Here is a 56,456-nt window from a genome sequence, read left to right as displayed (position 1 = left end):
GGGGTGCTCCCTGCGGAACCTGCCCCTTCTGAATTGACTCCCTCTCAACTATGTTCGTGTGTCGACGGGGTGTAGGGGGATGCGCTCATCGGGTCCGTGAGTCACACAGGGCGGGCCTGTTTGTCCGGGCTTGTTCCGTGACGCTCCGGCATTGCAATGACGGGGAGAGTCTCCGGGGGGAGACGTCATTACCGGGGGATCGCTTATGCATGTTCAGGATTCACGTTGGTCTTCCGCATCCGCCATCACAACGGGCGGCGGGGCGGTGGGCGGCACGATCGGCGCGGCTGCGGGCCACGGACGCGGGGACGCCTCGCGTTCGACGCCGCTGCGCGTGGACGCACAGCGCAATCTGGAGCACGTGCTGCGTGCGGCGCGCGAGGTCTTCGGCGAGCTGGGATACGGCGCGCCGATGGAGGACGTGGCGCGGCGCGCGCGGGTCGGCGTCGGCACGGTGTACCGGCGCTTCCCGAGCAAGGACGTCCTGGTGCGACGGATAGCCGAGGAGGAGACGTCCCGGCTGACCGACCAGGCACGTGCCGCGCTCGGCCAGGAGGACGAGCCGTGGTCGGCGCTCTCGCGCTTCCTGCGCACCTCGGTGGCCTCGGGCGCGGGCCGGCTGCTGCCGCCGCAGGTGCTGCGGGTCGGCGTCGAGGACGGCGTCGCACTCGACGAGGCCCGGGTGCCGCAGCAGCGGGTGCAGCCGGGCACGGGTGAGCTGCGGCTGGTGCCCGAGCAGTCCTCGGCGGGCGCGGTCGACGCGGTGGACGACGCGGGCGCGGCGGCGCTGCTCGACGTGGTGGGCCAGCTCGTGGAGCGGGCGCGCGCGGCGGGTGAGCTGCGGCCCGGCGTCTCGGTGTCGGACGTCCTGCTGGTGATCGCCACGGCGGCGCCCTCGCTGCCGGACGCGGCGCAGCAGGCGGCGGCCTCGGCGCGGTTGCTCGACATCCTGCTGGAGGGGTTGCGGTCGCGCCCTCAGGCATGACCCGGCCCGGGGTGAGGCCGTGCCGTCGACGGCCGAGTGATGCGATGGGGTGACGGCGAGGCGGGGTGCTGGACCGCCCCTCGCCTCGAACACCGTCACCGAACACGCCGGGCAGGCCGCGCCGCGGTGCTCAACTCCCGTCCGGCGAGCGCTGCTTGAGTCTTCCCCGTACGGGCGGGGGCCAGTACGACGCTGTGGGGAGTCCCCACGGATGAGTGGATGTTTGTACGGGTGGGTCCTGACGAAAAGCCAATATGGCACCCTGACCCGGTGTCCGGGACTGGTAGAGCTGGCAGCGGGGGCTTTCCGCGATGAGCGTAGACGGGTGGGACGAGTCGCGCGGTGACGACGACTCGGCGACTCCGCAGGTGCCGAGTCAGGGCGGACGGGCGGACCTGCCACCCGGCGCCGACCCCCTGGAGGGCCGCACACCGGGCCGTGCGGAAGTCCGTCCGGACGCGCGCGCGGAGGGCAGCGTCCCGGCACAGCGCGACCGGCGCGAGGACAGCACACTGCCGCTGCCGCGCGAGATGCCGGCACCCCGCGAGATGCCGCTGTCGGACGCCGACCTGATCGCGCGGATGCGCTCCGGCGACGACACCGCCTACGAGGAGCTGTACCGGCGCCACGCGGAGGCGGTGCGCCGGTACGCGCGCACCTGCTGCCGCGACGCGCACACCGCGGACGACCTGACGGCCGAGGTCTTCGCCCGCATGCTCCAGGCCGTGCGCGGCGGCTCCGGCCCCGAGCACGCCGTACGCGCGTATCTGCTCACCTCGATCCGGCGGGCCGCGGCGGACTGGACGAAGTCGGCGCGGCGCGAGCAGCTGGTCGACGACTTCGCGGTGTTCGCCGCGCAGTCCGCGCGGGTCTCCGCAGTGTCCGACGACGACACGCTCGACCTGGGCGCCGACGTACGGGCGATGCACGAGGCCGAGCAGTCCATGGCCATGCGGGCCTTCCGGTCGCTGCCGGAGCGCTGGCAGGCCGTGCTCTGGCACACCGAGGTCGAGGACGAGTCGCCGAGCGAGGTCGCCACGCTCTTCGGGCTCGACGCCAACGGCACGCGCGTGCTCGCCAGCCGCGCCCGCGAGGGACTCAAGCAGGCCTACCTCCAGGCCCACGTCAGCGCCAGCCTCGCCGGCGACGAGGAGTGCGCCCGGCACGCCGACCGGCTCGGCGCCTACGCCCGCGGCAGTCTGCGCACGCGTGCCGAGCGGGGCCTGCGCAAGCACCTGGAGGAGTGCGCCAAGTGCCGGCTGGCCGCGGGCCAGATCCAGGAGGTCGCCGGCGGTATCCCCGCCGTCGTGCCGGTCGCGGTCATCGGCTGGTTCGGCGCCGCCGGATACGCCAAGGCGGCCGGGCTCATCGCCGGGGGTGCCGGGGTCGGTGCGGCCGGTGCCGCGGCGGCGGCCTCGGCGGCGGGCGGCGGTTCCTCGGGCGGGGCGAGCTCCGGGGGCGGGGCGGCGGCCTCCGAGGGGCTGGGCGCGCCGGTGAAGGCCGGTATCGCGGCCGGTGTGGTCGCCGTGGGCGTGGTCACGGCGATCGTGCTCGCACTGGCCGGCAACGAGAGACCGGCCGACAGGACCGACGCCAAGCAGCCTCCCGCCCCCTCCCCCATCGTCGAGGAGACGCCGACGCCCACGCCGCCGGAACCGTCGGAACCGGAGCCCTCGCGGAAGGAGCCCGCTCCACGGCCGCCCGCGATCGAACCGGCCGCCGAGCCCGCTCCCTCCCCGACCCCCACGCCCACGCGCACGCGCACACCCAGCCCGACACCCACGCCCTCCCCGACGCCGACCCCCACACCGACGCCGACGCCCACCCCCACGCCCACTCCCCCGGCCCCGCCCGCCCCGGTCGTCTACCAGTGGAGCCAGCTGTCGTACGACCTCACCGGCGACGGCACCGCGCCCGAGATGCGGCTCCACGGCAGCAGCTGGGTGTGGCAGCGGTACGGCGTGTCGATCGGCGACGAGCGGTACGCGCACGGCGTCACCGTGCACGGCCGGTCCTCCGTCACCATCGACCTCAACCGGCGGTGCTCCGCCTACGACGCGATGGTCGGCGTCGACGACTCGACCCTGGGGCTCGGCGAGTTCTCCTTCTCGGTCTACGCCGACGGCGTCCGGCTGTGGCGGTCCGGAGCGCTCAAGGGCGGGGACCCGGCCGTACCCGTCCATGTGAGCCTCGCCGGGCGCGAGACCGTCCGGCTGGTGGTCGAGCCGCGCAGCACCTTCGACAAGCTGCTGTTGGCGGACTGGGCGGAGTCGAAGTTCAGCTGCGTGTAGGGCCGATCAGCGGGCCCTTGGCGCTTAAGGCGTTGGCTCGACGGGATCGTGGAGGCCACGTACCGCCTCGGCGAGGTCGTGCAGCACGTCGTCGTGGGTGAGGACGGTGCCGCGCGTGTGCTCGGCCGCGAACCGTTCGGCGCCCAGGATGGTACGGGCGGTGGCCTCGGCCCGCTCGGCGTGCTCCCGCTCCGGCAGGGGGCGCGGGTAGCCGCGACGCCAGTGCTCCGAGGCGGCCAGCAGACGGACCGCGCGCGGGTGGTCGCCGAGACGGGTCAGCAGGTCTGCCGCCGCGTCCGCGAGGGCCGCCGTGATCACGTCGGCACACCGGCTCTCCACCGCCGCGCGCAAGATGTCGGCCAGCAGCGGCAGTCCGTGCTCCGGGCCCGACTCGGCCGTCACGACCATGGCCTCGATCGCGTGCAGCATCACGACGAACTGCGGCGGTGGCGTCCCCCGGGTCGTCTCCACGCGGGCCGCTTCGCACATCTCACGCGCGCGTGCCGTGTCCTCGTCGTCCAGTGCGAACTGGGCCCGCATCAGCAGGACGAACGCCCGTGAGTCCGCCACGCCGTACCGGTCGGCGGCGGCGCTCGCCTCGTCCAGCGCGGCCAGTGCGGCCCCGCGGTCGCCCGTGCGGTAGGCGATCTCCGCGAGCCGGGTGATCAGGAACGGTGTCTCGGCGTGCGCGCCCACCTCGTACGCGAGGCGCAGCGCCTCCTCGTACTCGCCCCTGGCCTCCTCGAAGCGGCTGCGTGACATGGCCGTCTCGCCGGCCGCGCTGCACACCTGGGCCCGCATCCAGCGGTCGCCGGCGCGGCGGCTGAGGATCCTCAGCTCCGCGAGGGCGTCGTCGACGTCGTCCGTGCCGCCGGGTGAGTCGACGACCATGTGCGTACGGAACATGAGCAGCACGCCGACCTCCCACTCGCCGCCGTGGACACGGCAGTTGGCGACGGCGACGTCCATGGCGGCCTGGACGTCCTGCGGACTGCTCAGGAAGAAGTCGATCACCGGCCAGACGAGCCCCGGCAGCCGCGCGGCCAGCGGACCTCCCGGCTCGAAGAAGCTCCGTACGGCCATCAGATAGCGCCGCATCCGCTCGCCCTGCCACGCGTCGATCGACTCGGTCTCGGACTTGAGGAAGAGGTGCAGGAGGCGCAGCTGCATCCGCGGGACGCGCAGCGGGTGGTGGGCCTCCTCCTCCCCGGCGGCGAGGAAGGCGTCGATCGGGTCGAGGGAAGCGTCGGAGGGGGCGTCGGAGGCAGATGCTGCCTTGAGGGCTGGGGAGGCGTCGGGGGCTGGGGGAGCCTTTGGGGTGCGGTCGGTGGTGTCCGAGGCGACGCCCAGTCGCAGGACCCGGTCGATCCAGGCCGTGCCCTCGTGGCGGTAGGTGCGCAGCCACCAGAACCAGCCCATGGCGAGGGCGAGGGCCGCCGCCTCCGGTTCGTCGTCCGCCGTGAGGGCGCGGTCGAGGGCCGCCCGGATGTTGTCCAGCTCCGTCTCCAGGCGGGCGATCCAGGGCAGCTGGCTCGCGGAACGCAGCTGTGGATCCGCCTCTTCGACGAGCGCGCGCACCCACGCGCGGTGCCGGCGCTCGGCCGCGAGCCGCGGTGCGGGGAGCTCGGCGGCGCGCTCCACGGCGTACTCGTGAATGGTCTCCAGCATGCGGTACCGCATGCCGTCGGAGCCGTCCCGGTCCCACGGGGTGGCCACGATCAGGGACTTGTCGACGAGGGCTCCGAGGGTGTCCGCGACCGGGCCGGTGCACACGGCCTCCGCCGCCGTGAGGTCCCAGCCGCCCGCGAAGACGGACATCTCGCGCAGTGCCGTGCGTTCGTGCTCGTCCAGCAGGTCCCAGGACCAGTCGACGACGGCGCGCAAGGTCTGTTGGCGGGGCAGGACCGTACGGCTTCCGGAGGTGAGGAGGCGGAAGCGGTCGTCGAGGCGGTCGGCGATCTGCCGGGGGGTGAGCAGCCGGAGCCGGGCGGCCGCCAGCTCGATGGCGAGCGGGAGTCCGTCGAGGCGGCGGCAGATCTCCGCGACGGCCTCCTGGTCGCGCCCGTCACCCGGCGCGGGGTCGGTGCCGGGGCCGGTGCCGGGGCCGGGGCCGGGGGCGGGGCCGGGGCCGGGGGCGGGGCCGGGGCCGGGGCCGGGGGCGGGGGCAGGGGCAGGGGCAGGGGCAGGGGCAGGGGCAGGGGCAGGGGCAGGGGCAGGGCGAACGGCCGCCGCGCGCTCCGCGAAGAGGCGGTGCGCCTGGTCGGGGAGCAGGGGCTCGACCGGGCGGACCAACTCGCCGGGGACGCCCAGGGGTTCACGGCTGGTGGCGAGGATCGTGAGGCCCGGGCATTGGGTGAGGAGCGTTTCGGCGAGGGTGGCGGCGGCGCCGATGACATGTTCGCAGTTGTCAAGGATCAGGAGTTGGCTGCGCTGGGCGCAGTACTCGATCAGCAGGGCGACGGGGTCGTCCTGCTGGGCCGTGAGCTCGTTGGTCATGAGCACGGTCTCGCGCAGACCGAGCGCGTTGACCACCGCGCCTGGCACCGCCTCCGGCCGGTCGAGCGGGGCGAGCTCGACGAGCCATGCCTGGGGGACGCCGGCTGCGGCCTCCTCGGCGAGGCGGGTCTTTCCAGAGCCGCCGGGTCCGGTGAGCGTGACCAGTCTTGCCCTGTGCAATTCGGAACGGATGGCGTCGAGTTCGAGTTCCCGGCCCACGAACGAGGTAAGACGGGGGCGGAGGTTGCCGGTTTGTTCGAGGGGTGGTTGGAGAAGTGCCGGTGGGAGTGGTTGGGCGTTCGGCGTGGGTTCTGGTTCGGGTGGGGTCAGCAGTTCTGTGTGCAGGGCGCGGAGTTCCGGGCCGGGGTCGGTGCCGAGGGCTTCGGCCAGGGCTCGGCAGGTGGATTCGTACGCGGCGAGGGCGTCGGCCGGGCGGCCCGTGTCGCGCAGGGCGCGGATGAGGAGGGCGTGGAGCGGTTCGTCGTACGGGTGGGCGGCGGTCAGTTCCCTCAGCTCGGGTACGGCGTGCTGGGCGCGGCCCAGTCGTAGGTTCGCCTCGATGCGGGCTCGGGTCGCCTCCAGGCGCAGGGCCTCCGGGCGGGTGGCGGCGGTGTCGCGGTCGGGGAGGTCGGCCAGGGCGGGGCCGCGCCAGAGGGTGAGGGCGGCGGTGAGGGTTTGGGCGGCGGTGGAGGGGGCGTTGGCGGCGAGGGCGGTGGTGCCTTCGTGTACGAGGCGTTCGAAGACGAAGAGGTCGACGTCGTTCTTAGTCGCCGTGAGGCGGTAGCCGCCGGGGGCGGAGGTGACGGTGTGCTTGCCGAGGGTGCGGCGGAGGCGGGCGATGAGGGCCTGTAGGGCGGCTTGGGCGTCCTTGGGTGGGGCGGTGGGCCAGACCTCGTTGATCAGGGTGTGGGGGGTGGTGAGGTGGCCTGGGCGTAGGGCCAGGGCGGTGAGGAGGGCGCGGAGGCGGGGGCCGCCGAGGGGGATGACGGTGCCCTGGTCGTCCACTGCCTGGGTGACGCCCAGGATTCTGTACCGCACCGGGTCATTGTGGCGGGGGTGGCTGTGGGCGGCACGGGGTTTGTGGTGGAGGTTTTCGCCCCCGCCGCCCCTGCCCGTCCCATCCCTTGAAGGGGCTCCGCCCCTTCGACCCCGCTGGGGGCTGCGCCCCCAGACCCCCCTGTCGGCCCTTCGGGCCTCGTCCTCAAACGCCGGACGGGCTGAAAGTGCGGCTCGTCCTCAAACGCCGGACGGGCTGAAAATGCAAACGCCGGACGGGCTGAAAGTGCGGCTCGTCCTCAGACGCCGGACGGGCTGGAATGGCTGACCCCCGTGCCCAGTGCCCCCCGCTGTGGCTTGATGCCCGCTGGTACTGCTCGTTGGCGGGCGGGGGTGCCGGTCCAGCAGGTGCCTCGGCGGGCGAGGAGGCGGTGTAGCCAGAGTTCCAGGGAGACTAGGTCGGCGAGGCCGTCGAGGGGGAGGGGTTCGCCTTCGGCGGCGGCGCGGAGGGCCTTGCGGACCACTCGGGCCTCGACCAGGCCTGCCTGGGCGAGGAGAGGGGTGCCGAAGAGGGCCATCAGGGGGTCGGCCGACAGCCGGATGCCGGTGCGGGCCGCTGCTGCCGCCGGGGCGTGGGACGGGGCGCCCCAGCCGGGTGGGAGGTCGGCTACTCCGGCGCCCTCCAGGACGGTGCGGAGGATGGCGGCGCGGGCGCCGGGCTGGACGCGCAGGGCCTCGGGGAGGGCGCGGCACGCGCGTACTACCTGGTTGTCGAGGAACGGGGTGTGCAGGCGCTGGGAGCGGATCTCGGCGGCTTGTTCCAGGACGCGGATGTCGGCGGCGTGGCGGGCGAGGGCGGCACGCGCGCGGTAGTCGCCGGGACGTTGGCCCGGGCCCACTCCGTTGCGGCTCGTCGCGGCTTGCAGGCGAACCGATACTTCAGCCAGGGCCTCGCCGGTCAGCCAGCGAGCCGCGGGGCCCGGTCTGGCCCAGGTGAGCGCGGCGAGCGACGCCCCTACGGCACCTCCGGGTTCGTCGAAGCGGCGGTCCATCAGGCGGGCGGCCAGGGACTCCAGGCCCGTGCGGTACGGGGTGCGGGCCAGCTTCCGTGCCGCGCCGTACACGCGCGCGGGGACCAGCACCGAGCCGTCCGCCTTCGCCAGCGCCGCGACCGGGCGGACCAGGTGGCGGCGTTTGCGGTCCATCAGGAGGTCGGCCAGGCGGGCCGGGTGGGCGTCCAGGACCTGGCGGGCGCCGTAGCCCGTGAAGTGGTCGGCGCTGCCGGCGGCGAGGCGCGCGCGGTGTCGGGCGGCCGTCACGAGGCTCGGGCCCGGCTCGTCCGTCAGCGGGCCCTCCAGGTCGGCGTACGGGAGGGTCTCCTCGCCGCCCGTCACCACCACGTGGTGCAGGCGCGGGTTGGCCGCCAGGTTCCCGGCCCGCTCCAGCTCGGCCTCGCGGCCGCCCACCGCGAGGTCGTTGAAGGTGACCGCCAGGAGTCGCTCCCCCGCGCCCGTGCCGTGGCCCAGGACCGTGCCCGGCATCCCGGGGAGGCCGGCCGCGAGCAGCGCCAGGGTGCCTGACGCGGGGCCGCCGGACAGGTCCGCGCCGATGCCCGGTACCGGCATCCCGCGCGCGGCACGCCGTTCGGCGGGCCCCATGCCCGGGACCGGTCCTGGGTCTATGTCGGTGCCGGGGACATGGCGGGGCGCGGACAGACGCGCGCGTACCGCCTCCACCAGGGCGTCCCGTACGGCGTCCACCGCGCTGTCCGGGTCGGCGGTGGGCGCCGCGACCGCCAGCGAGGCGACCGGCTCGTACCCGGCGATCTCGCGCGCCCCGGTGCGCAGGATCAGCGCATGCCCCGGCGGAATGCGCCGTACGCCGTCGTACGGGGTGGAGTCGTGCAGGGCGGCCGGCACGTCGGGGGCGGCCAGCAGGGCGGCGAGGTGGCCGAAGTCGAGGTTGGCCTCGATGAGGTCGGCGAGGGGGAGCGCGGCGGTCGCGTAGGCCGTACCGCCCGCCCATGGGGTGTAGAACACCGGCCGTGCGCCCGCCAGATCGCCGCACACCGTGACCCGGCGGCCGACCTGGACGACCGCCGTGTAGCTGCCGGACCAGGCCGTCAGATGCCGAAGTGCGCCCCCGCGCGCGGCGAAGAGGCCGAGGCGCAGCTGTTCGTCACTGGCGCCGCAGGTGCCGAGGACCGCGATCCTGTTCTGGGCGTCGGCCTTGACCACGCGCACCTCGTCCGGGCGCCAGTCGCCGACGGCCCACAGGGGATCGGGGTCGCCCCACAGGAGTTGGGAGCCGACCGGGTGCAAGGTCTCGCCGTCGCTTCCGGTCGCCCCCGCGGAGCCGATACCGGAGGCCACCGCGGTGGTGCTGCTCCATCCCACCAACCACCGCATCGCCGCCTCCACAGGCTGTGGACAACCAGTGCACCGCACGAACCGGTCACCATGCTGCCATGAAGGACGCGCGCCGGAGCGGCGGCGGAGCCGCTCGAGATCGGGTTTGTCAGCGCGTGAAGACCGTCGCGCGATCCGAACGCCCTGGCGAGGCAAGGGGATCGGCCAGCGGCTGCGACCTGAATGCGCCCCCGATGCGCTCCCCGAAAACGCCCTTCGCGCCCTCAAGTCCCATGGTCGGAGCGGTATTCACCCGGGCGAGGCGGGGTCGATTTTCAGCCAAATCGGCGACGCGAGGACAGGCTCACGCACACTCCGTGCAACCCCCGCACGCTACTCGGTGTGCTCGCGGTGCGCGCAGTCCGGGGAACGGTGTACGCCCCCCGGACCGTTCCGCCGCCCGCGGGGATGTAGGCGGCGGAATCCCCCAGCCCGCTGGATCCAGTACAGCGGGCCGACCCACGCATGAGCCATGGAACCGCTCCCCCGGTGGCTGGAGAAGAGCGCACGGACGGGCGCACGGCCACACAGCGGGAGCACGTCACAACTGTGCGTAGGGGCTGCGCACTTGAGTACGGACCACAATCCCGCCATCCGGAAGAATGCCCCTTAACGCTTGGGATGCGGCGAACTACGCTGGGTTTACGAATGCCGCGTGGTTATGCCAGCGCGGCAGCCGTCTGTGTCGAGGGGTGGCGCATGTCCAGGGAGCAACGCGGGCCGAACGAAAAGCTCGGCGCCGTTCTCGCCCTCGCGGGAATCAGCAACGCAGGACTCGCCCGACGCGTCAACGACCTTGGCGCTCAGCGGGGCCTGACTCTTCGCTACGACAAGACGTCGGTGGCGCGCTGGGTGTCGAAGGGCATGGTGCCGCAAGGTGCCGCGCCGCACCTCATCGCCGCCGCGATCGGCCAGAAGCTGGGCCGCCCGGTGCCGCTCCACGAGATCGGCCTGGCGGACGCGGACCCCGCACCCGAAGTGGGCCTCGCCTTCCCCCGGGACGTCGGACAGGCGGTGAAGTCGGCGACGGAGCTCTACCGTCTCGACCTCGCCGGACGACGCGCCGGCTCAGGCGGCATCTGGCAGTCGTTGGCCGGTTCGTTCGCAGTAAGCGCATACGCAACGCCCGCCTCACGTTGGCTGATAACCCCGGCCGACAGTTCGGTGGCGCGCGAGGTGAGCCCGTCCGAGGGGGCCGGCGCACCGCTCAAAGTCGGCCACAGCGATGTGCAGAAGCTGCGGGAGGCCGCCGAGGACGCCAGGCGCTGGGACTCCAAGTACGGAGGCGGCGACTGGCGTTCGTCCATGGTGCCGGAGTGCTTACGGGTGGAGGCGGCACCGCTGCTGCTCGGCTCGTACTCCGACGAGGTCGGACGGGCGTTGTTCGGCGCGAGTGCCGAACTCACGCGTCTCGCCGGGTGGATGGCCTTCGACACCGGGCAACAGGAGGCCGCCCAGCGGTACTACATCCAGGCGCTGCGGCTCGCCCGCGCGGCGGCCGACGTACCCCTCGGCGGGTACGTGCTGGCGTCGATGTCGCTCCAGGCGACCTACCGGGGCTTCGGCGACGAGGGCGTCGACCTCGCCCAGGCCGCGCTGGAGCGCAACCGGGGGCTGGCCACGGCCCGCACCCTGAGCTTCTTCCGTCTCGTCGAGGCACGCGCACACGCGCGCGCGGGTGACGCGCAGGCCGCCGGTGCGGCACTGAAGGCGGCGGAAGGCTGGCTGGAGCGGTCCAGGGAGGGCGACAACGACCCGTCCTGGCTCGGCTTCTACTCCTACGACCGCTTCGCCGCGGACGCCGCCGAGTGCTACCGCGACCTGAAGGCACCACGTCAGGTACGGCGGTTCACGGAACAGGCGCTGTCGAAGCCGACGGAGGAGTTCGTGCGCTCGCACGGGCTGCGGCTGGTCGTCTCGGCGGTCGCCGAGCTGGAGTCGGGCAACCTCGACGCGGCCTGCGAGCAGGGCGTGCGGGCGGTGGAGGTCGCGGGGCGGATATCGTCCGCGCGCACCACGGAGTACGTGAAGGACCTGCTGCACCGCCTGGAGCCGTACGGCGACGAACCGCGGGTGGTCGAGCTACGGGAACGTGCACGGCCGCTGCTGATGGCTCCGGCGTAGGCGGCCAGCCGTGGGACCGGCGGCTCGACGAGGCCGAGCCGCCGGTCGTGGCAGCACTACGGCGTCACGGGATCACGAAGGTCACGACACGCCACGGCACGTCACGACTCGCCACGGCACGTCACGACACGACACGTCATGACACGTCACGACGCGCTGTTCGTGCGCCCGAAGCAGCGCTCCAGCTCGTCGAGGTCGTAGAAGGCGCTGTTCTTCGCGATCGGGTGGCAGCCGGCCTTGAAGGCGGTCTCCTTCTCGTTGTAGAGCATCCGCACCAGGTAGGTGTCGGCCTTGCCGCCCGTCCCGGCCTTGCGGAAGACGTCCCACTGGACGTTCGAGCCGAGCGGCGCCACGGACGCGCCCCGCCAGGCGTTGTCGGCGTAGGTGTACGGGCGCTCTGCCGTGGCGCCCTTCGTGCTGCCCGGCAGGCCCATCAGCGCGGCCAGCGGGATGATCTCCTCGGCGTGGGTGAAGCGCAGCTCGGCGCCCAGGTCGCTGGTGCCGGCCCGCTTGGCCTCGACCTGCTTGAAGAAGTCGTCGAGGAGGACGTCCGCCATCTTGTACGTGATGTCGCTGCCGGCGAAGCCCGGGCCCTTCTCGTAGAAGTCCTCGACATCGCTCAGGTACCCGAACCAGGCCGCGTCCCGCTTGGAGAGGAACCGCTCCATGCCCCAGCCCTTGCCGCCGGGCCTCTCGTCGCTCATGGCGGGCGCGATGGCGTACAGGTTGTAGACGGCCGTGGCGGCGGCCACGCGGTCGGCGTCGGAGAGCTGGTCGACGAAGTCGCCCTTGAAGAGCTTCTTCAGTACGTCACGGGCAGCGCGGTGGGTGGCGGGCTGGTCGGTGATCGACTTCAGGGTGCTCGCGAGGCGCTGGTCGTTCGCGATGTAGTCCCGGTAGGCCGCACCGCCGGCCGCCTTGTGGAAGTACAGCAGGTCGACGTCCGTGCGGGTCGGGCCGATCAGCGGCTTCAGGGCCGGGTCGGCCTCGGCGAGGCCTGCCGCGTACAGGTTCGCGCTGTCGACGGCGCGGCCCTGCCCCGAGCTGACGACGTCGATCTTCTCCTTCTCCCCAGCGATCTTCTTGAACAGCCCCGGCAGCCGCCGCTGCGTCCGGACGGCCGTGTCGTGGATCTCGCGCTTGCCGCGCCCGCTGAGATCGCCGTAGCCGACGGTGCTCATGGCCTTCTGGAGCGCCTGCGCCTTCGGGCCGAACGCCCGGCCCTTCGCGGTGAGCCGGCCGGCCGCCCCGGCCTTCTTCCACAGCGCCAGGACCAGGTCGGCGTCCTCGCCGTCGGTGGCGGCGCGGGAGCCGTGGCGGGAGACGTTCTCCGTGAAGACGGGGGTGAAGCCGGCCGGGGGACGCTGGTAGGTGCGGGCGTTCTGGCCGGGGGCGTAGGTCGCCTTGGTGCCGTAGCTGTCACGGGTGGCGGTGTTCGTGGCGGCGCCGGCGGGGGCGGCCGGGGCGGTGGCCAGGAGGGCGGCGAGGCCGAGGGCCAGGGCCGGAGTCAGGGCCGGGGGCAGGCGTCTCATGAAGGTGCCGTTTCGTTCAGTGCCGCTGCGTCGCACCGAGGCGGCAGTCCGAGGTGATCTGGCCGCATCGTCGAAGCGGCGCGTGAACTGCTCGTGGCGGGATCACGGCGGACGAGTGGCCGGATTTCCCGCCCTTGCCCAAGGTTCCCCCTGGGAACCGTCACGCCGAGGCACCGGGCCGGGCATCCCCGTCCCAGCGCGGTGGTCCCTTGGGTTTGAGTGCGTTGTCAGTGGCGCAAGGCATTATCGAAACCGGGAGGTGGGGCAGGTGCGGACGCTCGCTTACGACTGTGACGTGCTCGTCATCGGCGGTGGGATCGTCGGGCTGTCCACGGCGTATGCGATCACGCGTGCCGCGCCGGGGACGCGGGTGACCGTCCTGGAGAAGGAGCCGGGTCCGGCCCGGCACCAGACGGGGCGCAACAGCGGGGTCATCCACAGCGGGATCTACTACCGGCCGGGGTCGCTGAAGGCGCGGTACGCGGTGCGTGGTGCCGCCGAGATGGTCAAGTTCTGCACCGAGTACGGCATCGCGCACGCCGTCACCGGCAAGCTGATCGTCGCGACCGAGCGGGCCGAGCTGCCACGGCTGCACGCGCTGGTGCAGCGCGGCCGGGAGAACGGCATTCCGGTCCGGGAGCTGGGCGCCGCGCAGATCGCGGACTACGAGCCGGAGGTGCGCGGGCTGGCCGCCATACACGTCGGGACGACGGGCGTGTGCGACTTCGTCGGGGTCGCGCGGCAGCTGGCCGAGGCGTCCGGGGCGGAGATCCGGTACGGCGCCGAGGTCGAGCGGGTGGACCGGCGGGCGGAGCTCGGGGTCGCGGTGCGGACCACGCGCGGGGACGTCGTGCGGGGACGCGTGCTGGTGAACTGTGCCGGGCTGTACTGCGACGAGGTGGCCCGGATGACGGGGGACGAGCCGGAGGTGCGGATCGTGCCGTTCCGGGGGGAGTACTACTCGCTGGCGCGGCCCGAGCTGGTGCGGGGGCTGGTGTATCCGGTACCGGATCCGGCGTTTCCGTTCCTCGGGGTGCATCTCACGCGCGGGATCGACGGCGGTGTGCACATCGGGCCCAACGCGGTGCCGGCGCTGGCCCGGGAGGGGTACGGGTGGGGGGTCGTACGGCCGCGGGAGGTCGGGGCGACGGTGGCGTGGCCCGGGGTGTGGCGGATGGCGCGGCGGCACTGGCGGTACGGGGCGGGGGAGTTGCGGCGGTCGGTGTCGCGGGGGGCGTTCACGGAGGCGGTGCGGAGGTTGTTGCCTGCGGTGACCTCGGATGATCTGGTGCCGGCCGCGGCAGGGGTGCGGGCGCAGGCCGTGTTGCGGGACGGGGGGCTGGTGGATGACTTCTTGATACGGGAGGGGGTACGGGCTGTGCATGTGTTGAACGCGCCGAGTCCTGCGGCTACCGCTGCGCTGCCGATCGGGAGGGAGGTGGCTCGGCGGGTGTTGGGGGTGTTGGGGGCTGCGTGAGTGGGGGGGCCGTGGGGTGGGGGTGCGGGGCTCGGTTTTCGCCCCCGCCGCCCCTACCCGTCCCATCCCTTGAAGGGGCTCCGCCCCTTCGACCCCGCTGGGGGCTGCGCCCCCCAGACCCCCTGTCGGCCCTTCGGGCCTCGTCCTCAAACGCCGGACGGGCTGAAAATGCAAACGCCGGACGGGCTGAAAGTGCGGCTCGTCCTCAGACGCCGGACGGGCTGAGAGGGGCCGGGCGGCCCGTAAAATCGGTTTCACTGTGTCTGATTCTCTCAACGCCTCCGACGCCCCCCAGCCCGAGCACGCCGGGGATGCCGGTCATCACCCCGGTGTTCCCGTTCGGCACACCCGGGCCAAGGGGGAGCCGCGGTTTCCCGACGGGCCCAAGGCCGATCCGGCCGGGTCGCACTTCGAGCGGCGGATTCGGAGTTTTCAGCCGCGGCGGAGTCGGGTGACCGCGGGGCAGGCGGACGCGTTGCAGCGGCTGTGGCCCAAGTGGGGGCTCGACATCGACGGGCAGCGGGTCGTCGACCTCGCCGAGCTGTTCGGGAACGACAACCCCGTGGTGCTGGAGATCGGCTTCGGGATGGGCGAGGCGACCGCGCAGATGGCCGCCGGGGACCCGGGAACCAACATCCTCGCCGTCGATGTCCACACCCCGGGGCAGGGCAATCTGCTCAATCTCGCCGACCAGAACGGGCTGTCCAACGTCCGGGTCGGCAACGGCGACGCCATCATCCTGCTCCGCGAGATGCTCGCGCCGGACTCGCTCGACGGGCTGCGCGTCTACTTCCCGGACCCCTGGCCCAAGAAGCGGCACCACAAGCGGCGGCTCATCCAGCCCGAGTTCCTGAGCCTCGCCGCGACCCGGCTGAAGCCCGGTGCCGTCGTGCACTGCGCGACCGACTGGGAGCCGTACGCCGAACAGATGCTCGAAGTGCTGGCCGCGCACCCCGACTTCGAGAACACCCAGGAGGACGGCGGTTTCGCGCCCCGTCCGCGGTTCCGGCCGCTGACCCGTTTCGAGGGACAGGGACTGGACAAGGGTCATGTGGTGAACGACCTGCTCTTCCGCCGCGTACAGCGGTAGCAACAGCAAGCAAACCCCACCGGCGCCCGAGCCCCTCGCGCTGCTGCGGGCGGCGCCCCTGCCTCGTTAGGGTCAATGCCGTGGCCACCTGTCCCCCGTACCCGACGCACCCCACCGGCCCCACCGGCCCCACCGGCCCCACCGGCGGCGCACCGCGGCACGCGCACTGGTGGCACAAGCGGTGGGTGCGTTACGGCGCGCTCAGCACACTGCTCGCGCTCTCCGGGCTGGTCATCCTCGCCCTGGTGCGGGAGCAGACCGGCACCGAAGGGTTCCTGGTGGGGCTCGGGCTCGCCGTACTGCCCGTGCCGCTGCTCGTCGCCTCGTTCCGGTGGCTGGACCGGGTCGAGCCGGGCCCCTGGCGCAATCTGCTGTTCTCCTTCGCCTGGGGTGCCTGCGCGGCGGCGCTGATAGCGATCGTCGCCAACAGCTTCGCCACGAGATGGATAGCCACCGCGACCGCCGACCCGTCGCATGCGGACACCCTGGGCGCGACCGTCATAGCGCCCGTCGTGGAGGAGATCGCGAAGGCCGCGGCCGTACTGCTCGTGTTCCTCTTCCGGCGACGGGACTTCACCGGCATCGTCGACGGCGTGGTGATAGCCGGGGTCACCGCCACCGGGTTCGCCTTCACCGAGAACATCCTCTACCTCGGCACCGCCTTCGGTACCGACCAGCTCTCCGGCGACAGCGGCATCGCCTCCGTGACCGCGGCGACCTTCTTCGTCCGCGTCATCATGTCGCCCTTCGCGCACCCCCTCTTCACCGTCCTGACCGGCATCGGCTTCGGTATCGCCGCGCTGTCGGGCGAGCGGCAGCATGTGCGGCGCGTTCTCCTCCCCCTCACCGGGCTGTTGCTGGCCATGGGCATGCACGCCCTGTGGAACGGCTCGTCGAGCTTCGGCGAGTTCGGGTTCTTCGCGGTGTACGCGGCCTTCATGGCGCCCGCGTTCGGGTTGCTGACGTGGCTGGTGATCTGGACTCGGCAACGGGAGCTGCGGACCGTGCGGGAGGAGCTTCCCGCCTACGTCGTCGCCGGGTGGCTGGCGCCCGGGGAGCCGTACGCGCTCGGTTCGATGCGGGCTCGGCGGGTGGCCCGGACGTATGCGCGGCGGCTCGGGGGGCGCAGGGCTGCGCGGGCTGTGGCGGAGTACGAGGGGTACGCGACGTCGTTGGCGTTTCTGCGGCGGCGGGGGCGGCGAGGGCGGGGTGGGGGTGACTTCGTGGTGCGGGAGCGGGAGTTGTTGCAGGAGTTGTGGTTGCGGCGGGAGGTGGCCCGGGGGGTGTTGGAGCGGGCTGCGTTGGAAGGGGTGGCTGTGCAGGTGTGGGCCGCGTACGGGTATGCGGGGGTGGGTCACTGGCCAGGGCAAGGGCACTGGCCAGGGCAAGGTCACTGGCAGGGACACGGGGCGGCGCCGTACCCCGCGTACAACCCGTATCGGACGTGAGCTGGGATCGGCTCGGTTCGGGTGGGGCCGGTGCGGCGACCTGCGGAAACGCGCCTCGCCCCCCCTCGGCCCTCCCGCGCTGCCGGCTGTGAAAACCGCTGTCCGATGGTGGGAAGGCGGTGATAGAGAGTCCGGGTGACAACGACACTTGAGTTCCCCGATCTGCTGCGACTGATCGACGAACGGTCGACTGCCTTCATCGCCGCGGTCGCCTCCGCGCCCAGCCTCGACGCGCAGGTGCCGACCTGCCCCGAGTGGACGCTGTTCGATCTGGCGGAGCACATCGGCGACGGGCGCCGCGACTGGGCCGCCACCGTCGCCGCGGGGCCTGCTCCGGCCAAGTCCGCAGCGGAGGGCGCCTCGGCTGCGCCTCGGGAGCGCGAGGCCCTGCTGACCTGGTTGGCGGAGTCCACCGAGCAACTGCTGGACGCATTGCGGGAGGCCGGCCCGGATCGCGGTTGCTGGACGTGGTGGGGGACCTCGCAGTCGCCGCAGACCTCCGGTGCCGTGGCTCGGCACCAGCTCCAGCAGATGGCGGTGCACACCTACGACGCCCAGATCACCGTGGGTGCCCCGCAGCCGCTGCCGGCCGAGGTGGCACTCGACGGTGTCGACGAGTTCCTGTCCACCTGCGTCGCCACGACGAGTGCCTGGCCGCACGAGCCCGCTGCCATCGACTTCCACGCCTCCGAGGGCCGCTCCTGGCGCCTCTCGCTCTCCGCCGACGGCGCACGGACCGCCCGTCTCCCCGGGCCCGGCGCCATATCGGCCACCGCTGCCGACCAGGACCCGGACGCGGCCAACGCCTCCGCCCGGGGCACGGCCGACGAGCTGGTCCTCATCCTGCACGACCGTATCCCGTTCAACTCCCTGCGGCTCGACGGCGACCGACGTCTCTTCGACCAGCTCAGCGCCTGGGACCCGGATGAGTAGGACGCGACGACGCGCCCCCGCGTACGCCCCGAGGCCTACCTCCCACCAACGGCTACAGCCACGCCGCGGTGCCCTCGGGGCCGCTGGGGGAGCAGACCGCCACGGCTGCGAAGCGGCTGGTCAAGAGCGGCGGGCCGACGCCTCCGCAAGCCTCCCCACCTCCTCCTCCGTCAGCCTCAGGCCGTCCACCCCGAGCAGGGCCGGCAACTGGTCCACCGTGCGGGCCGAGGCGATCGGGGCGGTGACCGTTGGCTGGGCTGCCAGCCAGGACAGGGCGACCGTGGCGATCGGGGCGTCGTGGGCGGCGGCGATCTCGTCGAGGGCGGTGAGGACCTTCTGGCCGAGCTCCGAGGCGGCGTGCTTGGCGGCGCCCTCGGCGCGGGGGCTCTGGACCGTCGTACCGGGGCGGTACTTGCCCGTGAGGAACCCGGATGCCAGCGCGAAGTACGGGACGGCGGCCAGGCCTTCGCGCTCGGCGAGGTTCTGGAGTTCGCCCTCGTAGGTGTCGCGGGAGACCAGGTTGTAGTGGGGCTGGAGGGCGACGTACCGGGCGAGGCCCTCCCGGTCCGAGAAGGCCAGGGAGGCCTCCAGACGCTGCGCGGAGATGTTGGACGCGGCGATGTGCCGCACCTTGCCGGCCTTCACCAGGTCGTCGAGCGCGCCGATGATCTCCTCGACCGGCACTTCCGGCTTGTCGAAGTGGGTGTAGTAGAGGTCGATGTGGTCGGTGCCGAGGCGGCGGAGCGAGGCGTCGGCGGCCGCCTTGATGTTGGCCGCGGTCAGGCCCTGGAAGTCGGGGTGCTGGCTGACCTTGGTGGCGATGACGACGTCGTCCCGGTTGCCGCGCGCCTTCAGCCAGTTACCGATGATGGTCTCGGACTCGCCGCCCGCGTTGCCCTCGACCCACGCCGAGTACGAGTCGGCCGTGTCGATGAAGTTGCCGCCCGCGGCCGTGTAGGCGTCCAGGACAGCGAAGGACTGGGCCTCGTCCGCGGTCCAGCCGAAGACGTTGCCGCCGAGGGAGAGCGGGAAGACCTCGAGGTCGGAGGAGCCGAGCTTGCGAAGTGATGCGGTCATGCTCGGCATCAACGTCCTGGCCGGAGGCCCCTCTTCCGGCACCGTCGCAAACTTCCCGTAAACAAGCGGAGCCCGACGCTCCGGGAACCGGCAGCCCTGACGTCGGGGGGTTGTCGCCAGGACCGCCGGGGATCAGGGCGGCCGCAGATCGGGACGGCCTCAGAGCAGGACGGCCTCAGAGCAGGACGACCTCAGAGCAGGACGACCTCAGAGCAGGACGACCTCAGAGCAGGACGGCCTCAGAGCAGGACCGGCGCAAAGCCGCCCCGCGAAGACATCCCTCCGCGAGGCCCCCACCGCACCCCCCGAAGCCTCAGGGAGTGAGCCCCTTGCCGCGCAGCCACGCCATCGGGTCGATGCCGCTCGCGCTGCCGCCGGGGTGGACCTCAAGGTGCAGATGGGCCCCGGTCACGTTGCCCGTGGCGCCCACGCGGCCGATGACGTCGCCCGTGTTGACCTTCTGGCCGACGCTCACGCTGATCGAGGACTGGTGGGCGAACCAGATCTCGGTGCCGTCGTCGAGGGTGAGCTCGGTCTTGTAGCCGTACGACCCGTCCCAGCCGGCGAACGTGATCGTGCCGCTGTGCACGGCCTTGATCAGCGTGCCCGTGGGGGCGGCGAAGTCGAGGCCCGTGTGGTAGCCGGAGGACCAGTAGGCGCCGGCCTGACCGAAGGTCGAGGTGATGGTGTACGAGGAGGTCGGCAGCGTGTACTGCTTGGCCAGCTCGGCGAGGCGCTCGGCCTCGGCCTTCTTGCGGGCCTCCTCCTCGGCCTTGGCCTTGGCGGCGGCGGCCTTGGCCTCGGCCTCCTTCTCCGCCTTGGCGGCCGCGGTGGCGGCCTCCTTCTCGGCGGCGGCGACGGCGGCCGCGGCGGCCTTGCTCTCGATCTGGTCCTGCTGCTGCTCGGCCTGCGCCATGATCCGGCTGCGCAGCGCCTCGCCGGCGTCGGTGGCGTCCTGCGTGGTCGCGTCGGTCGCCGCACCCATGGTGCTGAGGGCGGTACCGGCGTCCTCGGCGGGAGCCGCGTCGTCGTCGGAGATCAGGGGCAGGTCCGGCATGGTGATGGCCACCGGCGGCTTGCCGCTGTTGGCGCTGGCCATGCCGCCCGCGCCGACGGCGGCTATGACACCGACGCCGAGAACCGTGGAGCTGCGGGCGAGTCCCCCGCCGCGCTGCTTGGAGACGCGATGCCTGCCGCGTACCGGACGAATGGACTCCGCGGTGGGGTTCCACTCCTCGAACGGGCCCTCGTCGGTGCGATGGCGGTCGTAGCCGAAGGTCTCGGTGGTGCGCTGGTTCGGCACGAACGGGGCTTGCGGGGCAGGCCGGTTGGACGCCACGTGGGCGTACTCCTTTCCTTCCTTCTCGCCTACCGGGTTAGCTGACGGGTTCGGAGCAGGAAGGTCTCCTACGCGCGTATACCGGCCGTGAGTTCCCGGCGGTATCCGTGCGATTCACCCCAAGGTGGTGGTTCCCCGGTTCCCTTGCGGGATTCGGCGCGTGCGCACGGAGCCGCCTCTTGTGACGGCTGGGACGACCGCGCTGCGTTATCGAACGTTAATAGACGGGGGGTGCGGATTCCAAGCTGTTCCACTTGATCATTAACGTTTTTCGCCTGGACTTACAGGTCATGAGCGGCCTAATTCGGGCGAGTTGGCCAGCCCTCAGGGGCCACACAGGCATTGACGGTATGTCAGTTGTTATGCGGAGGGGGGTCACTCGATCACCGTTGGTGACAACGATCACGGGTGTGGCTCCACAAGATCTCCATGAGGCTCTCGGAGACTCCTGCCTCAGGGACGGCGTACGGCGATGAGGGCCATGTCGTCCGCCATCCCGCCGCCGGAGTGCCGGCGTACCTCCGCCGCGAGCGCGCCGAGCAGCGCGGTCGGCTCGCGCCGGGCGTTGGCCCGCCCCGCGAGTCCCGTCTCGGGGTCGTAGAACCGGTCCGTCTCGTCCCGGGCCTCGGACAGGCCGTCGGTGTACACGAGCAGCGTCGCACCGGTCGGGAAGCCGGCCTCCTGAGCCCGGTCGGGCCAGGCTCCCAGCTCCCGCATGCCCAGCGGCAGGGCGGGCTCGGGAGCGGACAGCGCGCACACGGTGCCGTCGGCGTACAGCAGCAGTGGCGGGGGATGCCCACGGTTGACCAGGCGTACGATCCCGTCGCCGTGCGGGAGTTCGGCGAGGACGGCGGTGGTGAACCCCTCGGCGGGCTCCACCCCCTCGCGCCGCGTGCGCTCCCGCGCGAGCGCCCGCTCCAGACGCTGCGCCACCGCCTCCAGCGTGACCTCCTGCTCGGCGGCCTCCCGGAAGGCCCCGATGACCACGGCGACGATCCCGACCGCCCCCATCCCCTTGCCGCGCACGTCCCCCACGACGAGCCGCACACCGTGCGGGCTGTCCTGCACCGCGTACAGGTCACCGCCGATGAAGGCGCCCTCCTGCGCCGCCTCGTAGCGTGCCGCGATCTGGTAGCCGCCGATCCGCTCGGCGGGTTCGGGCAGTACGGCGCGCTGGGCGGCCTCGGCGATGGCGCGGGCGGAGGCGAGGCGGGCGTCGCTGCGGCGGACGAGGAGGTTGATGAGGACGGCGAGGACGGAGACGGTGACCACGGTGACCAGCTCGGTGATCACCTCGGCCCGGGGCAGGCCGCCCAGACTGGCGCGGAGCACGAGCAGCGCGCCGACCGCCACGACGCCGGTGAGCACCGTGCCGCGCTGCGAGTAGAGCGGGGCGGCGACCAGGGGCGCGGCGGTGAAGAAGGGGGCGCCGGTGAAATCCGTGGGCGTGACGTAGTCGTACCCGCATCCGGCGGCGATCAGCAGGGCGGGCAGCAGCCGGACGAACCGGCGTGCGTACGAGATCCGCCGTTCCTCCACCTCACCAGGGTTGCCGAAGGCGGGGCCGGGGGCGAGTGGTGAGGGCCGACCGGAGCAGCGGGCGGCCGGGCCAGCGGGCGGCCGGGCAGAAAAGCCGCCGTGGAAAACCATGGAGAGTCGTGGAAAACACTCAGGGCCGGAACTTTTCAGTTCCGGCCCTGAGTCTTCAGTAGCGGGGACAGGATTTGAACCTGCGACCTCTGGGTTATGAGCCCAGCGAGCTACCGAGCTGCTCCACCCCGCGGCGATGACTCAATAGTACGCCATCCGCGGGACGGAAAGCACACGCGTTTCCCGGGGCCGCCGCGAGCGGCGTTTTCCGAGGCGTGTTCAGGGCGCCGGTGTCACGGCAGGAGGTGGCTGTTCGGGGCCTTGGCCCGGGCCTCGTACTCGGGCAGGACGACCACGTCCACCCCTTCCCCCGCCAGCAGCCCGCTGCCGTCGGCCCCCGCCACGAAGGTGTCCGGCTCCCGCCAGGCCGTCACCACCCGGCGCACCCCGGCGGCGAGGATCAGGCGCGCGCACGGCACGGGACGGGACGCGCGGCGCGTGCACGGCTCCAGGCTGGTGTAGACCGTGGCGGACGTCACACGAGGGTCTCCGGGCGCGATCTTCGCCAGCGCCGCCTCCTCCGCGTGCACCACGGGGTCGCCGCCCTCGCGGGAGTGGCCGCGCGCCAGCTCGGTCCCGTCGGCGGCCACCACGACCGCCCCGACGCTGAAGGCCGTCCCCGACGGCGGGCACTCGGCCGCCAGCTCGCACGCCAGCGCCAGCCATCTCCGGTCGGCGGCGGACGGCAGCACACCGGCGCCGGGCGCGGTGGGCTCGTAGCGCATCAGTACGACGTCCTCGATCCGCCGCGTCTCCAGCAGGCGCAGCCGTCCGCCCTGGTACTCCCCCGGGCCGAACAGCCGCGGCGCCTTGGGATCCCCCACGAACAGCGGCGCCAGCACCAGCTGGACCTCGTCGGCGAGGCCCTGCTGGAGCAGCTGCGTGTGGATCGTGCCGCCGCCCTCCACCATCAGCCGCTCGACCCCGCGGGCCTCGCGCAGGTGGCGCAGCAGGCCCCGCCAGTCCAGGTCAGAGCCCAGCGCGACCACGTCCGCGGCGACCGGCACCCGGCGCAGCCGCTCCGCGCCCCGCTCCGTCGTATAGACGATCTTCTCGCCGCCGGTGTGCCAGAAGTTCGCCGTGGGATCCAGTTCGCCGGACGCGCTGACCGTGACCTTCAGCGGGTACTCCGGCTTCCCGTCCGCCTTGCGCGCGGCCCGCCGCTCGGCCGAGTTCACCAGCAGCCGGGGGTTGTCGGCCCGGATCGTGCCGGCGCCGATCAGGATGGCGTCGACGGACGCCCGTACCTCGTCGACGCGGTCGAAGTCGGCCGGGCTGGACAGCAGCAGGCGGTCGGGGCCGGTGTCGTCGAGGTAGCCGTCCAGGGAGACCGCGGCGGACAGCAGGACGTAGGGGTACGACGGCATCGGCGCGCTCTCCGGGTCAGGGGTCTCGGGGCGGAATCCCGGGACGGGATTCCCGGGTCGGAAGCCTGGGGCTTGGTTCAAGTTTGAAACAAACCTACACTGGTCGCATGACGACTCGCTGGCTCTCCCCCGAGGAGCAGCGCGCCTGGCGCGCGTACATCGCCTCCGTCGCCCTCGTGGAGGACGCGCTGGACCGGCAGCTCCAGCAGGAAGCCGGCATGCCCCATCTGTATTACTCCATCCTGGCCACCCTGTCCGAGACTCCGGAGCGCAAGCTGCGCATGACCGACCTCGCGGAAGAGCTGAAGATCACCCGCAGCCGGCTGACGTACGCCGTGACGCGGCTGGAGAAGGACGGGCTGGTGGGGCGCGAGGACTGCCGTTGGGACAAGCGCGGCAGCATCGCGACGCTCACCGAGGACGGGATGCGCGTCCTGGAGCGCACTGCGCCGGGTCATGTGGAGACGGTACGGGCGCTGCTCTTCGACCGGCTGACCCCGGAGCAGGTCGGGCAGCTGGAGGAGATCTTCACAGCGGTCTCCGAGGGGTTCCAGGGGGAGGACGCGCGCCCCACCGCGGAGGACGTGCCCTGGCGGCGGCGTTCGGGCAAGTCCTGTTCGTGAAGCGGGAGTCGTGAGGCCCGGGCCCGGCCTGTGACCCGTACGACAAACTGGTTGCTTCAAATTTAAAGCATGGGGTAGGGTCCTGACCGAGGAGCTGCTTCAAATCTGAAGCAGCAAGCCCCCGTACGGAACCCGGAGACCCCGCATGCCCGACTTCACCGCCGCCGCCACCCAGCGCGCCCGCGTCCGGGTCCCGCTGCGCTTCCAGGACGGCTACCGCGTCGACGCCGAACTGGTCACCTTCCACGGCCTGACCGACGGCCTGGAGCACGTGGCCGTCGTCCTCGGCGACCCGGCCCCCGGCGCCACCCCGCTGGTCCGGCTGCACTCCGAGTGCCTCACCGGCGACGTCTTCGGCTCGGCCCGCTGCGACTGCGGCCCCCAGCTGCGCGAGGCCGTCGAGCGCATCGCCGAGCGCGGCGGCGTGCTGCTGTACCTGCGCCAGGAGGGCCGCGGCATCGGGCTCTACAACAAGCTGGACGCGTACGCCCTCCAGGACCAGGGCCTCGACACCTACGCCGCGAACGCCGCCCTCGGCCTGCCCGAGGACGCCCGCGACTACACGGCGGCCGCCCAGATGCTCGCCGCCCTCGGCATCGGCGAACTGGACCTGCTCTCCAACAACCCCGACAAGGCCGACCAGTTGCGCGCCCTCGGCATCCAGGTCCAAGACCGCGTCCCGACTGGCGTCTTCGCCACCCCGGACAACGTCCGCTACCTGCGCGCGAAGGTCCTCCAGACCCAGCACACGCTGCCGCTCGGCGAGCTCGCGGGGCTCAACGTCGGCTGACGGCACGGCGGCTGACGGCTGACGGCTGACGGCTGACGGCTGACGGCACGACCGTCGACGGCAAGGCAAGAGGGGCGGGCGTCCGGATCGGACACCCGCCCCTCAACCGTGCGTCATACGGCTACGGCGTGACCTTCTCGATCGTCACCCCGCCCACACCCGCGGTCGTCCCGCGCGTGTTCACCAGCCGTACCTCGCCGAAGAGCTGCCGGCCCTCGGGCACCGCCCGCGCGACGGTGACGTCCGCCGCCACCTTCGCGGAGTCGCCCGTGCCGAGCTTCACCGGCGCCGACTCGTCGACCTTGACCGAGCCGAGCGCGGAGGAGAAGAACGCGTCCCGGTAGTCGTACGCGGTCGAGCCGGACGGCACCTCGAAGCCGACCACCTCGACGGTGTAGGTACCGGCGGCCGGGGCGGCGATGGAGACGGACTCGTCGGAGTCGCCGTCCGCGGACTGGCCGACGAGCTTGCCCTCGGCGTCGTACACGTTCAGGTCGAGGTCGGAGCCCAGGTCGGAGACACCGCCGATGGCGACGTCCAGCGACGTGGTGCCCTCGGGGACCTCGACCGTGCTGGTCTGCGTCGCGCCGTCGGCGATGGTCGGCCGCGTGGACTTCGACGAGCCCAGCGCGCCGCCCTTGAGGTTGCCCTCGACGGCCGCCAGCTTGTTGGTCACCGTCCAGGAGGCGGCGACCGGCGTGCCGACCTTGGCCTCCGGCACGGTCACGGACTCCGGGTCGAAGGCCGCGCCGAACACGGTGGCGTTCAGCTGGTACGGGTTGTCCAGCAGCGTCGACGTACGGCGCGCGTCGACCTCGATCTCCCAGACGCCGGGCACGGGGTCCGCGTAGGAGGCGATGTCCGTCGTGTTCACGTCGTTGTCGGCGACCGTGACGCCGTACGGGCTGATGGCGCTGAACAGCGTCCGGCTGCCCTCCTTCAGGCCGCCGAGCGTGACCTGGAGCGACTTGGCGCCCTCGGGGACGGTCACGAAGTACGACCTGAAGTTGTTGCGCTCCACCGAGCCGGACGCGGTGAAGGTGTGCTGGACCGGCGTGGAGACCACGACCGTGTTGAGGATCTGCTTGTCGACGCCCGGCGTCCTCGGGTCGTCGGCCTCCAGGATCACGCTCTTGATGCCCGCGCGCCTCGGCGCGGCCTGCACCTTGACGGTCACCGCCTTGTTCAGCGGCAGGTCGACGACCTTCGGGCCGAGGACGGAGAAGGTGCGGGCCTTGTTGTTCGCCAGGCGCAAGGTGTGCGGGAGCGAGCCGGCGGGGCCGGACGTACGGGTGATGGTGACGTCGTACGACTTCTTCTGCCCGGCCTTCAGGCCGCCCTCACGGTCGTAGACGCCCGTGCCGATGCCCGGCGTCTTCAGGGCCTGGTCGAGCGCGGTGTCGACCGGGGCCCTCACGGCGTAGTCGTGGGCGGTGGCGCCCGCCCTGACCGCCTTCCAGGCGTCGACGACGTCGATACGGCCGGCACCCTCCTCGTACGCCTGGAGTCCCTCGATGTGATGGGCGGTCGAGGTGAGGGCGGTGCGCAGCTTCTCGGGCGTCAGGGCGATGTTCTTCTGCTTGGCGGCGCTCAGCAGCAGCGCGCTCGCGCCCGCGGCCTGCGGGGACGCCATCGAGGTGCCGTTGTACATGGCGTAGCCGGCGGGCAGCTTCCAGCCCGCCTCGGCGATCGGCGCGCCGGGCATCCAGGCCGGGATCGTGCTGACCGCGGAGCCGGGGGCGACGACGGTCGGGGTGAAGCCGCCGTCCTCACGCGGGCCGCGCGAGGAGAAGTTGAACAGCTGGTACTTGCTGCGCACGCCGGTGCCGTAGTTCGCGGCGAAGGTCTCCTTGGAGACGCCGGCGCCGACCGAGATGACCTTGTCGGCGAGGCCGGGGTCGCCGATGGTGTTGGCGCCGGGACCGGAGTTGCCGCCGGAGATGACGAGCTGGACGCCGTAGGTGTCGATGAGGCGCGTGTAGAGCTCGGCGCGGGCGTTGTTGCCGTCGTTCAGCGGGGGCAGGCCGCCGATGGACATGTTGACGACGTCGACGCCACGGCCCGCGACGAGGTCGATCATGCCCTCGGTGAGCGCGACGCTGGAGCAGCCGGGGCCGAAGACGCAGGCGCGGGCCGAGACGATCTTCGCTCCGGGGGCGGCGCCGTTCATGTGCTTGCCGCCGAACATGCCGTTGGCGGCGGTGATGCCGGCCACGTGGGTGCCGTGCGCGCCCGCGGTGAGGCCGATGTTGACGAAGTCGGCCTTCTTGCCGACCCAGTCGCCGCCCAGCGGGTCCATCGGGACGTCCTTGCGGACCTGGACGACGAAGTCCTGCGTCTCGGGGATGTCGGTGGCCGGGTCGTCGGTGCCGAAGTGGCCGACCTGGTGGCCGTCCTTGTACGGCTTCATCGGGGTGTCGTCGGTGAAGTCGCCGTTGGCGTTGACATCGACGGTCACCGTGCCGGCGGCCGGGTCGTACAGCACGCCCCAGTCGTCGGTCGTGTCCCCGTCGCGGTTGACGTCACCGTCGGCGTCGCCGTCCGTGACCTTGCCCTGGTTGGTGACGGCCTCACGGAAGGTGCTGATCAGATACGACCCCGCGGCGGCCTTCCAGCTCTTGCCGCCGTAGGTGAAGGCCGGCCCGGAGACGGAGGTGGTCATCGCGCGCCAGGTGCCGTCGCCGTCGACGATCGGGTCGGTGGCGGTCACCCAGTCGACGATCTTGCGCTCACCGGTCGTGGTCTTCTGGAGCGCGGGGCTGCCGAGGTCGACCCCGGTGTCGAGGACACCGATGGTCACTCCGCGTCCGTCCGCCTTCGGGTTCTTCTTCACGAAGTCGACGGCGCCCGTCTCGAAGGACGGGTTGTACGGGTTCTTGGCGGCGGTGTCCTTGCCGGGCCCGGGGTACGCGGCCACGGAGGCGCTCGACTTGGCGCCGGCGTCGAGGCTCGGCTCCTCCAGGGGTATCTCGTCCCGCAGGTCGATGGCCTGCACGGAGGAGAGCTTCGCGGCGGCCGCGATGGCCGAGTCGGCCTTGCCGGTCGGCACGGTGGCCCGTACGTACCCGAGCTTGTCGTACGTACGACCGACCGAGCCGCCCTTGATCGCGTCCAGCTCCGCGGCGACCTTCTCGGTCTGACCCGGCGCCGTGGCGATCATCATCGTGACGGTCTTGTCGCGCTGTGCCTTGGCCTCCGCGAGGAGGTCGGCGTCGTCCGAACCGAGCTTGTCGTGCGCGGACTTCACGCCGGGGTCGGCCGCGGCAGCGGGGGCACCGTCCGCGGCGAGGGCGAGGGGTATGGGCCCGGCCGCGGACAGCGCGGCGACGAGCCCGGCGGCCACGGCGACCCGCGCGACGCGTCGCGCGCCGCCCGGTATCGGGGCCGGGTGGGGGGTGGGGGGCATGGTGATCCCTGGTGCTGAAGGAATGAAGGTCGGCGGCCGGATCGAGCACCTTCGACCGCCGCGGTCCGGAATGTGATCCCGGATGATCGCTCAGCTTCCCTCAAGGGACCGATTTCTGTTGATAGTTCGGGGCGATGAGATGCGTCACTGACGCAAACTCGCCATACGTCAGCGAGTACTTAACGGATCAAGCTGTGACATCCCTGTGGGGTGCCCCCCTGACCGCGGCGTGTTGACCTTCCTTGTTGACCTTCCTTGTTGACTTCCTTGTTGACTTCCTGACGCAAGCCGTGCAGGTTCTGCGGCACTTACGACATTCCGCTTGTGATCAACCTTCGCCCGTTGCTACCCAGATCACATGACGGGGGACGAATCCAAGGTCTTCGGCGCACCACGACGACGTCAGCACAGGCTGCTGGGCTGGGCCATGCGCCTGGTCGGCACTCTGATGTCGATCTTCGGCGCCTTTTTCTTCATCGCGGGCTTCAGCAGTATGCGGACCGTTCCCTGGCGGCCGGGAGCCACTGACCCGCTGTGGTACCGGGCGTTGATCGTGGCGGCGGTCGCCGCGGTCGGCGCCGTGTCGCTTCTCGGTGGCCGCAGGCTCAGACGACGAGGGCGCCGCCACAGTGTTCCGGTGCTGCGGACGATGGCCGACGCGAAGCGCGGCGCCTACGTGTTGTACCTCCGGCCCTTCACATCGGACGCGACGGGGGCGTCCATGCCGCACGCCTTCAGCCGGTTCCAGCGCGTGGGAGGCTCGCTCGTCGACACCGGCACGCGCACCGTCGAAGAGCGCATCTCCCGCGTCTTCGGCACCCTGGGGCGGGTCATCGCCGTCGGCCAACCGGACGAATCGCTCCCCTTGCTGGGAGCCGCGCGACTGTATCTGCCCCTGAACGACTGGCAGCCGACCGTCGCCTCCCTCATCGAGGACGCTCGCCTTGTGCTCCTCGCCGCGGGAACCTCCGAAGGCACCCTGTGGGAGCTGCGGCGGTGTCTGCGGCGACGCGCTCCGCAAACACTGCTCATCACGATCTACGACGAGAGTGACTACGCGGCGTTCCGGGACAGGGCTGAGGTGATCTTCCGGGAGGAGGCGGACGCGATGCGCCGCGGGAGCGGTGCGGACTGGCGCCCGCCGAGCCTGCCCGCCTATCCGCCACTCAGCGACTCACACCGCCTCAAATGGCTCCCGGTGCCACGCGGATACATCCGTTTCGACGCCGACTGGACCCCTCATCTGGTGAGGCTTGACCCGACTTCCACCCGCGGATGGACGGAGGAGGGCCGCAGCCGCAGGATGAACCGCGAGCAACTGGTGCCGTTCATGGAGATCGTGATCCTTCAGCTGTTGGACGCGGAGGACGCGGCGGATCAGGCTGACGCAGGCCGGTGCATGACGATCGCCGACCTGGAGGCGGCGGTGCGCGCGGCGCGGTCCGACGGGGCGGATGATCAGACTCAGGTCAGCCTCCTGATGTCGGGAACAGGGCGGTTCCTTGCCATCGCGGACGAGCAGCAGGACAAGCAGCAGGACAAGCAGGAGGACAACGGGCCAGGAGCCGGGGGCAGGGACGTACGCGGCGGTTCCGTGATCGCGCAGGCAGGCGGACGGCCACCCTTCACCCTCGACCTGCCGTTGCCGCTGGTCGAGGAGCTCCTCCGCGAAAGGAGGGCCGAGGGAGCCACCGACGCGGACACGCTCCAAGTGGAGTACAGCCCCCGTGGGCGGCTGCGCGGGGTGGGGCACAACCCCGGCGGCCAGGCCGCCGGAGAGCCGCCTGCCCTCGTGGACGACAGCGGCGCGGGACACTGACCCGTCGATGGACCGCTTCCGCGTGCGGGACTGGATCGCAAGTCCCGCTCGAAGAACCCGAGTTGCCGCCCGGACACGGGGTGGCGACGACCTCGCACCGCTCGTCATGCTTGGGGCATGAGCGACATCGGGGATGCGTTGTGGAACGAAGCGGTCGGCCCCTCCAATTACGCGGAATCACATGACCGTTACCAGCAGGCGATGCTCGAGCAGTACAAACTCTGCGTCGAGATGGCCGACCGGGTCAGCGCCCGCCGCAACCTGACCAACACGTTCTTTCTGTCGCTCAACAGCGCGGTGGCGGCGGTCGTGGCGGCCGTATCGGGCCGGACCCTGGCCGACGCGCCGGTTCTGCTGCTCGTGGCCGGACTGGTGATCCTCGTCGCTCAGTGCGTCGCGTGGTTCGTCATCGTGCGCTCCTACCGGCAGCTCAACAGCGCCAAGTGGGCCGTGATCGGGGCCTTCGAGGAGCGGCTGCCGGCGTACGCGTACTCCCGGGCGGAATGGGGAGCACTCAGCGGGGGCAACGACTGGCGTAAGTACTTGCCCCTGACGCATGTCGAACAGTGGGTACCCGTTATCTTCTCCGCCTCATACATCGTGGGCTTCTGCACGCTTGTCGCCTTGTGACACGAAGTCCGTGGGCAGGCGTGCCCGGAAGGGGGAGTGACGACCGTGCCAACCATCGCGGTGACGGGACACATGGACCTCACCCCGGACAGCGTCCCGCTGGTCCGTGCCGCCCTGGACGACCTGCTCAGGGGGTACGCCGTTGACGGCGGTCTCATCGGCGTCTCCTGCATCGCCGAGGGCGCCGACTCCTTGTTCGCGGAAGCCGTCCTCGCGGCCCGCGGACGCCTCACAGTGGTCGTCCCCTCCCGGGACTACCGCCAGACCAAGGTCGGCCCCCACCACGCCGCGCTCTTCGACCGCCTGGTCGAGGCCGCCGAGGAAGTGGTCGTCATGCCCCACGACACGGCCGACAGGCAGGCGTACGAGGCCGCCAACTCCGTACTCGTCGAGCGTGCCGACCGACTCGTCGCCGTATGGAACGGCGAACCGCCCAGCGGAACGGGCGGGGGCACCGCCGACACGGTCCTCGAAGCACACGCGGCCGGCATTCCCGTGGACGTGGTGTGGCCCGACGGAGCGGCCCGCACCAGCTGAGGACACGCGCACGGACACTCGCACCGACGAAGCGACGCCCGAGCCGACCCAAGCCGACCCGGACGCCGCGCGGCAGGTCAGAAGGGGTTTCCCCTTCTCCGCGTCCGTAGGCCCTGTGGGACTCGAACCCACAACCAATGGATTGAAAGTCCTGGCGTGATCTTGCTGGGTGGTTCCGGACGCTGCTTCGGTGTCCGGAATCGCCTGGTCAGGACAGGTGTGGCTCGCTGCATGGTCTCCTCCGTGATGACCAGTGCGGCTCCGTCCGCTCACGCATCGCTCACGCAAGGAGGCAGGCTGAACAGCCCTTTCATCGTCGCCGTTGCCCGCGCGCCTGAGCCTCCGGCAGATACGTCCGCCCGCCTCGGACCGCCATCCACGACGGCAGCGGCAGCATGTCCCGCACCAGCGCCACTCAGCATCGCTCATGTCCGAGACAGTCACACCCTGGTAGCCCTACCAGTGCCTGTCCGATGGGTCGAGGGCGTGCGTCGCCCCCCGAGTAGTCGAAGAGGTCAGCCGCGCGGGCTGCACCAGCGCCAGAACTGGTCCGAGTACGGTCCGATCTGGTCGACCTCCAAGAGGCTCTCCGCCAGCTGGGAACTCTCGACCGGCGAGATCACCAGTCCTCCTGACCGAACGCCCGCCCTCCTGCTCCGGGGCGGGCGTTCGGTCCTCTGAAATCAGCCCCGCGGCGGGGCATTCATCCCTAGTTCTCGTACTGGATGGGCGGCCCGAGGCGGACGATGGTGGAGCACTCCAGCTGCTGCTGGTACTGCTCCGAGCCCTGCCGGTACCAGAAGCGGCAACCCTTCAGCGCACCCTGGACTTGGCCGGTGACCTTGACCCGGGCGACGTAGTAGATGTCGCTGCCGGACTTCGCCTTCACCTTGACCGGGTGGCCCGCGTAGTTCCTGGCCTTGAACAGGTCGGGCATACCGCCTTTGCCGTCGGTGCGGGCGAACAGGATGTTCCCGTCAGTCTGATTGCCGTTGAGGGCCCGGTACTCGATGACCTTCAGCCCCTTGGGGACCTGGGAGAACTCCGCCTTGGTGATCTCCACGTCCTCAGCTGTCGTATTCCAGGTGAGGGGAAGGCCAGCCCAGTACTCCTCGCCGATTTGGGCGTGCTCGTACCCGATATCTCCGGCCGACTGCATGCCGCCGTCGAGCGCGGAGCCCTCGCGGACCCCGCCTGCCGATGAGTCTGTGACTGCCCAGGCGGCACCGGCCAGGGTTACGGCGCAGAGTCCGGCAACGAGAATGATGCGCCGCCTAGAAGGAGTAGAAGACGCCTGGCTTGTCGGAGACAGGCCCATTCTTCCCCCAGATCTCATGCTTTGCGTCCCTGCGGTTACCCGCAGTGATCTTCTGCTTGTGGTTCTTGTCGTATCCGGTGGTGACGCTGAGCGCGACGCCCATGAAATTGACGCCGTTGCCGAATTTACTCGACTTCTTCCTGGAGAGCTGGAAGTAAGTGCCCGGCTCGACCTTGGCCCGATGGCTCCTGGGCGAGTTGGCAAAGGGGGGTGAGCCGTCCTTGTTCGCGACGTCCTTGCCGAGCTTGCCGACCGAGCCGCCGGAGGGAACCTTGTAGCGGCCGGCTTCGATCGTGTACCAGGTGGCGCGGACGCTGCCGGAGCAGACCCGCTGGTGCTTGTACTTGTTGTACTCGATCGGCACCTTGTACTGGCGGGCGTAGTACGGGCCCTTGTTGACGTAGCCCGTCGACACGCCCGTCTCATGCGACACCTGCTTGGTGCCGCCGACCTTCCAGTCCCCGTTGCTGTTGACGGCGATGTCGATGCTGCTGTTCATCGTGTCGTCGTACTCGAACGCCGCCTTCGCGTCCCAGTGCGCGTGAGCTTCACCGACCACAGTGTATTTGATCTTGGAAGACTGCTTGTACCGCCACGTGTCGCACGACCCCGAATCACGGGGCGTGATCTTCTCCCCGCTAATGTCCTTGCCGCCCGCCAGGTAGGGGTTGTAGTCGGCCGCCAAGGAGCCCCGGTCCGACTGCCACATCGGAGTCTTCTCGTCCGTCGCCTTCGGGTCGGCCTCCGTCTGAGCGGCGAACGTCCGCTTCTCCTGATCCGGCGTCGGCTCCTTCGCCGCGGCGTCGTCGACCGTGTTCGGCAGCATCGGCACGCTGTGCCCGTCATCGATGGCCTCCGTGAAGTAGGCCATCTCCTCGCTGCTCGCGGCGCGCAGGGTCGCGGACTTCGGCGGTACGGCGACCAGGGCGTCGACGCCCAGGACGGAAGCACCGGACGAGGTGGTGCCGGACGTGGTGGCGTTGAGGTTCAGGGCGCCGCGGTTGTCGTCCATCGCCTTCTGCACGGCCGTCGGCAGGGTCGACGGAAGCGTCAGGGACCAGGTGCCGTCGGCAGCTGTCGTCGCGTTGCCCACCACGGGCTCTGTCGCGCCCGCGGCGCGTTCGCTGCCGGCGACGACGTCGGCAGCGGTGACCGTGACCTGCAGACCGGCCGCGGGCTGCCCGTTGCCGAGGGTGAACTTGCCGGTGACGGTGTTCGACGGCTGCGGTGCGGCGGTATCAGACGGCTCCTGCGCGATCGGGACATCGCCCTCGTCGGTCGGCGGGGCGCCGAAGTAGGGCCGAACGCCGAGGTCCGGGGCGGCCAGGCAGGAGGCGGTGTCGGCCATGACGTCGCCGAGGATGCCGGTGCTCACCTCGTCGTTGATCCCGGTGAAGGGGCCGGTGGTGTACTTGCTGATGCGGCCCGTGGTGTCCGGGTCGTCGGTGAGGCTGAGGGTGTTGATGGCGCCGGGACCGGGGCTCCACGCCTGCGTGACACCGCTCAGGCCGGTCTTGTCGGTGACGGCGGCGCCGATCGAGGTCGTGATGGCGCCCGGGGATCCCCCGGTCTCCAGGTAGGTCTGGTGGGCGATCGTGCCGTCGGTGCTCAGCGTGTAGATGACCGAGCCGACCATCCACACGTCCTCGGCGTTGAGGATCCCGGTCAGTCTGTTGGACCGCGGCAGTGTGGTGACGAGGCTGATGGTGCCGTCGCCGGTGGCCGGGGCGGTCTGCTCGAACACGTTCACCGTGTTGTCATCGTTGATGACGAAGATCCGCTTGCCGTTGGACCACACCCGCTTGGCGGTGGTCCAGTTGGGCTTGTACGTCTTCACCGGCGTCAGAAGCGAGCCGCCGGCGGCGGTGTTGTCCTTGTACGCCTTCAGCGGCGCATCACGATCGCTGCTGGATATCTCGTAGATCACGCCGTTCGGCGCAGAGAACAGCTTGCTGGTGCCCGGTATCTGGGCGGTGAACTGCGTATCGAAGAAACTCGACTCGCTCGACCTCGGCCCCCAGTCCATGTACTTGGACAGGGTGCGCTTCTTCGCGGGATTGGTGCTCGCCGGGCTCAGGACGTAGGTACCGACCGACGAGATGCACGAGTCGTCTGCGGCGTACGCCGTACTCGGCGCGATGGCCTGCGGTACGACCGCGGCGGATGCGATGAGAGAGCCCGCGCATACGGCCCAGACAGCACGCAACGTGGACCTACTGATGGCATGAGGTGTCATGGTTCCCCCCTGAGGTAGTGCGTGACGGCATGGGCGAGCTGGTCGGGCTCACCTGGCCGGGATGAAACATGCTGGTCAGGCAGCGAACCGGAGTACTGCTTTCCGAGTGTGCCCAAGATCGTTGAAACAGCAAAAGCTATGACCACCCCGTGAAGCAATGGTGTTGAGCATCTTCTGAGCTCGATTGCTCATTCCTGCCGAGCCCGCCGCCCGCGACGCTGGGCGCTCCGGCTGCGCGGCGCTCGAACAGCACAGGGATACGGCCGATCCACTGACAGGGAGCGTGACGCGAGGCGTTGTGCGGGCCGCAGCGGCGCGGGCTCATCGTCGACACGTGCAACTCGGGCCCGCATCTGCTCACAGGCCCGTGACGGGCCGCCCAGTGAGTGCTTGGCGGATCTGCCAGAGCTGGTCACCCCGTGAGCTCACAGCCCGGCTGTCTCGGACACCCACGGTGTCCCCCTGCCGGTCGCCGCCTTCGGCCTGTCCGCCTGGCAGAGCCTCCGCCACCCGCTCATACGCAGCGCTCCCTGTACGGCCATTCATGGCCGTACAGGGAGCGCCTTGTCATTTCAGGCTGCCTTCTTGCCGCGCGACTTCACGCGCTCGCTCGGCGGGGGTACGCACGACCTGCAGCGACGCGTACGGCCTGAGGCCGGTGCGCAAGCTCCGCAGGTGATCGTCCCCTCGCGCAGAGCTGATCATCTGAGGTTCGTCGAGGAACTCGTTCCAGGTGTCACAGGCTGCCTCGACGTGCCGCATGGTCATCTGTCGCTGAGCGATCACCCCGAGGGGGTGGACGCGCCCCTGACGTTCTTGAAGGCTGGGGGCAGCGTTGGAGCGGCGCAGGGCCTTGATGCTGCCCGGCCCATCCTTGAGGGACCACCTGACGTGTGCCTCGTGTTCCACAAGCAGCCTCGTCGTAACAGGACTCAGGAGGTCCTCCGCGGCCTGCAGGACCTCAACCCGACCGAGTACGGCAGCTGGTCGTTCCGAACCTCAAGGCCGCCCTCGACGACGCCGGGCACGGCGAAGACAAACCGGCGGCGGCAAGATGCACGTCACTTGCTCGTGGTCACGAGACGGCAACACACCACACGCTGACCCTTAACAGCAACACATGATGCCCTCTCCAACACGCACGTCCAGGGGGGACCATGCGTACCTGTACAACTGCCGCAGCCACGGCCCTGCTCTTCGCCACGCTCACCGCCTGCCAGAGCCCCAACGAGCGAGTAGTTGGCGCCGACAAGGTCAGCGAGTCGGATACGTCTAGGACCGCGAAGGCCAACGCCACACCCAGCCCAACCGAGGACGAACCGAGAGGCTTCGGCGAGGTGCTCACCTTCAACGACGCCGTCGGAGACGTCACCGTCAAGGTCACGGTCCTCAGCTACGAGCAAGGCATCAAGGCACAGACCACCGCCGACCAGGAGTTCAGCACGGACGGATACGAGTGGGCGGCCCTTGAGATCAAAACGTGCATCGCGAAGGGCACGGGCGGCACCACCCGCTACCCATGGATCCTCGCTTACGAGGACGGCGCCCGCGTCGAGCCGAGCAGCGTGACCTACGGCGACTTCCCCAAGCCCGAATACCCCTACGAAGCGACCGTGAAGGCCGGTGACTGCGTGCGTGGGAAGACCGTGTTCGCCGTGCCCGGCAACCAGCGGCCCGAACGCGTGCTGTACACCCCGGAGGCGCTGCCTGAGGGCGCCGAGTGGGCGGTCCCTAAGGCGTAAGCCAGGCGTAAGCCAGAAGCCCCCGGCGCAGCCGTGACAGGCCGTCCGGGGGCTGCGCCACATCAGCGCCGCTACGGCGCCCGTGTACGTCTCTCGGGGGGCTACGCGCGCTCGCCCATGGCCGCGCGCAGCCAGTCGAGCGGGGCCTGAGCCAGCAGCTGGTCGGCGAGCAACTGACCGGACTGGGTGACGATCCGGGCCCGGCTGTTGTCGACCCAGCGCTGGGCCGCCTCGTACCCCTGACCCTTGTACTCCAGACCCTGCAACATGCACTCCAGCTTGTCCGCGTCACGCGCACAGATGGCCTCGGGCGTCTCGCGGGCCTCGTACTCGGCGACAACCGCACGGACCGCAGACCGCAGCACCTCGGGCATGCCAGCTGTCTGATCCGCCGTCACCGCCACCGGATCGCCCGGTGCCGCGTACTTCTTCCCCAGGTGGTTCACGTCGCCCGTGCGCGTCTCCTGCGAGTCGTGCCACACCGCCAGGTGCGCGGCCCGCGCGGCATCCGCGCCCTCCAGGGTGGCAATGACCGAGGCGATGACGGACGTGCGCCATGCGTGCTCGGCGACACTCTCGGGGTCCCGAACGCCCGCCATCCACCAGCCCGTTCGACGGGCCGTCTTCAACGTGCCTGCCTCCCATAGGAAGTGGGCTACGTCCGCCAGGTCCTGGTCACCCACAGGTGTCCCCTTTCACGCCTCGGCGAGGCGGATTGCGTACCGGATGCCCTCCAGCTCCCGCCGAGCCTGCGGCGAAAGCCCTGGATCATCCAACATCATCGGCAGTCGTTCGCGTAGGGCCCGCCCTGCGGCCGACTGTGCGCGCAGCAGGTTGGGGCGCGCGGCGAGAAGGGTCCACAGGGTGTGAACGTTGAGGTCGAAGAAACCGTGCCGGGGTGTGAGGCCGCGGACCAGGTGGGCCATCAGCAGGTTGCCGTGCCAGGGGCCGGGTGTCGCCTCGCCGATGAAGTCGTCCGACAACTGGACGTGCTGCGCCTCCCCGATCCAGTACGCCCAGTAGTTCAGGTTCGCTGCCTCGGCACGGTCGTTGTCGCCGAGGGTGCGGCCGATGAAGTGGGCCATTCGGTCCCGGTCGCCCTGGCGCGCGGCCACGGCGGCGGCGGAGCGGGAGTTGAGCCACTGCGTCAGCCAGTCGTCTGGCCGCTCGGTCCGCTGCTGGTGCGCCAGCCACTCGGTTGTGTCTGCGTCCTGGTCGAACCCGGCAAGGTACAGGGCCTGCCGTCGCAGCAGGAAGTCCCGGCCGCCTCGGGCCTGCTCCGCAGTCTCCCGCATGCGGCTGAAGAAGCGGCGCCGGTCGACCGTGGGCAGGTCGGGCGCCGTTGGCACCGGGCCGCGGCGTGGGCGAGGGGGCGCGGGGAGGTCGCGCACGGGACTGGGCGGGACCCCGTTGAGCGGCCAGGTCAGGACCTCGACGAGATCCCTCTGCATGACCCAGGCCCCGAGTGGGTTGGGCCCGGCCGGCGCCTCGTCCTCCAGGGCGCTGGCTAGCAGCATGTCGGCTTCCATCGCGCGTTCGAGGGCAGCGAGCAGGGCGGGCGCCGTGCCCATCTGCATCAGCCGGTGACGGTGTACGAGCATCTGCCCAACGGGCAGGGAGATGAGTGGCCGGCGGCCTGTCTCCCAACCGGCGACGGTGTCCGGCGCCACCCCAAACGCCTCGGCGAGGCTGTCCTGTGTGTGGCCTAACTGCTCGCGGATGACCCGGAAGACGTAGCCCGAGATGATGCCCGCGCGGCCTCGCCCGGGCGTTCCCTGACCACCGGTCGGGGCTCCCCTCGTCCGCTGCCCCATGGCGCTCCCCTTGCCCGCTCGGGACGGGCCCGTACCCGTACCCACGGTCACTACAAGCGGTAATCACGCCTGCCTACCGTCATTGGTGACAGCCGGACAACACAGCGTAGTGGGAGTGATGTCAGCATGACCGCCCGCGGGGACAACAAACTGACGCCCAGCCGTCTGGGCTTCGAGGCCCGTCCGGTGAACGCCACACAGGAGCAGACGGACTGCTCCGCGCCCACCACCGCGACCATGCGCGCCGCAGCGACCTGGTTCCTCGACCAGCCCACGTTGCCCCGCCACGAGAGCCTCAAGCTCTGGCACCAGGATCTCGGCGGCTTCCTACGGCACCTGATGCCCGCCATCGAAGCGCTCGCCGCAGACCTCCCCGAGAACGACGTGCCCGCCAGGGTCGCCATGGTTGGCGTCGGCGAGGCGCGGCGACGGCTGCACGAGCCGGAGGCGGCCGGTCTGCTCGGCGAAGCGCAGCGCGTGCAGCGGATGGCCCGCTCCGTCGTGGCCCTGTGCGATCACCACGACGCGCTCGCCGGTATGCGCATGTGCCTGGCCTGCGACAAGCCGATCGAGGACGGCGAGACGTGGCTGCCATACGACAAGTTCAGCCCCTCGGGCGGAGCGGCTCAGTCCGGTCGCATCCATGCCTCATGCGCGAGCGTCGGGCGGCCCCGCCGCTGACGCCGTTCTGAACCCCCCTCCCTCCGGAGTGCCGCACGCCTTCGGCGGGAGGGGCTGCAAGACCCCGCCGCGGTGCCATACGCCCCTGGACAGGTCGGGCGCCGAGGCGGGGCGGCAAGTCCCCGTCAAGAGACCGACCGACTCTGACCGTAGTCGGCCGGCGACTCCGAGAGGAGGTGCCATGCGCCGCAAGCTGTCGGCAGCCGTCGCGACTTGGCCGCCCGTGCCCAAGCCCGACGACGACCCGCCCACCCCGCCCGAGAACGACCAGTAGGAGAGGTGACATGGCCGCCAGCAGGTACCGACCACCCACGCCTCGGGAACTCGCCGAGGACGACTGGCAGACCGACAACGCCCGAGGGCGCCGGTACTGCCCGGTACACCCCGACCAGCAGATGATCGCCATGCTGGCCGGGCCGGACGTCGACATGTGCCCTCTGCCTCACGGCGAGGACAAGCCGACGAGCTAGCGGCTAAGCCCCGGCCGCCCCTGTACCCCGTGAGCTCCTGGGGGCGGGCGGCCCCCTGCGGCCCCGGTCGGCCCCTCTGGCCCGGCCGGGGCCGCTCCATGCCCATGATCGGCAGCACTTCGGTTGAGCGTCGACTGAGCTAACGATCTTCAAGGCCCCACAAAACGCTGCGAGCCCCAGTTCAGAAGCGGTCTGAACTGGGGCTCCGTTGTAGGCCCTGTGGGACTCGAACCCACAACCAATGGATTAAAAGTCCGCGGACGCCCCATAGGGCCCTGAACGATCTCATCCGGTCTCGTCGGCCGGGTGCCGCTCCTGCCCAGCTCACGACCCGTTTCCGGTCGCCCTCCGCCGACTCGCTATCGGGTCTCGTCGGGTCTCATCCGGTCTCGTTGGCTGGCGTTCGGGCCAGCAGCGGGCCAGCAGAAAGGCCCCGCCACCTGCGGTGACGAGGCCTCCTCTGTCCAACAACAACGCTACTCCGCCGGGGCCTTGGCGTCACCCCTCCGCGCCCTCGGCACCGCGGCCGCCGCCTTCTCGACGAGCTCCTCCTCGTACTCCTCGAACAGCTCCATGTACGTGTCCGAGGTCAACACCACGGTCGAGTGCCGCAGCTTCTTCTTGGCGTCATGGATGTCTCCGCCGCCAGCCTTTACGAGCGCGGCCGCGCCATGCCGGAGGTCACGCAGGTTGATGGGAGGCAGCCCGGCCCGCTCCCGGATCCGCTGGAACTCCTTGCTGAGGACGTCGGGGTGCAGCCAACTGCCGTCCTCCGCCGCCAAGATCTTGCCGGTGTCGATCCAGTCGTGGGCGTCCTCGCCCTCGGCGCGCAGCTGCGCGGCCCGGGCGTTCCAGGCGTCACGCTCGGACAGCTGGCGCACGCGGTGGTCCTGGAGCACCTCGACGGTGGCACGGTCGATCACCACGGACGCCACAGACGAGTCCGTCTTGGGCGCCGTCTCGACCGGCGTCCACCCGTCCACCACGATCTCCGTGAGCACGTCGATACGGGGCGGCCGCGCGTCCAGGTGGGCATCGTCCCAGCCCTGCCCGCATCCCTCGCCGCGCCGCAGACCGTGGTAAGCGATGAGGTGGTACCCGGCGTACAGCCTGCTGCCCTCGGCCTCATCGAGGAACTGGCCGAGCTGCTGCGGAGTCCACACCATGACCGGGCCGGGAGTCTCGCCCGTCTTGCGCCAGCGCTTCACGCGCTCGTCGGTCCACAGCAGGCCCTTGGGGCGTGCGGCGGAGCCTAGTTCGACGTGGGCGGCCGCGTTGAAGGTGATGAGCTGCTCGGCGATAGCCCGGTTGAGGGCCGCACGGAGCGTGCGCCGGATAGCGTGCCGCGTCGCCGCGGTGTTGGCCTTCCGGTACGGCTTCATCTCGGACAGCTTCGCGCGCTCGGCCGCCAGGCGCTCGCGCTCCTTGGCCGGCGGCCTCCCCGGCCGGGACCACTTGGAGCGGGCCACCTGCTCGCGGCGGGCCTGATTCTCCGCGCGGATGACGTCGGACTCGTCGGCGATGGCGTCGAACATCTCCTGCACGTGGCCGACGTTGAGCCGGTCGAGGCGCAGATGCCCGATGCGGGGCTTCAAGTGGACACGGATGTGGGAGCGGTAGCCGTTGTTTGTGGTCGGCCGCGTCTTCTTCCCCGCCATCCACTTGTCGAGCCAGTCGCCGACGGTCATCTTCCCGTCGAGCGGTACGCCGACGCCCAACTTCCGGGACACCTCGGTCGGATCGGGAATCGGCGCGCGGGTCTTCATCACCTCTTGCAGGAGGTCGCCGACGCGGCGCTGCCCGTCCTCGTCATCCCCGGGCAGGTCGAGGATCGCCTGCAGCTTCGTCAGGTCGGCCTGCGCGTCCGTGACTTTGGCGTAGCCAGTGCGGCGAAACGGCCGGCGCTTCCCGTTGGCGTCCAGCGGGAGTTCCTGCCGCAGCTGCACGGCACCGTGGTTCTTCTTCTCCAGCTGCGGACACGACTTGCTCAGCAGCTTCCCGTCCGGGCCGCGGCACTCACACCGCTTGCTGATGCCGCCGGCACGGCGAGATGCGGTCATCGTCCCTCCCCTCCGAATGCGGGCGCACGCCCAGCAGTATCGAGCCTATGCCGCTGACGCCCCCTCAGGCCGACTTCCTGTGCTCGTCACAGTTCGGGCAGGGCAAGAGCCCGCGCGCCTGCTGATCAAGTATCTGCTCGTACAGCTCTGCCGTCTTCTGGGCTTTCCATTCCTGTTGCTGCTGCAGGAACTTCTCGCACATGGCGTCGACCTCAGCGTGCAGCCGCATTTCGCGAATGGCCAGATATTCGTCCGCGACCCTGATTTGCTCCTTGCCGCGCCGGACTTCCCTGCCCTTCAGGACGAAGCAGTAGCTCGAGAAGAAGATGGCATGAAGCATCATCCAGATGTCCACAAGAGATGCTTCATTCCAGAAGGGCAGGCCACCCCAGATGGGTTCCCCTTCTTCCTTGGTGAAGTTGAGCCAAATCCACGGCACGCAGGGGGCGTAGAGAAGGACTCCGAACGTCCATACCCGCCAGCCGGTCACAGTCCATTTGACGCCCAGCTGGTAGGAAGACCGCGGGCTCGGCCACGGCGGGGACCGGAATATCGGTTGTCCCGTCCTCTTCTTCCGGTCCCTGAGCCCCAATATGACGCCCAGCCCGCCAGCTACGACGAACACGGCGGCCATCACCAACAAGAACCCGGCTTGACCACCGTTGGTCGGCAGCCATGGGGCAGAAGGTTTTTTCTCATCCTCGGCCAAGAGCACGGGCGTCACGGCCATCGCGTAGGCCGCGCACACTATGCCGAGACCTCTCAGAAGCCGCACTGTGCGCCGCTCCGACCACCACCTTGGGAGCCCCGAGCCTCTCCTCCACTCCCGCATCAGCATTCAGGCACCTCTCCCCTGTCGGACTTCTTTGTCCGCCTCTTCCTGGTCAGCGAGCGTCTTTGCCATAGCCGTAAACATCTGGACGCGGTCCGGGCTTCGAATCCCGAGAGCGCGCGCAGCTGCTTCCGGCGTGAGTGGGGGGGTTGGCGTTAGTGACGTGTCCGGCGTCGATGCCGGTTTGCGCGCCCTCTGGCCGGCCTTCTCTGAAACTACGCCCGAGCGCACGAGCAGTTCCATCAACGAGACGCCCAGCACCTCGGCAAGCCGCTCAAGGTGCACGGGCTCGGGCAGCGTCTGACCCGCGAGCATCCGGCCCACGCTGGAGGCCGACATACCCGTGGCCTCGGCCAGCGCCTTCTTGCCGCCGCCGCGAGGACTGTCGATGTCGTAGCCGGCGGCCACGACGGCAGGGCGGATGTACTCCGCGAAGCTTTGCGCTCGGCTCGCCTGCGAGGCAGGGCCGGTCTCTGTCGTCGGCATGCCATACACGCTAGCAAGCAAGTACTGGCTTGGGAACACGCACATAACCGGACAGGAGTGGCTTTGTAACAGCTACTGTTACAGATGCTTGCTTGCACGCCTGCAATCACAGGCGTAGCTTGCTTGCACGGCAGGAGTTAATAGCTCCCAAGCCAGCAAGCAAGGAGACCCTGATGTCCAGCTACCGCCTGAGTAACAGGCGCCTCCAGGAGGCCGCCGCCGCCAAGGGCGACCACACCAACTACGCCATCGCCAAGCGCACCGGCCTCAACCAGACGACCCTGTCGCGCGTCTGCCGCGGCATCGTCCAGCCCGCCGCCGCAACGCTGCTCACCCTTGCCGCCACCTACGGCCTCAGCGTCGACGAGCTCATCGACCGCAACGCCGACGGCCAGGCCGAGGGGGACGCGGCATGAAGACCCGGGCCCTGACCGCCGCCGAAGTCATCGCACTCCCGGCCATGCCGACCGCGCAGGACGCGTTCGCCGCCCTCGGCATCTCCGGCGACCTCGGCTACCAGCTGATCCGCGACGACGAGTTCCCCATCGAGGTCATCAAGCTCGGCGCGCGCGCCCTCCGCGTCCGTCGCAGCGACGTCCTGAACTTCCTCGGCCTGGCCGAGGAGAGCGGCGTCGTCCCGGAGGTCCAGTCCGGGGTGCCGACCGCACAAAACGAAGAGGCAGCCGGGGTCCAGCCGGCCGCCTCTGTCGAGCAATCCACCCCTACCGCGAAGCAAGAGATCGGAACACGCTCATGAGCAACAGTGCCACGGCGGCAGCAGCGCCGTCGACCCCGGAATCCGCCAACACCCCGCGCACCTGGTCCTTCACCAACAAGGAGACGGGCCAGCTCTGCACCGTCACCTGCATGCCCGGGTGCACCATCGACCACGACCGGGACGCCGAGACCCCCGCGTACCCGGTGGACGTCTACTGCTGGACTGGCAGCGGCGACGACGTCACCCTGCCGATCGACAACACCGGGACCCCCGAAGAGTTCCGCGTGCTCAGCACCCGTATCGAGGTCCACCCGTTCGCCGGGACCCTCGCCCACCGCATGCCGTTCGCCGTCGTCGAGGTCATCGACGAGCACTGGATCGGCGGCCTCGACCCCGACGCCCTGGCAACGGTCATCAACACGCTCGCCGGGCGCCTGGACGCCATGCGCCGCACGCACGCCGAGCTGGTCCGCGCTCGCGCCGACTACGCGGCCGAGCAGATCCTCACCGCCCTCCGCCAGGACACCGAGGAGGCAGCGGCATGACGACCCACGACCTCACCGTCTGCGCCTACGAGGGCGGTCCCGCCGCCGCCGTACTCACCGGCGAGACCGGCATCCAGTACGGCGTCTGCGCCGACTGCAAGGCCTGCCACGACAAGCAGCTGCTCGCGGCGCCCCACATCGCCACGATGGAGGCCTTCCGCGCCCAGATGCGGGCCATCGGCCAGGCGACGCCCGCCGTCGAGAAGTTCACCGACGACATGGTGCTCCTGCTCGTGGTCACCGACGACCCGCAGCGCTGCCTGAACACGATCCTGGCGGCCCTCGCCGGGGCCACCGAGGAGCAGCTGCGCACGGGCACCTGGCAGGTGACCGCGTGAACACACCGCTCGACACGTTCCTGTCCGACCAGGCCCTGGCCACCGCCCGCGACCTGGCCGGACGCGGAACCCCGGCTGTCGTGGTCCTCCCCGACACCGGCACCTGCAACTGGTGCGACTGCGACGTCCTCGCCAAGGGGCACGACAGCGAGTTCTGCGCTGGCTGCCCCCGGGAGGCCGCGAGCGCCCTGCACGTCTACAGCGCGACCACGGGCCAGCGCGAGTGGCACATCACCATCTGCCCCAGCCACAAGGACGACGCCATGCGGTTCATCACGGCGATCGTCGCCTCGGGAGGCCTCCAGTGACCACCACCGTGGCCGCCGTCCTCCACGTCGACCTCATCAAGCCCCGCGCCCGCTACGAGTGCTTCCGGCCCGGCTGCCCCCAGCCCGTCGAGCAGCCCGCGCGCGGAGACGACCTCCGGCACTTCATCAGCGGCATCAAGACCGAACACCTGGCCCGTTTCCATGGGGAGCACCGTTGAACGACGCACAGCCCACCCCCGACCTCCGGGCTTCCGCTCGCGAGCTGCACGACGCTGGCCTGTGCGTCCTCCCCATCAAGGCGGACGGCAGCAAGGCGCCAGACATCCGCTCATGGACCCCGTACAAGGTCACCCGGAGCACCCCCGCCGACCACTACCAGTGGTTCGGCGGGGGCCGCCCCCACGGCATCGCCGTCGTCTACGGCGCCGTCTCCGGCAACGTCGAGATGCTGGAGTTCGAGGGCCTCGCCATCCGTGAAGGCCTGCTCGACGAGGTCACCGAGATCATGCAGGCGTCCGGCCTCGGCGACGCCTGGGACGCGATCCTCAACGGCTGGGTGACCGAGTCGCCCAGCGGCGGCCGGCACTACCGCGTCCGCCTCGACGGCGCCGCCGTACCGCCGAACCGCAAGCTGGCCTCCCGGCCCGCGCAGGAAGACGAGTACACCCCCGAGGAACGCCAGCGCCTCGCCGAGAAGCCCAACACCAAGGTCGTCCGCGTCCTCATCGAGACGCGCGGTGAGGGCGGTTACGGCCTGGTCGAGCCGTCCGGCGGTCCGGTCCACGCCACTGGTCGCCCCTACCTCCGGGTGGCGGGCGGCCCGGGCACCATCCCCGTCCTCGACGCCGACACGATGGACGCGGTGCGGGACGTCTGCCGCATGGTCGACCAGATGCCGACCCCGGAGGCGCCCAAGACCGCGCCTCGCCCGGCCCCGCCGCTCCCCGGCGGCGGGATGCGCCCGGGCGAGGACTACAACGTCCGCGCCGACTGGACGGAGATCCTCTCCGGCATCTTCCGGCCGCTCGTCACCCGAGGTCACACCACCTATTGGGGGTGGGCCGACGGCGCGCGCGGCGTGAAGGCGACCACTGGCCGGGACCCCGAGGCCGACCGGCTCTGGGTGTTCACCACCAGCTCCGAGTTCCAGGCCGACGTGCCGTACAGCAAGTTCGGCGCCTTCGCGCACCTGCGCCACGGCGGAGACTTCAAGGCCGCGGCCGCCGACCTCCGTAACCAGGGGTACGGCTCGGAACCCCCACGGCGGCGGCTGAACGTCGTGCCCTCGCAGGGTCGGCACTTCAGCGACGGCTCCTCGGCCCTCGACCCCGACCACGCCCCGGACGTACAGGAGGAGTCCGAGGCAGGCCCGGGTCTGCGTGTCGTGCACACCAAGCCCGAGCTGGACATCACCAATGAGGCCGACGCCATCGACGGGCTGCTCGACATCATGGCCAAGGACCAGCTCCCCGGCCTGTACAAGCGGTCCTCCGGCCCCTGCTGGGTGTACGAGGACGACCAGGGCAACCCGCTCGTCAAGCAGCTCGGCACGGACAACCTGCGGGCCTACCTCGCCGAGCACGTCCTGTCGTACACCGTCGTCTCCGACCCGGCCACCGAGGGCACCAAGGAAGTCCGCGAGCTGGTCATGCCGAAGACGTGCGGCACGATCCTCGGACGCCGGGACTGGCCCCTGCTGCCGCTCCGAGGCATCGTCACCTCGCCTGTCGTCCGGCCCGACGCCACCCTGGTCACGGCGCCCGGATACGACCGGGCGACCGGCCTGTACCTGCACCCGCGTGTCCCTCTGCGCAGGCTGGCCCCGCAGGTCACCCCCGAGTCCGTACAGCGGGCCAAGGACATCGTCCTCGGGCAGATGCTCGCCGACTTCCCGTTCGTCGACGACTCCGACCGTGCCCAGTACCTCGGCGCGCTGCTGTCCCCGATCATCCGGCCCTACATTCCCGGCCCGACCCCGATCGTGGTCATCACCAGCACGTCGCAGGGCTCCGGCAAGACGCTCCTGAAGGACGCGTTCGGCTACGTCTACGGCCTCGCCGAGACGCCGTGGCCCGAGAACGATGCCGAGCTCCGCAAGGCCATCACCGCGAAGCTGTGGGACTGCGGCGACCCCGTCATCGCGATGGACAACCTGCCCAACGGGCACATCATCAAGTCGCCGATCCTCTCGTCGCTCGTCACTCTGGCCAACTGGAGTGACCGGCTGCTCGGCAGCACGAGCAGCGTCACCATCCCCAACGACCGGCTCTGGGTCCTGACCGGCAACAACCTGCGCACCGGCGGCGACAACGCCCGCCGCACGCTGTGGGTACGCCTGGACCCCGACTGCCCCGACCCCGACCAGCGCGACAACTTCACCGTCGGCGACCTGCGCGGGTGGCTCGGCGACAACGCGTCCACCGTCGTCGCCGCACTCGTCACGATGGTGCGCGGCTGGCTCGCGGCCGGCGCCAAGACCGTGAACACCCGCATGGGCGACTACTCCCGCTGGGCGTCCGTCATCGCCGGGATCCTCGACTACCTGGAGGTCCCCGGCTGGCTCGCCAACCGGGACAACGCCGCGGCGACCCTCGACGACGAGGCCCAGGAGTGGGCCGCGTTCCTCACGGCCTGGAACACAGTCATCGGCGACCGCGCCGTCACCACCAAGGAGTTGCTCGGCCTCAAGGAGGACGTGCCGCGCCTCCACAACGGCGACGCGCCGTCCACCAAGCAGCTGGGGCACTGGCTCAAGGCCCGCACGGGCCGCTACTACGAAGATCTCAAGGTCGTCCTGGTCTACGACCGGAACCTGAAGCAGAACCGGTGGCGCGTCGAGCGGTACGGAGGCGCCCGGTGATCGCGACATCCCCGCATCGTGCGGGGTTTTCCCGGGATTCCGGAACCGCCCCTGACCTGCGCGTTTGCGGGAGTGCGGGGATTTCCGGAATCGGCGCCACTCCCCCCGTATACGGACCCGCATCACATACACCACGTGCAACACGGATGTGCATGCGTCCCGTAAAGATCACCTCCGGCTCTATACGTCAGCCTCAAGACACATTCCGGAAAACCCCGCAAACCCCGCTAAGCGGCAGGTCAGAGCGCATTTTCCAAGGTCCGGAAATCCCCGCAGACATCCCCGCAACATCCCCGCAGAACCCCGCAACGGGGAACCGAGGTGACCGCCATGTCTGATACGCCCGAGACGTTCACTCCCCGCCCGTACCAGGCCGAGGCCATCCATGCCCTCATCACCGGCTGGACCGGCCCGAACAACCGCCTCGCCGTCGTCCTCCCGACCGGCGCAGGCAAGACCGTCGTGTTCGCGAACCTCATCAGCCAGCTGCTCGCCAAGCTCGGCGGGCAGCGCGCCCTGGTCATCGCCCACCGCGAGGAGCTCATCGAGCAGGCCGCCGCCAAGATCCGCGCGGTGCGCCCGGATCTCCGGGTCGGCATCGTCAAGGCCGAGCGCGACGAGCATCACGACGTGGACGTCATCGTGGCCAGCGTCCAGACCCTGGCCGTCGAGAAGCGCCGCACCGCCATCCGCGACATTGGGGTGGTCATCGTCGACGAGTGCCACCACGCGGCCGCCCCCAGCTACATGACCGTCCTCCAGCACTTTGGCGCCTGGCGCGGCGTCCCCACCGCGGGGTTCACCGCCACCCTCACCCGCGCCGACGGTGGCCTCTCCGACGTCTGGCAGGACGTCGTCTACCAACTCGACATCCTCGACCTCATCACCGCCGGCCACCTGGTCGACGTCCGCGGCAAGCGCGTCATCGTCGGCGACCTCGACCTCGACAAGGTCAAGACCCGCGGCGGCGACCTCCAGGAGGGGCAGCTCGGCCGCGCCCTGGAGGAGTCCAGCGCCGCCGCCACGATCGCCCAGGCCTACCGCGAGCACGCCGCCGACCGGCCCGGCGTCGTCTTTACGCCCACCGTCAACTCCGCCAAGGTCGTCGCGCAGGCCATGACCGCCGCCGGGGTCCCCACGGGCGTCGTGTGGGGCGACATGCCCAAGGAGGACCGCACCGCCACGCTGAAGCGCTACCAGGCTGGCGACTTCCAGGCCCTCGCCAACTGCATGGTCCTCACCGAGGGATTCGACGCCCCGCACACCTCATGCGCGGTCATCGCCCGCCCCACCAAGTCCCCCGGCCTGTACGTGCAGATGGCCGGCCGCGCCCTGCGCCTGGCGGACGGCAAGAAGGACGCCCTGATCCTCGACGTGATGGGCGCCTCCACCCGCCACAAGCTCGCCTCCCTCGTCGACATGTCCGACCGGCTCCCCGCCGAGCCGAAGGAAGGCCAGTCGCTCCGGGAGGCCGCCGAGGAACCGCAGTACGTCCCCACCGCCCCGGGCGTGCTGGAGGTCGAGGACATCAACCTGTTCGCCGACTCCCCCGTCCGGTGGCTGCGCACCTACAACGGCACGTGGTTCATCCCGGCCGGGGACGACAAGCTGCTCTTTCTGCTGCCCGACCTGGCGGAGCGCGGCTACCGGCTGAGGATGTGGCAGGACGGCGAGATCGTGACCCCGGCCCGGGACATGGCGTACCCGCTGGCGGACGCCATGCAGTGGACCGAGGTCCACGCCCGCCGGATCGCCCCGCGGCAGTTCGTGTCCCGGGATTCACGGTGGCGCGCGGCGGCGCCGTCGCAGAAGCAGCTGGCGTACTGCCGGTTCAACCGGATCGTCGTCCCGCGCGGCAGCACGGCCGGGGACGTCTCAGACCTTCAGGCGTCGCATCGGGCGTCGGGCCGGATCGACCGGCAGACGGCCCAGTTCGCAGCCTGACGGCCGGGCCTGTCCGTATCAGGCCCGGCCTCCCACCCAGCACACCACAGAAGGAGTTCGCCATGGCAGGCGAGACCGTGATCACCCTCGTCGGCAACCTGGTCGACGACCCCGAGCTGCGCTTCACACCGGCCGGCGCCGCCGTCGCCAAGTTCCGTATCGCCTCCACGCCGCGCGTCTTCAACCGGGAGGCGAACGAGTGGAAGGACGGCGACGCCCTGTTCCTGACCTGCTCGGTGTGGCGGCAGGCCGCTGAGAACGTCGCCGAGTCCCTGCAGCGCGGCATGCGCGTCATCGTGCAGGGCCGCCTCAAGCAGCGCTCTTATGAGGACAAGGAGCAGGTGAAGCGCACGGTGTACGAGCTCGACGTCGACGAGGTCGGCGCGGCTCTCTCCCGCGCCACGGCCAAGGTCGAGAAGAACCGGCCGAACGGCGGCGGCCGCGCGCCCGCCGGACAGGGCCCCGCGGATGACCCCTGGTCCACCGGCAGCCCGGCCAACGGCCAGCAGCAGGGCGGCGGGTGGGGCGGCCAGCAGCAGCCCGCCGCGCAGGCCGGCGGCTACTCCGACGAACCCCCCTTCTAGGAGATCGACATGACCCCGAACGAGCTCCAGATGCTCGTGTGCGGCGTCCTCATCGGCGTCTACACGATGCTGATCGCCGACATCTACTGGACGTGGCGCGACGCCCGCCGCGACCGCCAGCGAGCCCGCGCCGTCCGCCGACGTTCGGCGGGCGACCGCTACCTGAACAGCCTCCGCCTGTACCAGCTCCAGCAGCGGAGCCGGGCATGAGCGCCTCCTGCGGCCTGTGCGACCGCGCCCTGGAGCTCGGCTACCTGTGCCCCGGGTGCACGCTCGGCACCGCCCAGCGCCTCGACCGCATGCCCGCGATGTACGAAGCCCTCGCCGCGTTCCTCCACCCCGGCGGCCGCCGACCCGAGCTGGGCCGTACCCAGCCCGTCGAGGCGCCGCTGCCGATCGCCGAGCCCGCGTTCAACCTGCGCGGGCCCGGCGGGATGGTCGGCGTCCTGGAGGACTGGCGCAGCGCTATGCAGGCCGACCGCGAGTGGGGGCAGCCCGCCCTCACCGGGGACACCGAGCGACGCATCACCGTCGCCGCGCGCGCCCTGTCCATGAACCTGGACTGGATCGCGTCCAGCTGGCCGATGGCCGGCGCGTTCGCCGAGGAGATGCGTGGCCTCGAACGTGACGTCGCGTCGATCGTGAACCCACCCTCGCCGTCGTTGCGGCTGGGCAACTGCCCAGCCGTCTTCGTGGACGGCGAGGTGTGTGGTGCCGTCCTGCGCGTTCCGCACGGCACGGCGGAGGTCGTGTGCCGGTGGTGCGGTCACTTCTACCCGCAGTCGACATGGCTCTCCCTGGCGGCTGGCCATCTGGCTGGCGAGGTAGCGTGAAGACCTTGAATCCAACCCCGGGTTGGATTAGTGTGGTTGCGATGGAACCGAAGCCCTGGCGGGACCGGATCCAAGACGAGGACGCGCTGTTGCAGCAGCTCACCGGCCTCGTCACCGAAGCCGCCGACCGCCGCGCCGAGGCGCTACTCGAAGGAGTGGCCGACCTCGGCACCGTCGCCGACGTCGCCCGTGACATCGGCCTCAGCTGGAACGCCGTCGACAAGGCGATCAAGAGGTACGAGCGCAGGAAAGTCGCCAGCGACGGCAGCACAACAACCGAATAGACAGCGAGGGCCGGGCAGCAGCTCGGGGGTTGCAGCCCCCGGCGCGCGCGCCACCCGACCCTCTACCGAACGTCCTGACTACACCAGGAGTCGGCATGACCGATCATTTCGCGCGCCCTCTGCGGGCCGCAAGTTCCGAACGCGTCGCTGAGCTGCACAGGCTGGCCGACGCCGACTACGCCAAGGGCCAGCAGGAGCGCGCTACCCCGCACCTCGCCCCCTCTTACGCGGCCCACAGCATGGCCGGCCTCGGGTTGGCGCCCGAGCCCACCGACCTCGATGTCGCCATCCGCGTCGCCCAGCAGCTGCTCGACAGCAGCGACGCCGTCATCCTGCGCGAGTCCCTGCGCATCCTGCTCCGCGCGCTCGGCGCCGAGCCGCTCACCGCGGACGAGGCCGTCCGCCGCTCCGTCGACGCCCAGTTCCCCACCATCGCCGCGTTCCTCGCCGACGAGCGAGGTGGCCAGTGAGCACCGAGCCCCGCACCGTCACTCTGCCCACGCTCGACCACGGCGACGTGACAATGCCCGAGCCGTCCTGGTGCCGAGGCCACGACGACCACCGGCCCGACACCTACCGCGTCGACCTCGACCACAAGGGCGTCGAGCACACGCTCAGCCACCTCGGCGAGCCGCTCTTGCGTGCGTTCCTCGGCCAGGCCCCTTTCGCCAGCCGCCCCGAGCACCGGACTATCGGCCTGTACGTCGAGCAGGGCAGCTACGCGCGCACCCTCAACGACGCGGCCAGCCTGTACGACCTCGCCGCCACGTTCGAGGCGCATGCCGACCGGCTCCGCGAGCTCGCTGACCAACTGGCCACGATCCTCGACGGGGGTGGCCAGTGATCCGCGTCCGCAGTGTCCTTGCCCGCTGGTTCCGCCGCCCCGCACCGGTGTCCGGTCGCCGTCCGGCCGCCCCGCTGTGGGTCCGTGGCCTCACCGCCGGTGGCCGCCCCGTCGTCCTCAGCGTCGCCCTGCTGATGTGCGCGCCCGGCGAGTACCACCTCGCGGCCAACGCCGGATGGCGCGACCCGTTCACCTACGGCATGCCGGTCGTCCTGTCCGCCTACGCGGGCATCGCGGCCGCCGTCGCCTCCACCCGCCGCACCGGCGACCGGGGCCGCTGGTCCGCCATCATCGGCGCCTGCCTGGCCCTCGGCCTCGCCATGGCCGCCCAGGTCGTCAGCCACCTGATCGACACCGGGCACCTGGTGGCCGACCAGCCCGCCCTGATCGCCGTCACCTCCCTGGTACCGCCCGCCGTCGTCGGACACCTGCTGCACCTCGCGGCAACCCCGCCGGACGCACACCAGGACGCCCCGGAGGCTCCCACCGTCCTGAGCGTCCCGCCCGCCCCTGAGGTCGTCCCGTCGGGTGTCCGGCTGCTGCCGATGGCGGCCCGGCCGACGCCCACCGTGACCCTCGAACGCGAGGAACCCCGGGACGCCGACAGGACGCTGGAGTTGGAGCCCGGGACAGCACAGGACGCCGAGGACGGCGATGACGGACCGCCGCCCGAGCCGCCCCTGATGACGTCCGCCGACGTAGCCCGGCACTACGGCATCACCCCGTCCACCGTCCGCAACTGGGTGGCCGCAGGACGCATCCCCGTCCACTCCAAGGACGTCTCGGGACGCAACCTGTTCCACCCCGAGCAACTGCCCAACTTCTACGTGGGGGTGCCGTCATGAAGCTGCTCATCCTCGGCGCCCTGCTCGCCCTGATGCTGCTCTTCCCGTCGCTCGGTGCCGCCGTCCTCGGTGTGGCTGTCGCGGTCGTGTCCGAGCCCCTGGCCGTGGCGTTCGCTCTCGGCCTGGTCGCTGGTCTCCGTGCCCGGTCGAGGGGATGGTCGCGATGAACGACGACCTCACCCCGCTCGACAAGGCGGAGGCTGCCGCGAGAGAGGCCGCGGTGAACTCGGCGGCCGTACAGATCGCGCTTGCCGCCGTCGAGCTGGCCAAGGCGGCCCAGGCCCAGCCCACCCGGCAGCCGCACCACTGCGAGCACCAGCACAAGCCGCGTCGCAGCGCGGGCGAGTGGATCGGCATCGCATGCGCGGTGTGCGTCGGCGGCGTCGGTGTGGCCTTCGCGTCGCTCGCGCTGGCCATCCTCGGCGGCGTCGCCGCGATCGTCGTCCTCGTCCTGCGGGACATGTGGCGCGACATGCAGCGCAAGGGCCGCTGACCGGCTGCCTGTCCGCCAGGACCATGCGCCTGGCGGACGGGGAACCACTCAGCGTTCCAACGCCTACCGAGAGAGGTCCGTCCATGGCCAAGAAGATCACCGTCATCGACAACAACGGCACGACCACCGAGATCACGGTCACCGACGACGACACCGCCCGCCACTACGAGGACCTCCCCTTCACGGCCCCTCACATCACCGTCGTGACCGTCACCGACGACAACGAGCGCTGACCGCCACTCAGGAGGAATCCAATGACCCGCGAACAGCGACTGACCATGGCCGACATCGCCACGACCAGGGCCGCAGGCCTCGCCCGCGAAGCGGAGGACGCCGCCCGCAGCCTCAACTCCCGGCACCATGCCGCGCCGCTCGCCGCCGCCGGCGCACTGTGGGCTGACCTGGCCCGGGCCCACGCCGCCATCGCCGCCGTCCTGCCCGAGACGGAGCCCACCGATGGCTGACGACATCAAGTTCGGCGACTTCACCCGCGCTGAAAAGGTGCGCATCGCCGCCCTCACCGCCCGCATGGCCACGCCCCGCGCCAACCTCACCGCCCTGCGCCGCAAGGTCGAACGAATCGAGCAGGACGCGCTCCGCCGCAAGAACGGCAAGTAGCAACGCCCCGGGGACGGCGTCCCACCTCCAAGCAAGTCGCCGCCCCCGGGGCCTCCCGACCCCAGCAAGAGGCAGGAAGCCCCAGCATGACCGTCACCCTCATTAAGGCGCCAGCGGACGCGCCCCCGGACGCCCAGGACGCCCCCGTAGCCGGGGCGTCCTCGACCCGTCCCGAACGGCGCCGCGCACGGTACAGGCGCATCGCCAAAGCCGCCCTCGACGACGAACGCGTCCGCACCACAGGACGCATCGCCGTCCGCCACGCGTCCTACATCGCAGGCGGCACCAAGGTCATCGGACGCCGCGTCTGGGACAGCCGCAGCAGCTCCCGCTACGAGCGCATGATCCGCGCCGCCGAAGCCGCCGGCCTCCTGGAGGAAGTCAAGGAGTGGGAGGCCCGCGCGCAGGCGTACCGGGCCGCCCGCCACCGCCGCCGCCTCGACATGCTGCAGCTGATGATCCAGGCGCCCAAGGCCATCGCCTTCGCCACCACCGGCGCGGCCGGCACTCTCCTCATGCTGGGGATCCTGCTCGCGTGGGGCAGCGGTGACGTCCGGGACGTCCTCACGCCCATCGAGACCGTCATCGACCTGGTGCAGCTGCTCGCCTTCCTCGGCAGTGTCATCTGGGACCCGTTCCTGTTCGCCGCCCCCTGGATCGGCCTCTTCGCCGTGTGGGCCGTCGGCCAGCAGCAGCACACCGCCCCCCAGTGGGCGCTGCCCGCCAGTGCCCGCACCTTCGGCGACGCCATCACCCCGCACATCGTCGTCGTAGCCTTCCGCGACCTGGGCATCTCGCCGCTGCGCAAGGCCATCGAGGGCATGGGCGACGTCGGCGCCGCCATGCTGTCCCCCATCAAAATCGCCGGGTGCGGCGTCCAGGTCGACGTACACCTGCCCTCCGGCGTCTCCACCGAGGAGATCCAGAACAAGCGGCGCAAGCTCGCCGAGAACCTCAACCGGCACGAACACGAAGTGTTCATCACCATCCCGCCGCAGCCGCGCACCGTCCGCCTGTGGATCGCCGACTCCGGCGCCCTCGACGAGCCCATCGGCCCCTCGCCGCTCATGCTCGACGAGGACATCACCGCCGACTACTACACCGGCTCCGCACCGTGGGGGCAGAACCTGCGCGGCGACGCCGTCGGCGTCAGCGTCTTCCAGCGGCACATCCTGCTCACCGGCCTGTCCAACCAGGGCAAGACGGCGTCCCTGCGCGCCCTGGCCCTGTGGCTGATGTTCGACATCACCGTCGACTTCTACATCGCCGACCTCAAGGGTGTGGGCGACTGGCGCGGCTTCCTCGGCCTGGCCCAAGTCCTTATCCAGGGCCCCACGGACGAGCACGTCGCCCTGGCCACCGACATGGTCGAGTGGGGCGTCGACGAGATGCAGCGCCGTATCGCCCTGCTCGAAGAGTCCGGCGCGACCGACGGGGTGACCAGGGAAATGGCCCGCACCGACCCCCGGTTCCGGCCCATCGTCCTCATCGTCGACGAGGCCCAGGTCGCCTACGGATGCGGCGCCAAGAGTCTCGACGGACGCCCCTACGGCGGCAGCAAGGCCACGTCCCGCTACTTCCAGGCCGTGAAGAAGATTCACGACCAGGGCCGCGCCGTGAACGTCACCATCTGGGAAGGCACCCAGGACCCCACCGACGAGAACCTGCCCAAGCGGTCCCGTGAGGGCAACCACATCCGCGGCAGCCTGGTCCTGGGCACCGAGTCGCAGGCCAAGATGGCGCTCGGCGAGGCCCCGGTCGAGGCCGGCGCCGCCCCGCACAAGCTGCGCCGCGACATCGACCGCGGCACGCTCGTCGTCGCGGGCGGAGTGAAGATGGAGCCCGGCGAAGTCTCCGTGACCGTGCGGACGCACTTCATCTCCGGCGAGGACGCCATAGCGCTCACCGACCGGGCCAAGGCCCTCCGCGAGGACGTCGCTACCGTCCTCCAGCTCGAAGTCGTCCCCGACTTCGACCACCTCATCGACCTCGCCGCCGTCGTCGGCTCCGAGAAGCGGGTACGAACCACCGAGGTTCTGCACCGCCTCAAGGCCCGCAACCACGCGCTCTACGAGCAGTGGACCGGCGGCCGTCTGAAGGCGCTCCTGGCCGAGTACGGGGAGGAGCCGGGCACCTATGACGGCTATCCGGTCGTGAGGCTGGAGAGCGTCGAACGGGCCCTCGCCCGGCGCGCGGAAGAGATCGCAGAGGCTCAGTGACCCGCCAGTGGGCAGTGACTTTCCACTAACGGGGTCACTGGATCACCCCACTGGCGTTGATCAGGGGAAACGGCGATCTAGTGACTCAGTGAGCCCGTATCCAGGGACGCCCAAGAGCCCCCGGATACGGGCTCTTGCGCGTCCACCACAGCCTCACTCACTGCCGCATCATGGGGTCATGGAGTCGCAGATGATCCGGCCCGGCCACCTCACAGCACACCAGACCGCGCAGCAGCTCGGCATCACCCTCGAAGGCGTCCGCAAGCTCGTCCAGCGCGGCAAGCTCACCCGCTCTGGCGGCACCCCGCGACAGGCCTGGTACGCCGTCCCCGACGTCACGGCGCTCCAAGTCGAACGCCGCACACGCAGCGCCGCTTGACCGCAGGTCAGACGCCGTGTCACGAT

Annotated in this window: 52 protein-coding genes, 2 tRNA genes and 1 riboswitch; of the genes, 37 read left to right on the top strand and 17 right to left on the bottom strand. The window is 70.8% G+C overall.

The window, feature by feature from the left end:
• The first annotated feature begins 205 nt into the window (after positions 1-205).
• Both AQJ67_RS41615 and AQJ67_RS41610 read left to right on the top strand, forming a co-directional pair.
• The gene (locus tag AQJ67_RS41615; protein ID WP_062724886.1) at positions 206-985 is read left to right on the top strand and encodes a TetR/AcrR family transcriptional regulator; all 780 of its coding nucleotides are present in this window, start codon (positions 206-208) and stop codon (positions 983-985) included.
• 311 nt (positions 986-1,296) lie between these two features.
• A complete protein-coding gene (locus AQJ67_RS41610; protein ID WP_062724885.1) occupies positions 1,297-3,276 on the top strand; it encodes a sigma-70 family RNA polymerase sigma factor in 1,980 nt (659 codons plus the stop codon).
• A 24-nt stretch (positions 3,277-3,300) separates the two neighbouring features.
• Here the strand turns inward: AQJ67_RS41610 and AQJ67_RS41605 are convergent, their stop codons facing one another.
• The gene (locus AQJ67_RS41605) at positions 3,301-6,810 is read right to left on the bottom strand and encodes an ATP-binding protein (RefSeq protein ID WP_062724884.1); all 3,510 of its coding nucleotides are present in this window, start codon (positions 6,808-6,810) and stop codon (positions 3,301-3,303) included.
• Between the two features lie 257 nt (positions 6,811-7,067).
• On the bottom strand, positions 7,068-9,176 hold the full coding sequence (locus AQJ67_RS41600) for an asparagine synthase-related protein (protein WP_062724882.1): 2,109 nt from the start codon (positions 9,174-9,176) through the stop codon (positions 7,068-7,070).
• Positions 9,177-9,875: 699 nt separating this feature from the next.
• On the opposite strand from AQJ67_RS41600, the gene AQJ67_RS41595 reads away from it, so the two are divergent.
• Positions 9,876-11,300 carry an NsdA family TPR-like regulatory protein gene (locus AQJ67_RS41595; RefSeq protein WP_062724880.1) on the top strand — a complete coding sequence of 475 codons (1,425 nt, stop codon included), beginning with the start codon at positions 9,876-9,878 and terminating at the stop codon, positions 11,298-11,300.
• A 146-nt stretch (positions 11,301-11,446) separates the two neighbouring features.
• Here AQJ67_RS41595 and AQJ67_RS41590 read toward each other — a convergent pair whose 3' ends face one another.
• Complete coding sequence (locus AQJ67_RS41590; RefSeq protein WP_062724878.1) at positions 11,447-12,832, bottom strand: histidine-type phosphatase; 1,386 nt, start codon at positions 12,830-12,832, stop codon at positions 11,447-11,449.
• Positions 12,833-13,100: 268 nt separating this feature from the next.
• Between AQJ67_RS41590 and lhgO the strand changes: the two genes are divergently transcribed.
• From lhgO to AQJ67_RS41570, 4 genes are all read left to right on the top strand, one after another.
• A complete protein-coding gene (gene lhgO, locus AQJ67_RS41585; protein WP_244190779.1) occupies positions 13,101-14,309 on the top strand; it encodes an L-2-hydroxyglutarate oxidase in 1,209 nt (402 codons plus the stop codon).
• A 259-nt stretch (positions 14,310-14,568) separates the two neighbouring features.
• Positions 14,569-15,399, top strand: a complete 831-nt coding sequence (gene trmB, locus AQJ67_RS41580; RefSeq protein ID WP_208615139.1) for a tRNA (guanosine(46)-N7)-methyltransferase TrmB — start codon at positions 14,569-14,571, stop codon at positions 15,397-15,399.
• Between the two features lie 80 nt (positions 15,400-15,479).
• Positions 15,480-16,847 carry a PrsW family intramembrane metalloprotease gene (locus AQJ67_RS41575; protein ID WP_062724872.1) on the top strand — a complete coding sequence of 456 codons (1,368 nt, stop codon included), beginning with the start codon at positions 15,480-15,482 and terminating at the stop codon, positions 16,845-16,847.
• A gap of 135 nt (positions 16,848-16,982) precedes the next feature.
• Positions 16,983-17,780 (top strand): maleylpyruvate isomerase family mycothiol-dependent enzyme, encoded by a 798-nt coding sequence (locus AQJ67_RS41570; RefSeq protein ID WP_062724870.1) that lies wholly within the window; start codon positions 16,983-16,985, stop codon positions 17,778-17,780.
• Between the two features lie 120 nt (positions 17,781-17,900).
• On the opposite strand, the gene AQJ67_RS41565 is transcribed toward AQJ67_RS41570, so the two are convergent.
• From AQJ67_RS41565 to AQJ67_RS41545, 5 genes are all read right to left on the bottom strand, one after another.
• Positions 17,901-18,857: an aldo/keto reductase gene (locus AQJ67_RS41565; protein WP_062724868.1), complete on the bottom strand. Its 957-nt coding sequence runs from the start codon at positions 18,855-18,857 to the stop codon at positions 17,901-17,903.
• A 313-nt stretch (positions 18,858-19,170) separates the two neighbouring features.
• On the bottom strand, positions 19,171-20,196 hold the full coding sequence (locus AQJ67_RS41560; RefSeq protein WP_062724867.1) for a M23 family metallopeptidase: 1,026 nt from the start codon (positions 20,194-20,196) through the stop codon (positions 19,171-19,173).
• Positions 20,197-20,207: 11 nt separating this feature from the next.
• Positions 20,208-20,365: riboswitch (cyclic di-AMP (ydaO/yuaA leader) on the bottom strand.
• Between the two features lie 284 nt (positions 20,366-20,649).
• Complete coding sequence (locus AQJ67_RS41555) at positions 20,650-21,735, bottom strand: PP2C family protein-serine/threonine phosphatase (RefSeq protein ID WP_062724865.1); 1,086 nt, start codon at positions 21,733-21,735, stop codon at positions 20,650-20,652.
• Between the two features lie 170 nt (positions 21,736-21,905).
• A tRNA-Met gene (locus tag AQJ67_RS41550) sits at positions 21,906-21,979 on the bottom strand.
• 100 nt (positions 21,980-22,079) lie between these two features.
• Positions 22,080-23,213, bottom strand: coding sequence for a dihydrofolate reductase family protein (locus AQJ67_RS41545; protein ID WP_062724863.1), 1,134 nt, complete (start codon positions 23,211-23,213; stop codon positions 22,080-22,082).
• A gap of 107 nt (positions 23,214-23,320) precedes the next feature.
• Here AQJ67_RS41545 and AQJ67_RS41540 point away from each other — a divergent pair, with 107 nt between their 5' ends.
• Complete coding sequence (locus tag AQJ67_RS41540) at positions 23,321-23,836, top strand: MarR family winged helix-turn-helix transcriptional regulator (protein ID WP_062724862.1); 516 nt, start codon at positions 23,321-23,323, stop codon at positions 23,834-23,836.
• A gap of 145 nt (positions 23,837-23,981) precedes the next feature.
• The gene (locus AQJ67_RS41535) at positions 23,982-24,626 is read left to right on the top strand and encodes a GTP cyclohydrolase II (protein ID WP_062724860.1); all 645 of its coding nucleotides are present in this window, start codon (positions 23,982-23,984) and stop codon (positions 24,624-24,626) included.
• A 121-nt stretch (positions 24,627-24,747) separates the two neighbouring features.
• On the opposite strand, the gene AQJ67_RS41530 is transcribed toward AQJ67_RS41535, so the two are convergent.
• Positions 24,748-28,032, bottom strand: a complete 3,285-nt coding sequence (locus tag AQJ67_RS41530) for a S8 family serine peptidase (RefSeq protein ID WP_062724858.1) — start codon at positions 28,030-28,032, stop codon at positions 24,748-24,750.
• Between the two features lie 358 nt (positions 28,033-28,390).
• Between AQJ67_RS41530 and AQJ67_RS41525 the strand changes: the two genes are divergently transcribed.
• From AQJ67_RS41525 to AQJ67_RS41515, 3 genes are all read left to right on the top strand, one after another.
• Entirely contained in the window at positions 28,391-29,851 is a 1,461-nt protein-coding gene (locus AQJ67_RS41525) for a hypothetical protein (protein WP_159058929.1), read from the top strand.
• Between the two features lie 117 nt (positions 29,852-29,968).
• Positions 29,969-30,481, top strand: a complete 513-nt coding sequence (locus tag AQJ67_RS41520; protein WP_208615138.1) for a RipA family octameric membrane protein — start codon at positions 29,969-29,971, stop codon at positions 30,479-30,481.
• A 45-nt stretch (positions 30,482-30,526) separates the two neighbouring features.
• Positions 30,527-31,018, top strand: coding sequence for a hypothetical protein (locus AQJ67_RS41515; protein WP_062724901.1), 492 nt, complete (start codon positions 30,527-30,529; stop codon positions 31,016-31,018).
• A gap of 709 nt (positions 31,019-31,727) precedes the next feature.
• On the opposite strand, the gene AQJ67_RS41510 is transcribed toward AQJ67_RS41515, so the two are convergent.
• On the bottom strand, positions 31,728-32,177 hold the full coding sequence (locus AQJ67_RS41510; RefSeq protein ID WP_159058928.1) for a hypothetical protein: 450 nt from the start codon (positions 32,175-32,177) through the stop codon (positions 31,728-31,730).
• A 115-nt stretch (positions 32,178-32,292) separates the two neighbouring features.
• Positions 32,293-34,572: a hypothetical protein gene (locus tag AQJ67_RS41505; RefSeq protein WP_159058927.1), complete on the bottom strand. Its 2,280-nt coding sequence runs from the start codon at positions 34,570-34,572 to the stop codon at positions 32,293-32,295.
• A gap of 1,157 nt (positions 34,573-35,729) precedes the next feature.
• Between AQJ67_RS41505 and AQJ67_RS41495 the strand changes: the two genes are divergently transcribed.
• The gene (locus tag AQJ67_RS41495; protein ID WP_159058926.1) at positions 35,730-36,314 is read left to right on the top strand and encodes a hypothetical protein; all 585 of its coding nucleotides are present in this window, start codon (positions 35,730-35,732) and stop codon (positions 36,312-36,314) included.
• A 101-nt stretch (positions 36,315-36,415) separates the two neighbouring features.
• Here AQJ67_RS41495 and AQJ67_RS41490 read toward each other — a convergent pair whose 3' ends face one another.
• Both AQJ67_RS41490 and AQJ67_RS41485 read right to left on the bottom strand, forming a co-directional pair.
• Positions 36,416-36,997, bottom strand: coding sequence for an HD domain-containing protein (locus tag AQJ67_RS41490; protein WP_062724845.1), 582 nt, complete (start codon positions 36,995-36,997; stop codon positions 36,416-36,418).
• A gap of 12 nt (positions 36,998-37,009) precedes the next feature.
• Entirely contained in the window at positions 37,010-38,128 is a 1,119-nt protein-coding gene (locus AQJ67_RS41485) for a helix-turn-helix domain-containing protein (RefSeq protein WP_062724843.1), read from the bottom strand.
• 126 nt (positions 38,129-38,254) lie between these two features.
• On the opposite strand from AQJ67_RS41485, the gene AQJ67_RS41480 reads away from it, so the two are divergent.
• Both AQJ67_RS41480 and AQJ67_RS41475 read left to right on the top strand, forming a co-directional pair.
• Positions 38,255-38,809 (top strand): DUF6415 family natural product biosynthesis protein, encoded by a 555-nt coding sequence (locus AQJ67_RS41480; RefSeq protein WP_062724841.1) that lies wholly within the window; start codon positions 38,255-38,257, stop codon positions 38,807-38,809.
• Positions 38,810-39,093: 284 nt separating this feature from the next.
• Positions 39,094-39,279, top strand: coding sequence for a hypothetical protein (locus AQJ67_RS41475; RefSeq protein WP_062724839.1), 186 nt, complete (start codon positions 39,094-39,096; stop codon positions 39,277-39,279).
• A gap of 211 nt (positions 39,280-39,490) precedes the next feature.
• On the opposite strand, the gene AQJ67_RS41470 is transcribed toward AQJ67_RS41475, so the two are convergent.
• The 4 genes from AQJ67_RS41470 to AQJ67_RS41455 form a co-directional block, all read right to left on the bottom strand.
• Positions 39,491-39,555: transfer RNA gene (locus AQJ67_RS41470), tRNA-OTHER, on the bottom strand.
• Positions 39,556-39,755: 200 nt separating this feature from the next.
• Complete coding sequence (locus AQJ67_RS41465) at positions 39,756-41,339, bottom strand: site-specific integrase (protein ID WP_062724837.1); 1,584 nt, start codon at positions 41,337-41,339, stop codon at positions 39,756-39,758.
• A 64-nt stretch (positions 41,340-41,403) separates the two neighbouring features.
• Positions 41,404-42,063, bottom strand: coding sequence for a hypothetical protein (locus tag AQJ67_RS41460; protein ID WP_159058925.1), 660 nt, complete (start codon positions 42,061-42,063; stop codon positions 41,404-41,406).
• A gap of 114 nt (positions 42,064-42,177) precedes the next feature.
• The gene (locus AQJ67_RS41455) at positions 42,178-42,657 is read right to left on the bottom strand and encodes a helix-turn-helix domain-containing protein (protein ID WP_063807419.1); all 480 of its coding nucleotides are present in this window, start codon (positions 42,655-42,657) and stop codon (positions 42,178-42,180) included.
• A gap of 173 nt (positions 42,658-42,830) precedes the next feature.
• Between AQJ67_RS41455 and AQJ67_RS41450 the strand changes: the two genes are divergently transcribed.
• From AQJ67_RS41450 to AQJ67_RS41360, 22 genes are all read left to right on the top strand, one after another.
• Positions 42,831-43,073, top strand: a complete 243-nt coding sequence (locus AQJ67_RS41450) for a helix-turn-helix domain-containing protein (RefSeq protein WP_062724831.1) — start codon at positions 42,831-42,833, stop codon at positions 43,071-43,073.
• Complete coding sequence (locus tag AQJ67_RS41445) at positions 43,070-43,414, top strand: helix-turn-helix transcriptional regulator (RefSeq protein WP_062724829.1); 345 nt, start codon at positions 43,070-43,072, stop codon at positions 43,412-43,414. The genes AQJ67_RS41450 and AQJ67_RS41445 overlap by 4 nt, the downstream gene beginning before the upstream one ends.
• Positions 43,411-43,920 (top strand): DUF6907 domain-containing protein, encoded by a 510-nt coding sequence (locus AQJ67_RS41440; protein WP_062724828.1) that lies wholly within the window; start codon positions 43,411-43,413, stop codon positions 43,918-43,920. Before AQJ67_RS41445 ends, AQJ67_RS41440 begins: the two co-directional genes overlap by 4 nt.
• Complete coding sequence (locus AQJ67_RS41435; protein ID WP_062724826.1) at positions 43,917-44,258, top strand: hypothetical protein; 342 nt, start codon at positions 43,917-43,919, stop codon at positions 44,256-44,258. The genes AQJ67_RS41440 and AQJ67_RS41435 overlap by 4 nt, the downstream gene beginning before the upstream one ends.
• Positions 44,255-44,566 carry a hypothetical protein gene (locus AQJ67_RS41430; protein WP_062724825.1) on the top strand — a complete coding sequence of 104 codons (312 nt, stop codon included), beginning with the start codon at positions 44,255-44,257 and terminating at the stop codon, positions 44,564-44,566. Before AQJ67_RS41435 ends, AQJ67_RS41430 begins: the two co-directional genes overlap by 4 nt.
• Positions 44,563-44,745, top strand: a complete 183-nt coding sequence (locus AQJ67_RS41425; RefSeq protein WP_062724823.1) for a hypothetical protein — start codon at positions 44,563-44,565, stop codon at positions 44,743-44,745. The genes AQJ67_RS41430 and AQJ67_RS41425 overlap by 4 nt, the downstream gene beginning before the upstream one ends.
• Positions 44,742-47,387, top strand: a complete 2,646-nt coding sequence (locus AQJ67_RS41420) for a bifunctional DNA primase/polymerase (RefSeq protein WP_062724821.1) — start codon at positions 44,742-44,744, stop codon at positions 47,385-47,387. The genes AQJ67_RS41425 and AQJ67_RS41420 overlap by 4 nt, the downstream gene beginning before the upstream one ends.
• Before the next feature lie 330 nt (positions 47,388-47,717).
• On the top strand, positions 47,718-49,331 hold the full coding sequence (locus tag AQJ67_RS41415) for a DEAD/DEAH box helicase (protein WP_244190778.1): 1,614 nt from the start codon (positions 47,718-47,720) through the stop codon (positions 49,329-49,331).
• A 62-nt stretch (positions 49,332-49,393) separates the two neighbouring features.
• Positions 49,394-49,915 carry a single-stranded DNA-binding protein gene (locus tag AQJ67_RS41410; protein ID WP_062724818.1) on the top strand — a complete coding sequence of 174 codons (522 nt, stop codon included), beginning with the start codon at positions 49,394-49,396 and terminating at the stop codon, positions 49,913-49,915.
• 9 nt (positions 49,916-49,924) lie between these two features.
• Positions 49,925-50,125: a hypothetical protein gene (locus AQJ67_RS41405; RefSeq protein WP_062724816.1), complete on the top strand. Its 201-nt coding sequence runs from the start codon at positions 49,925-49,927 to the stop codon at positions 50,123-50,125.
• Entirely contained in the window at positions 50,122-50,748 is a 627-nt protein-coding gene (locus tag AQJ67_RS41400) for a hypothetical protein (protein WP_062724814.1), read from the top strand. The genes AQJ67_RS41405 and AQJ67_RS41400 overlap by 4 nt, the downstream gene beginning before the upstream one ends.
• A 41-nt stretch (positions 50,749-50,789) precedes the next feature.
• A complete protein-coding gene (locus AQJ67_RS41395; RefSeq protein WP_062724812.1) occupies positions 50,790-51,032 on the top strand; it encodes a hypothetical protein in 243 nt (80 codons plus the stop codon).
• Between the two features lie 95 nt (positions 51,033-51,127).
• On the top strand, positions 51,128-51,502 hold the full coding sequence (locus AQJ67_RS41390; protein ID WP_062724810.1) for a hypothetical protein: 375 nt from the start codon (positions 51,128-51,130) through the stop codon (positions 51,500-51,502).
• A complete protein-coding gene (locus tag AQJ67_RS41385; RefSeq protein ID WP_062724808.1) occupies positions 51,499-51,876 on the top strand; it encodes a DUF6907 domain-containing protein in 378 nt (125 codons plus the stop codon). Before AQJ67_RS41390 ends, AQJ67_RS41385 begins: the two co-directional genes overlap by 4 nt.
• Positions 51,873-52,721, top strand: coding sequence for a helix-turn-helix domain-containing protein (locus tag AQJ67_RS41380; RefSeq protein ID WP_062724806.1), 849 nt, complete (start codon positions 51,873-51,875; stop codon positions 52,719-52,721). Before AQJ67_RS41385 ends, AQJ67_RS41380 begins: the two co-directional genes overlap by 4 nt.
• Positions 52,718-52,888: a hypothetical protein gene (locus AQJ67_RS48480; RefSeq protein WP_167366255.1), complete on the top strand. Its 171-nt coding sequence runs from the start codon at positions 52,718-52,720 to the stop codon at positions 52,886-52,888. The genes AQJ67_RS41380 and AQJ67_RS48480 overlap by 4 nt, the downstream gene beginning before the upstream one ends.
• Positions 52,885-53,214 (top strand): hypothetical protein, encoded by a 330-nt coding sequence (locus tag AQJ67_RS41375; RefSeq protein ID WP_062724899.1) that lies wholly within the window; start codon positions 52,885-52,887, stop codon positions 53,212-53,214. Before AQJ67_RS48480 ends, AQJ67_RS41375 begins: the two co-directional genes overlap by 4 nt.
• A gap of 83 nt (positions 53,215-53,297) precedes the next feature.
• On the top strand, positions 53,298-53,447 hold the full coding sequence (locus AQJ67_RS48040; protein WP_159058924.1) for a hypothetical protein: 150 nt from the start codon (positions 53,298-53,300) through the stop codon (positions 53,445-53,447).
• Positions 53,448-53,468: 21 nt separating this feature from the next.
• Positions 53,469-53,678 (top strand): hypothetical protein, encoded by a 210-nt coding sequence (locus AQJ67_RS41370; RefSeq protein ID WP_062724804.1) that lies wholly within the window; start codon positions 53,469-53,471, stop codon positions 53,676-53,678.
• Complete coding sequence (locus AQJ67_RS48475; RefSeq protein WP_167366254.1) at positions 53,671-53,832, top strand: DUF6257 family protein; 162 nt, start codon at positions 53,671-53,673, stop codon at positions 53,830-53,832. The genes AQJ67_RS41370 and AQJ67_RS48475 overlap by 8 nt, the downstream gene beginning before the upstream one ends.
• Positions 53,833-53,918: 86 nt before the next feature.
• Positions 53,919-56,051 carry an FtsK/SpoIIIE domain-containing protein gene (locus tag AQJ67_RS41365; protein WP_062724802.1) on the top strand — a complete coding sequence of 711 codons (2,133 nt, stop codon included), beginning with the start codon at positions 53,919-53,921 and terminating at the stop codon, positions 56,049-56,051.
• 178 nt (positions 56,052-56,229) lie between these two features.
• A complete protein-coding gene (locus AQJ67_RS41360; RefSeq protein ID WP_062724799.1) occupies positions 56,230-56,430 on the top strand; it encodes a hypothetical protein in 201 nt (66 codons plus the stop codon).
• Positions 56,431-56,456: the final 26 nt, after the last annotated feature.

Source organism: Streptomyces caeruleatus, assembly GCF_001514235.1.
GTDB classification, from domain to species: domain Bacteria; phylum Actinomycetota; class Actinomycetes; order Streptomycetales; family Streptomycetaceae; genus Streptomyces; species Streptomyces caeruleatus.
This window is presented reverse-complemented; position numbering and strand designations above follow the sequence as displayed.

What these genes read in the sequence shown, in the direction of transcription:
- AQJ67_RS41615 (WP_062724886.1), top strand. Translation starts at nt 206, where the DNA reads ATGCATGTTCAGGATTCACGTTGGTCTTCCGCATCCGCCATCACAACG.
- AQJ67_RS41610 (WP_062724885.1), top strand. Translation starts at nt 1,297, where the DNA reads ATGAGCGTAGACGGGTGGGACGAGTCGCGCGGTGACGACGACTCGGCG.
- AQJ67_RS41600 (WP_062724882.1), bottom strand. Translation starts at nt 9,176, where the DNA reads ATGCGGTGGTTGGTGGGATGGAGCAGCACCACCGCGGTGGCCTCCGGT.
- AQJ67_RS41595 (WP_062724880.1), top strand. Translation starts at nt 9,876, where the DNA reads ATGTCCAGGGAGCAACGCGGGCCGAACGAAAAGCTCGGCGCCGTTCTC.
- AQJ67_RS41590 (WP_062724878.1), bottom strand. Translation starts at nt 12,832, where the DNA reads ATGAGACGCCTGCCCCCGGCCCTGACTCCGGCCCTGGCCCTCGGCCTC.
- AQJ67_RS41565 (WP_062724868.1), bottom strand. Translation starts at nt 18,857, where the DNA reads ATGACCGCATCACTTCGCAAGCTCGGCTCCTCCGACCTCGAGGTCTTC.
- AQJ67_RS41545 (WP_062724863.1), bottom strand. Translation starts at nt 23,213, where the DNA reads ATGCCGTCGTACCCCTACGTCCTGCTGTCCGCCGCGGTCTCCCTGGAC.
- AQJ67_RS41540 (WP_062724862.1), top strand. Translation starts at nt 23,321, where the DNA reads ATGACGACTCGCTGGCTCTCCCCCGAGGAGCAGCGCGCCTGGCGCGCG.
- AQJ67_RS41535 (WP_062724860.1), top strand. Translation starts at nt 23,982, where the DNA reads ATGCCCGACTTCACCGCCGCCGCCACCCAGCGCGCCCGCGTCCGGGTC.
- AQJ67_RS41530 (WP_062724858.1), bottom strand. Translation starts at nt 28,032, where the DNA reads ATGCCCCCCACCCCCCACCCGGCCCCGATACCGGGCGGCGCGCGACGC.
- AQJ67_RS41525 (WP_159058929.1), top strand. Translation starts at nt 28,391, where the DNA reads ATGACGGGGGACGAATCCAAGGTCTTCGGCGCACCACGACGACGTCAG.
- AQJ67_RS41520 (WP_208615138.1), top strand. Translation starts at nt 29,969, where the DNA reads ATGAGCGACATCGGGGATGCGTTGTGGAACGAAGCGGTCGGCCCCTCC.
- AQJ67_RS41510 (WP_159058928.1), bottom strand. Translation starts at nt 32,177, where the DNA reads ATGCAGTCGGCCGGAGATATCGGGTACGAGCACGCCCAAATCGGCGAG.
- AQJ67_RS41505 (WP_159058927.1), bottom strand. Translation starts at nt 34,572, where the DNA reads ATGACACCTCATGCCATCAGTAGGTCCACGTTGCGTGCTGTCTGGGCC.
- AQJ67_RS41495 (WP_159058926.1), top strand. Translation starts at nt 35,730, where the DNA reads ATGCGTACCTGTACAACTGCCGCAGCCACGGCCCTGCTCTTCGCCACG.
- AQJ67_RS41485 (WP_062724843.1), bottom strand. Translation starts at nt 38,128, where the DNA reads ATGGGGCAGCGGACGAGGGGAGCCCCGACCGGTGGTCAGGGAACGCCC.
- AQJ67_RS41480 (WP_062724841.1), top strand. Translation starts at nt 38,255, where the DNA reads ATGACCGCCCGCGGGGACAACAAACTGACGCCCAGCCGTCTGGGCTTC.
- AQJ67_RS41475 (WP_062724839.1), top strand. Translation starts at nt 39,094, where the DNA reads ATGGCCGCCAGCAGGTACCGACCACCCACGCCTCGGGAACTCGCCGAG.
- AQJ67_RS41465 (WP_062724837.1), bottom strand. Translation starts at nt 41,339, where the DNA reads ATGACCGCATCTCGCCGTGCCGGCGGCATCAGCAAGCGGTGTGAGTGC.
- AQJ67_RS41455 (WP_063807419.1), bottom strand. Translation starts at nt 42,657, where the DNA reads ATGCCGACGACAGAGACCGGCCCTGCCTCGCAGGCGAGCCGAGCGCAA.
- AQJ67_RS41450 (WP_062724831.1), top strand. Translation starts at nt 42,831, where the DNA reads ATGTCCAGCTACCGCCTGAGTAACAGGCGCCTCCAGGAGGCCGCCGCC.
- AQJ67_RS41445 (WP_062724829.1), top strand. Translation starts at nt 43,070, where the DNA reads ATGAAGACCCGGGCCCTGACCGCCGCCGAAGTCATCGCACTCCCGGCC.
- AQJ67_RS41440 (WP_062724828.1), top strand. Translation starts at nt 43,411, where the DNA reads ATGAGCAACAGTGCCACGGCGGCAGCAGCGCCGTCGACCCCGGAATCC.
- AQJ67_RS41435 (WP_062724826.1), top strand. Translation starts at nt 43,917, where the DNA reads ATGACGACCCACGACCTCACCGTCTGCGCCTACGAGGGCGGTCCCGCC.
- AQJ67_RS41415 (WP_244190778.1), top strand. Translation starts at nt 47,718, where the DNA reads ATGTCTGATACGCCCGAGACGTTCACTCCCCGCCCGTACCAGGCCGAG.
- AQJ67_RS41410 (WP_062724818.1), top strand. Translation starts at nt 49,394, where the DNA reads ATGGCAGGCGAGACCGTGATCACCCTCGTCGGCAACCTGGTCGACGAC.
- AQJ67_RS41405 (WP_062724816.1), top strand. Translation starts at nt 49,925, where the DNA reads ATGACCCCGAACGAGCTCCAGATGCTCGTGTGCGGCGTCCTCATCGGC.
- AQJ67_RS41400 (WP_062724814.1), top strand. Translation starts at nt 50,122, where the DNA reads ATGAGCGCCTCCTGCGGCCTGTGCGACCGCGCCCTGGAGCTCGGCTAC.
- AQJ67_RS41395 (WP_062724812.1), top strand. Translation starts at nt 50,790, where the DNA reads ATGGAACCGAAGCCCTGGCGGGACCGGATCCAAGACGAGGACGCGCTG.
- AQJ67_RS41390 (WP_062724810.1), top strand. Translation starts at nt 51,128, where the DNA reads ATGACCGATCATTTCGCGCGCCCTCTGCGGGCCGCAAGTTCCGAACGC.
- AQJ67_RS48480 (WP_167366255.1), top strand. Translation starts at nt 52,718, where the DNA reads ATGAAGCTGCTCATCCTCGGCGCCCTGCTCGCCCTGATGCTGCTCTTC.
- AQJ67_RS41375 (WP_062724899.1), top strand. Translation starts at nt 52,885, where the DNA reads ATGAACGACGACCTCACCCCGCTCGACAAGGCGGAGGCTGCCGCGAGA.
- AQJ67_RS48040 (WP_159058924.1), top strand. Translation starts at nt 53,298, where the DNA reads ATGGCCAAGAAGATCACCGTCATCGACAACAACGGCACGACCACCGAG.
- AQJ67_RS41370 (WP_062724804.1), top strand. Translation starts at nt 53,469, where the DNA reads ATGACCCGCGAACAGCGACTGACCATGGCCGACATCGCCACGACCAGG.
- AQJ67_RS48475 (WP_167366254.1), top strand. Translation starts at nt 53,671, where the DNA reads ATGGCTGACGACATCAAGTTCGGCGACTTCACCCGCGCTGAAAAGGTG.
- AQJ67_RS41365 (WP_062724802.1), top strand. Translation starts at nt 53,919, where the DNA reads ATGACCGTCACCCTCATTAAGGCGCCAGCGGACGCGCCCCCGGACGCC.
- AQJ67_RS41360 (WP_062724799.1), top strand. Translation starts at nt 56,230, where the DNA reads ATGGAGTCGCAGATGATCCGGCCCGGCCACCTCACAGCACACCAGACC.